Raw genomic sequence first — 57,341 nt, 5'->3', positions numbered from 1 at the left:
AGACGCTTGGTCAGGTCCTGCTCCAGGTAGTCAGCGCCCTGAGCGGGTGGCGCATCCGCCGCGTCGGCGGTCAGCGGGACCACGCCCCAGCGCACCGCCTGACGTTGCCCGGCCGGATTGACCAGGTAAAACGCATTGATGCCGTTGTAGGTTTCGGTGGCATAGCTGGCCGACGGCTTGGCAGTCTTGATCCACTGCAGGAACGGCACGGCTTCCGGGTGAGCGGCAAAGAACGCCGGCACTGCCGTCGGGTTCGGCTTCCCCGTGGCGGGATCCGGTGACTGGGCCTGTTGAAACTGATAGAACGCCTCAGGCGTGCCCACCGGGAACACCGGCATGCTGTTCATGCCGGTACGCCATTGCTGGCCGTTGGCCTGGGTGAAACGCAACGCCAGGCTGCGGATCGGTACACTGCCGTCCGGTGCATAAGGGTTGCCGCTGGGCAAGGCGAAACGTCCAACAACCGGCGTCCGGGCGTCCATGAACACCTGGGCGCTGGAATAGGCTCGCGCCTCGCCGCTGCTTTCGAAATAACCGGCGACACAGACACCCTTCGAGTGATTGCGCCGGAAGCCCGGATGAACCCCATTGTTCTTTTCCAGCACGTTGACCAGTGCCTTGGGTGTCAGGCGCTGTGGGTCAAGGGTGCCATTGACGTAGGCAAACACCCCGGCCAATGCGGCAACAATCACCGCAATGCCACCCAGGCGCAGGGTCAGGCTGGCGGCACTCAACGGCGGCCGATCCGATGCGGGGTCAGGTGAAGAGGAAGGATCAACCATGACGAAGCTCCAAGGCTCAAGGCCATTTGAGGAAAGGACCCGTCAGACGAAGGCTCGATGGTTTTATTCCCATACCGCGTATTTATTTTTCCTACGCTGGAATAATCTCGTTTGGGGATCGTCTTTCCAGTCTCACCCAGCGACGGCTCACCGGACGCCAAACGCCCATGAACGAAATCGATGACCAGTTGCGCATGCTCATCCCCCGACTACGGCGGTTTGCCGTGTCGCTGACGCGCAACCCCAGCAATGCCGACGACCTGGTGCAGACGTGCCTGGAGCGGGCTTTGTCAAAATGGAACGACAAGCGTCCAGACGGCGATCTGCGAGCCTGGCTGTTTTCCATCCTGTATCGGCAGTTTCTCGATGCCCACCGCCGTTCCCGACGCTACGCCCGCATGCTGGAGTTTTTCACCGGCCGCGACGATACGCATCCCTCGGCCGAGCGCAGCGTGATCGCCCAGTCGTCGCTCCAGGCCTTCGACCAACTCACCACCGAGCAGCGCGCGCTGTTGCTGTGGGTGTCGGTGGAAGGCTTGAGCTACCAGCAAGTCGCCGACATCCTCGGCGTGCCGACCGGCACCGTGATGTCGCGCCTGTCCCGCGCCCGCCAAGCCTTGCGCCAACTCAGCGAAGGCGAAATCACCCGCCCCACCCTGCGGATACTCAAATGATCAGCATGCCCCCCAGCGACAGCGACCTGCACGCCTACGTCGATCGCCAATTGAGCGAGGCCGACCAGCGCCTGATGGACACCTACCTCGGCAGCCACCCCGACGTCGCCGCTCGGGTCCGGGCCTGGCAACAGGACGCGCTACGCTTGCGCACTGCCTTGAGTGGAGCCTTGCAACAACCGGCCAATCCGGCCCTCGACCCGACGTCGATTCGCCAACGGCTCAGACATCGCTCACGCCGACACCTGGCCAGCGCCGCGATACTGTTGCTGGCCGTCAGCGTGGGTGGCTTCGGTGGCTGGCAGGCTCGTCAAATGACCCTACTCAGCGCCGCCCAACCCATGGCTGACGCCTTGCAGGCCTATCGGCTGTTTGCCCAGCAAGGCATCCTCCCGGCCGATTACCAGACCGGTGACGAAAGCAGCATGCAAGGCTGGCTCGACCGTTACTTCAGCGACGCCAATCGCCTGCCGGATCTTTCCGGCGCGGGCTTCAAGCCGGTCAGCGGCCGCTTGCTCAGCACCGAGCAAGGCGCGGCGGCGATGATCGTCTACCAGGACGAAAGCGGTCAGAAGATCAGCTTCTACGTGCGCCCACCAGGGCCGAGGAATTTCCTGCTGCCCCGTGGCAGCCGGCGCGACGGCGAGTTGCAGGCCGAATACTGGTCCGGGCCGGGGTACAACTATGCGGTGGTGATTCCCAGTGACACGCCGTCGGCCCAAAAACTCAAGCAGACCCTGGACTTCTGACCCCCGCCGCCATCCCCTGCGGGAGCGAGCCTGCTCGCGATGGCGGACTGACATCTGACATCAATGTTGACTGAGCCGTCGTCTTCGCGAGCAAGCCCGCTCCCACACTGGAGCTGCGGATGGCCGCAGCATCGGGGTCCGACGCCGTACCTGTGAGAGCCGGGCTTGCCCGCGATGGCGGCGACGCATTCAACAGGGGTGCAGACTGATCCACCGCTATCGCGAGCAGGCTCGCTCCCACACTGGAGCTGCGGATGGCCGCAGCATCAGGGTCCGACGCCGTACCTGTGGGAGCCGGGCTTGCCTGCGATGGCGGCGGCGCATTCAACAGGGGGGCAGACTGATCCACCGCTATCGCGAGCAGGCTCGCTCCCACACTGGAGCTGCAGATGGCCGCAGCATCAGGGTCCGACGCCGTACCTGTGGGAGCCGGGCTTGCCCGCGATGGCGGCGGCGCATTCAACAGGGGGGCAGACTGATCCACCGCTATCGCGAGCAGGCTCGCTCCCACAAAGGACTCCGGACTTCACCCTTGCCCAAACACCTGCGAAGGCCGGCGCAGCAGCGGGTCGAATGGGTTGATCCGAGGGCCGATCAACGCCGCCTCGCGCTTGAGCATTTCCACCACCGTCGGCAGACGATCCGGTCCCAGGCGGTCGCTGATGGTCGCCACACTTAAGGCCGCCACGGCACGGCCGCCGCGATCCAGGATCGGCACCGCCACCCCCGCCATCCCCTGCAACACGCCGGTGTTGCGTCCGGCGTAGCCCAGGCTGCGCACGCTCTCCACTTCCGAGCGCAGGAAGACTTCGTCGTACAGATGAAAGTCCTTGAGCCGCGGCAGGTTGTAGTGAATCACCGTGTCGCGCTCCTCCTCCGGCAGGAACGCCAGAATCGCCAGGCTGCCCTGGCCCACGCCCAACGCCACCCGACCGCCGATATCACCGGTAAAGGTGCGGATCGGGAATGGCCCTTCACTGCGGTCCAGACAGATCGCATCGAAACCGCTGCGCGCCAGCAGGAACAACGAATCCCCCAGGGACGCCGACAGCCGCAGCATGGCCGGTCGCGCCAGTTCACGCAGGTTGCCGGTGTTCCCGGCACGGGCGGCCAGGGCAAAAAAATCCAGGCTCAGGCGGTAGCGTTTGCTGCGCCCATCCTGCTCGACCATGCCCTCGTCCATCAGGCTGCGCAGCAGGCGATGAGTGGTCGGCTGGGACAGGCCGATGCGCTGGGCCAGTTGCGTTACCCGCTCCCCGCCTTCGGCGGTGTCACCCAGGCTGCGCAACACGGCGAACAACCTGGAGACGGCGCCAACCCCGACTTCGCTTTTTTCAATATTCCGATCAGTGGAATTATTCATTCATTTCTTTACTCATCAATTCACTGATCGAATGAAACTGAAAATAGTCATCGCCTCAGTGAAATAGGCCATTGAGCCCATCCTATTCTTCGTCCTACTCTGCGTCCATACAGGGGCGATTCGAACAACAACGGCAGCCGATCCAGGTCGAGCGCCAACGCACCGAGTGTCCTGCATCACCCCTTCGTATCTGCCCTTACAAAAAAGCACGCCTCACGGCGACGCATAACAATCTCAGGTGGAGCGCAGTCATGGCTTTCGTGCAACTTGAAAACTTGAGTAAACGCTACGGCGACATCGACGCCGTGGTTGCCACCGACCTCGCGGTAGAAAAAGGCGAATTCGTCTCGCTGCTCGGCCCTTCCGGTTGCGGCAAGACCACCACCTTGCAAATGATCGCCGGCTTCGTCGACGTCAGCGGCGGACGCATCCTGCTGGACGGCCGCGACATCACCCACGCCAAACCCGCCAGCCGGGGCCTGGGCGTTGTGTTTCAGAGTTATGCGCTGTTCCCCCACATGACCGTCCGGGACAACGTCGCCTTCGGCCTGCGCATGCGCAAGGTGCCGGGCAGCGAACTCCAACAACGGGTGGACCGGGTGCTGAAGCTGGTGCGCCTGGACCGGCATGCCGAGCGCTACCCCCGGGAACTCTCGGGCGGCCAGCGTCAGCGCGTGGCGCTGGCCCGGGCACTGGTGATCGAACCGCCAGTGCTGTTGCTCGACGAACCGCTGTCCAACCTCGACGCCAACCTGCGCGAAGAGATGCAATTCGAAATCCGCCGCATCCAGCGGGAAGTCGGCATCACCACATTGATGGTCACTCACGACCAGTCCGAAGCGCTGTCCATCAGTGACCGCGTCGTGGTGATGCAAGCCGGGCGCATCACCCAGATCGATACGCCCTACACCCTTTACGAACACCCGCGCACCACCTTCATCTCCGGCTTCGTTGGCAAGGCCAACCTGCTGCCCGGCGAACGTGATAGCGCTGGCGTCGTTCAAGCCTGTCAGCCAGGCCAGGGCGAACTGACCCTGAGCCTGCGCCCGGAAAAGATCGACCTGTGCGCCGCTGGCGCGGGCCGCCTGCAAGGCACGATCGCCAGCCGTTTCTTCCTCGGCAGCCAATGGTTGTATGGGGTCTCGACCAGCCTGGGTGAGCTTTGCGTGGTGCGCCGAAATGACGGCGCTGCGCCGATGAGCGAAGGCACGGCAGTGGGCCTGGACTGGGATCCGGCACTGCTGCGGGTGCTGAGTGACGATGAGGTGCCGGCATGAAGCTGCTGGACGCAATGCGCCGGGGCCGGCAAGGCTATCTGATGTCCGCACCGGCCCTGGCCCTGTACCTGGGGTTACTGGTGATTCCCCTGGGGCTGACGCTGGTGCTGTCGTTCAACGTTTTCGACTACGGGTCGGGCATCGACAGCCACGCGTACACCCTCGATCACTACATCAGCCTGCTGGGCGATTCGTACTTCTACGAGATCTTTTGGCGCACCTTCTGGATCAGTGCCCTGACCACGCTGTTGTGCGTGCTGATCGGCGTGCCCGAAGCGTATGTGCTCAGCCGCATGGGCGCGCCATGGCGCTCGATTTTCCTGATCCTGATCCTCACTCCGTTGCTGATCTCGGTGGTGGTCCGGGCCTTCGGCTGGAGCCTGCTGTTGGGCGCCGACGGGTTGGTCAACCAGACGTTGCAAGCGTTCGGTGGCGCGCCGATGAAGTTGCTCTATACGCCATTTGCCGTGGTCATTGCCCTGGTCCACGTGATGCTGCCGTTCATGATCATTCCGGTCTGGACCTCACTGCAGAAACTCGACCCGGCCGCAGAACAGGCTGCGTTGTCCCTGGGGGCCAGCCAATTCACGGTGATCCGCAAGGTGGTGCTGCCGCAGATCATGCCCGGCGTGCTGTCCGGCACCCTGATTGTGTTCGGCCTGGCCGCCAGCTCCTTCGCCATTCCCGGCCTGCTCGGCGGACGCCGCTTGAAGATGGTCGCCACGCTGATCTACGACCAGTACCTGTCGGAACTCAACTGGCCCATGGGCGCGGCCATCGCCGTTGCACTGTTGCTGCTCAACCTGCTGATCATGCTGTCGTGGAACCGCATGATCGAAGGCCGCTACAAGAAGTCATTGGGGTAACTCATCATGTCCAGGAACGGTCCTTTCGCCCTGTTGTTTCACGCCTTGGTCGTGGTGTTCATGCTGGCGCCGCTGGTGGTGGTCTGTCTCGTCGCCTTCACCCCGGAAAACACCCTGAGCCTGCCGACCACGGAATTCTCCCTGCGCTGGTTCCGCGCCGTGTTCGAGCGCGCGGATTTCGTCGATGCGTTCTACAACAGCCTGGCCCTGGCGTTCTGTGCGGCCTCGCTGGCGACGTTGATCGCGGTACCGGCAGCGCTGGCAATCACCCGCCTCGAATTTCCCGGCCGGGATTTTTTCAACGGCCTGTTCCTGTCGCCGATCATCATCCCGCACCTGGTGCTGGGTGTGGCGCTGCTGCGGTTGTTTGCCCTGATGGGGGTCAACGGCAATTTCACCTGGCTGATCTTCGCCCACGTGCTGGTCATCACGCCCTATGTATTGCGCCTGGTGCTGGCGTCGGCCATCGGCCTGGATCGCAGTGCCGAACAGGCCGCGCAATCCCTGGGTGCCGGGCGCTTCACGCTGTTCCGGCAGATCACCTTGCCGATGATCCTGCCGGGGGTGGCCGGGGGCTGGTTGCTGGCGTTCATCAACAGTTTCGATGAAGTCACGCTGTCGATCTTTGTCACGTCACCGGCGACGCAAACCCTGCCGGTGCGCATGTATGTGTACGCCACCGAATCCATCGACCCGATGATGGCGGCGGTGTCGGCACTGGTCATTGCGCTCACCGCACTGACCATGATTCTGCTCGACCGGGTCTATGGCCTGGATCGGGTTCTGGTGGGCAAACAATGAGGGCACCATGGCGCTGCTGAAACGACTGGCCGAAGGCGACCGCCCGGCCCTGGACTTTACCCTCGATGGCCAGCCGGCTACCGGTCTGTTGGGCGATACGCTGCTGACCGCCGTGCTGACCTGCGGCGAACACCTGCGCGGCAGCGATTTCAGCGCCGAACCCCGGGCGGGATTCTGCCTGATGGGCGCCTGCCAGGACTGCTGGGTCCGCCTCGGCGACGGCCGCCGCGTCCGCGCCTGCGCCACCCTGCTCGAAGCCGGCCAGCAAATCACCCGCGAACCGGGACGCCAGGTATGAACAGCTCATTTATTCCCTGTGGGAGCGGGCTTGCTCGCGAAAGCGATCCCCCTGCCACCATCGTTGCTGAGTGGACCACCGCTATCGCGAGCAGGCTCGCTCCCACAGGGGTTCTGCGACGGTCACAAAATCAGCGTTCCGCACCGCTCCACTGTGGGAGCGAGCCTGCTCGCGATAGCGCCTTCGACAGCGCCACATGTCCCCCGATCTTGTCGATGAGGCAATCATGAAAACAATCGCCATCATCGGCGCCGGCCCCGCCGGAATCCGTGCTGCCCAGACCCTGGTCGCCCACGGCGTGTACCCTGTCCTGCTGGATGAAGCCTTGCGCGGTGGCGGGCAGATCTATCGGCGGCAACCGGCCAATTTCAGGCGCTCGCCTGTCAAGCTGTATGGCTTCGAAGCGCACAAGGCCCGCTCGATCCACCAGACCATCGATGAGTTGCGCGACCAGCTCGACTATCGTCCCGACACCCTGGTGTGGAACGCCGAAGCCGGCCTGCTCGACACCCTGCACGAGGGGCGCGCCGCCCGGCTGGAATACTCGAAGCTGATCGTCGCCACCGGCGCCACCGACCGAATCCTGCCCGTACCGGGCTGGACGTTGCCGGGGGTGTACAGCCTCGGCGCCGCGCAGATCGCCCTGAAATTCCAGGGCTGCGCCATCGGTGAGCGCGTGGTGTTCGCCGGCAGCGGCCCGTTGCTTTATCTGGTGGCCTATCAATACGCCAAGGCCGGCGCCAATGTGGTCGCCGTGCTCGACAGCTCCCCCTTGGGCGCCCAGGCCCGCGCCCTGCCCGGCCTGCTGGCGCAACCGACCACGCTCGCCAAGGGCCTCTACTACCGGGGCTGGCTGACCGCCCATGGCATCGCCGTTCATCAAGGCGCGAGTCTGTCGCGCATTGACGGTGAACGCCGGGTTCAGTCGTTGAAATGGCACAACGCAAAAGACGAGCAAACCCTCGACTGCGACGCGGTGGCCTTCGCCCACGGCTTACGTAGCGAAACCCAACTGGCCGACCTGTTGGGCTGCGAATTCACCTGGAATGCCCTCAACCGCGCCTGGCTACCCCAGCGCGACAGCGCCGGCCGCAGCAGCGTGGCCGGTGTCTACCTCGCGGGGGACGGCGCGGGGATCATGGGCGCCGACGCCGCCGAAAAAGCCGGCGAACGCGCCGCCCTGGCCTTGCTCGAGGACAGCGGTTATCGAGTCGATCCGCAGCGTTGCACCCAGCTGGAAAAAGAACTCGAACGCATCGGCCATTTCCGCCAAGGCCTGGAACGTGCCTTTGCCTTCCCGCAAAGCTGGGCCGCCGACGCGGCTGACGAACTGATGATTTGCCGTTGCGAAGAAGTCAGCGCCGGCGACATCCGTCGGGTGATCGGCGAAGGCCATTGGGAAATCAACCGGGTCAAGGCCCATTGCCGCGTCGGCATGGGGCGTTGCCAGGGAAGAATGTGCGCCGTCGCGGCGGCGGAAATCATTGCCAGCGAAAGTGGACGGCCCATTTGCGGCATCGGTCGCTTGCGGGCCCAGGCGCCAGTCAAACCCGTACCGTTTGGCCTGGAGGTCGAGCCATGATCGAAGTCGACGTGGTGATTATCGGCGGTGGCATCGTCGGTTCGTCGGCCGCGCTGTTCCTGAGCAAGGCCGGGCGTCGGGTGGCTTTGCTGGAACGGGACTTCTGCGGCTCGCACTCAAGCGGAGTGAACTATGGCGGTGTACGACGCCAGGGGCGGCCCTTGTCTCAACTGCCCCTGTCGCAACGGGCCCACGAAATCTGGAGCCAGTTGCCCCAGTTGATCGGCATTGATGGTGAATACCAGCGCAGCGGCCACCTGAAACTGGCCCGCAGCGCCGAGGACATGCGTGCGTTGCAAGAATACGCCGCCAGCAGTCAGGGCTTTGGCCTCGATTTGCAGCTGCTGGATCGCCAGGCGCTGCACGCGCGCTTTCCCTGGGTGGGTGCGGTGGCTGTCGGCGCCTCGCTTTGCCCGGACGACGGTCACGCCAATCCACGACTGGTGTCCCCGGCCTTTGCCCAAGCCGCCCGCCGCCATGGCGCCCAGGTTCACGAACAGTGTCCAGTCAGCCTGGTGGAGCACGACGGCCAGCGCTTTACCGTGCGAACCGAAACCGGCCTGACGCTCCGCGCGCCCTGGCTGCTGAACTGCGCCGGCGCCTGGGCCAGCCATTTCGCCACACAGTTCGACGAAACCGTGCCCATGTATGCCGGACACCCGGCGATGCTGGTCACCGAGCCCTTGCCCTTGGTGATGGATGCCAGTACTGGCGTGGAAGGCGGCGGGATTTACGCGCGCCAGGTTGCGCGCGGCAACTGCGTACTGGGCGGCGGCCAGGGGTTTGCCCTGGACGACGCTCGCGCCCGGCCCGGCCAGAATGCCGTGATCGAGATCTTGCGCCAGGCGGTCGAGCTCTACCCGTTCCTTGAGGGCGCCCAGGCGATTCGCACCTGGAGTGGCACCGAAGGTTACCTGCCCGATCGCCAGCCGGTGATCGGGCACAGCAGCACCCAACCCGGCCTGTTGCATGCGTTCGGCTTTGCCGGAGCGGGCTTCCAGATCGGCCCGGCGGTGGGCCAGGCGCTCACCGAAATCATCTGTTGCGGCGAATCGAAAACGCCGCTGGATGCGTTTTCCATCACCCGGTTTCACTCCATCTCCGTTTCTTGATAGAGGAAGGTCGCGCCATGAATAACGTCAAACGCACTGCACTGCTGGGCTTTTCCTGCTTGAGCACACTGCTCGCCGTCGGCCAGGCACACGCCGAGCCAACGCTTTACCTGGGCATGAACGGCGGCACCATGGAGCGGCTCTATGCCGACAAGGTCTTGCCGGCCTTCGAGAAAGCCAACAACGTCAAAGTGGTGATCGTGCCCGGGACCTCGGCGGACATCCTGGCGAAAGTGCAGGCCAGCAAAGACAACCCACAGATGCACGTCATGTTCCTGGATGACGGCATCATGTATCGCGCCATTTCCATGGGGCTCTGCGACAAACTCGAAGACAGCCCGACCCTGGCGCAAATCCCCGCCAAGGGCCGTATCAAGGATCAAGCCGTGGCCGTCAGCCTGGGTGTGACAGGGCTCGCCTACAACACCCGCCTGTTCAAGGAAAAAGGTTGGAGCGCACCGACCTCCTGGATGGACATGGCCGACCCACGCTTCAAGGACAAACTGGTGTTCCAGTCCGTGGCCTCGTCCACCTTCGGCCTGCACGGTTTCCTGATGTTCAACCGGATCCAGGGTGGTAACGAGACCAACGTCGAACCGGGCTTCAAGGCCTGGCCGAACACCGTGGGACGCAACGTGCTGGAATACATTCCCAGCTCGGCGAAGATCTCCGAAATGCTGCAGACCGACGAAGCGGCGCTGTTCCCGCTGACGCCAACCCAAGTGACCGCGCTGAAACTCAAAGGCATGCCCGTGGAATACGCGCAGCCGAAGGAAGGCGCGGTGGTGCTCAACGTCGCCGAATGCGCCATCGCCCACAACACCCAACCCGAGCTGGCGCAAAAACTCGCCGCCTTCCTGCTCGCGCCCGAAGCCCAGGCCATTGCCCTGGAAGAAGGCGACCAGATCCCGTCCAACCCCAACACCCCCACCACCGACAAGACCCGCGGCCAGGTGGAAGCCATGAAGCAATACCTGGAAACAGCGATTGCAGTGGACTGGGACCAGGTCAATGAACAGCGTCCGGCGTGGAACGCGCGTTGGAGCCGCAGTATCGAGCGCTAGCCGAACTGGCTTTTGTGGCGAGGGGGATTTATCCCCTCGCCACAAGGGTTTTGTAACAAACTAGGTGGCATCGGACTTCTCTTGATCAATGGTGCCCCCTCCCATGACCACCCTCGCCCAACTCCGCGCCGGCCAACTGTCAGGCATTACCCGGTTGGACCTGGCCTGCGGCCTGACGCAGTTTCCCCGGGAAATCTTCGACCTGGCGGACTCCCTGGAGATCCTCAATCTCAGCGGCAACCAATTGGAGAGCCTGCCCGACGACTTGCATCGGCTGACCCGACTGCGGGTGCTGTTCTGCTCGGACAATCGCTTCACTGAGCTGCCCGAATGCCTGGGCCGTTGTGCTGCGTTGACCATGGTCGGTTTCAAGGCCAACCGCATCGAACGTGTACCCGCCGCGGCCCTCCCGCCGCTGCTGCGCTGGCTGATCCTGACGGACAATCGCATCAGCCAATTGCCGGATGAACTGGGACAGCGCCCACACCTGCAAAAACTGATGCTGGCCGGCAACCGTTTGCAGCAATTGCCCGCCAGCCTGGCCCAGTGTCACCGACTTGAGCTGCTGCGTATCGCCGCCAATCAATTGGTCGATCTGCCGCAATGGTTATTGGGACTGCCCCGCCTCAGTTGGCTCGCCTACGCCGGTAACCCACTGGAAACCCAAGCCGACGACGCCGCGCTGCACAGCACGACACCCATCGACTGGACGCAACTGAGCCTGCAACAACAGTTGGGCGAAGGCGCCTCGGGGGTGATCCATCAGGCGCTATGGCAACCGGCCGGCCAACCGGCGCGAAACGTCGCGGTGAAGATGTACAAGGGCGAGATGACCAGCGACGGCTCTCCCCTGCATGAGATGCATGCCTGCATCACCGCGGGCCGGCACCCTAACCTGATTGAAGTGTTGGGCCAGGTCGCCGGACATCCCGAAGAACAGGCCGGGCTGGTCATGACGCTGATCGAGCCCAGCTATCGAAACCTGGCCGGGCTGCCGAGCCTGGCCTCCTGCACCCGCGATGTGTATACCGACACGTTGCGCTTGAGCGCCACCGCAGCCTTGCGTATCGCCCGGGGCATCGCCTCGGTGGCGGCACACCTGCACTGCCAGGGCATCACCCACGGGGATTTGTACGGGCACAACATCCTTTACAACGACCAGGGCGAATGCCTGCTGGGGGATTTTGGCGCGGCGTCTTTCCACGCCACCGCAGACACCCCGCAAACCCGCGCACTGCAGCGCATCGAAGTGCGGGCCTTCGGGATTCTGCTCGGTGAATTGCTGGCGCGGATCGAGCCGGGGAGCGATGACGTGCAGCTTGCAACGCTACAGGCGTTGAAGGCACATTGCTGCCAGCCAGACGTGCTGGCGCGGCCGGGGTTCGAGGAGATCGAGCGGGTATTGGCCGGCTGCTTGACCACCGGCTGATCGAACGCAGCTTGTCTTTGTGGCAAGGGGATTTATCCCCTCGCCACAAAGACATTCGCTCTTCAGGGAATCCCTTTAACCCGCCAACCCGACAAACATATCCTGCACGTCATCGTGGTTGTCGAGTCCTTCAAGGAACGCTTCGACCTCGGCCATCTGCTCGTCGGTCAGGCCGCTGACCGGGTTCTTCGGCTGGTAGCCCAGCTTGGCGGACAACACCGTAAAGCCCTGGGCCGGCAGCGCTTTCTGCACGGCATCGAGGTCGGCGGCATCGGTGATGAACAGCGTGGCACCCTCTTCGCCCGGTTCGAAATCCTGGGCACCGGCCTCGATGGCGGCCATTTCCGGATCGGCGTCAGGGCTGTCCGGGGCGGCCTCGATCATGCCGACATGGTTGAAGTCCCAGGCCACCGAACCCGAAGCGCCCAGCTGGCCCTTGCGGAACGCGACGCGGATTTCAGCCACGGTACGATTGATGTTGTCGGTCACGCATTCCACGATCAGCGGCACCTGGTGTGGCGCAAACCCTTCGTAGGTCACACGGTGGTACTGCACCGTTTCGCCGAGTTGGCCCGAGCCTTTCTTGATCGCACGCTCCAGGGTCTCGCGGGGCATCGAGGCCTTCTTCGCCTGCTCGACCACCAGCCGCAGGTGTGCATTGGTCGCCACATCGGCACCGTTGCGCGCGGCAATGGTGATTTCCTTCACCAGCTTGCCGAAGATCTTGCCCTTGGCGTTGGCAGCCGCCTCTTTGTGTTTAACCTTCCACTGTGCGCCCATCACTCACTCTCTTGTCTGACGCGCCAAGACATCTGCCGGCCGGCGCTGTGGCGCAAGTTTATACGGCCTAAACCGGCTGATCGACCAAAAAATGCGCCCCGACGAATCGACATTTTCACAACGTGCTGTAGGCCGTTTCCGAAATAGCGATTCGGGAGCACCCTTTCGCCCCGCGGTTTCGTACCCTCGCGGCTTCTTCTCTTCAAGTAAGCACCGCGATGCGCAACGACACGGAAAGCCCCTTCAGCCTGACACTCACGCAAAGCGACTTGCGCCTGCAAGTGCTGCGGTTCAGCGGTAGGGAGGCCCTCAACCAGCCGTACCGCTTCGACCTCGAACTGATCGGCCTCGCGCCGCCCATCAATCCCGACACGCTGCTGGGGCAACCGGCGTTCCTGCGCCTGGACGGCGAATCCGGTGTACATGGCATCGTCCACAGCGTCAGCCTGAGCGCCCATGCACCGCACCGTATCGGCTATCGCCTGACGCTGGTTCCCCATCTCCAGCGCCTGGAACATGGCCCGAGGCGACGGGTTTTCCATCAGCTCAGCGTCGTACAAGTACTGCAACGGCTGCTGGACGACAACGCGCTGCCCGCTCACAGCTACCGTTTCGAACTGCCCCACGGCCAGTACCCATCCCGTCCGTTCTGTATCCAGTACGAGGAAAGCGACCTGGAGCTGCTGCAACGGCTATGTGAGCAAGAAGGCATTCACTACCACTTCGAACACTCCCCATCCGGCCATGTCCTGGTGTTTGCCGAAGATCCCAAGAGCTTCCCGACACCGGCGGTCGAGCTGACACTGCGTACGCAAGCCGATGAACAACCGGCACTCGAGCGGCTGTATCAGCGTCACCACCCGACGACGCCTGCCCTGCCCGCCCGCTTCGCCGAGCGGGCAATGACACCCGCCGAAACCAGCGCAGCGAATCATGGGTTAAACGGCACCGATCACGAGGCGATGCGGAGCAACCCCGCGTTGGCTCATGCTTATCAGATCGGGCGCCGGAACCTGGAGCGCCTGCGCTGCCGGCAACGGGAAATCCACGGCCACAGCACTCAACCGGCCCTGCGCAGCGGCCATATCGTGCAGATCGGCGAGCACCCGGTATCGACGTTCAACGATCAATGGCTGGTCATCGAGGTCCAGCATCGCGGGCGCCAGTTTTCGATCCTGGAAGCAAGTCAGCCGTCCGTGTCGTCGGCCAGGGACTATCGCAACAAATTCTCGGCCATCCCCTGGTCCACCGTGTTCAGGCCCGCCCTCAAGCACCCCAGGCCGAGCATTCCCGGCTACCACGTGGCGCACGTGCTCGGCCCCGCCGGGCAGCCGGCGGTAGCCGATGAGCGCGGTCAGGTCCGTGTCAGCTTGTGGAGCCCGGATGACGAAGGCATTCCCTTGCCCATGTCGCGGTTGAGCCGCCATGACAGCCCGCGCCTGATGGCCGGCAGTGAAGTGCTGGTCAGTTTTCTCGACGGCGACCCCGACCGGCCGGTGCTGTGCCCGGGCGGTATCGATAGCGGTGGCGGGCGCGTCATGGCGCCGTCAAAACCGGCGCCGGGCAATACCGACGTCAGGCTGCTGTTCGACTGGCTTCTGAACCCTCCCGACACAACGCCCTGACGTCGCACCGAATACCGTGATGGGCGGCCCGGCGGCCGGAAACCGGGGCCGTACGGACAAAACCTGATCTGACTCATGCAAACCCAGCGAAACGGGCTTAAAGTAACACCACAACGCCGCTCGAGACGGCGCTTTACCCTGATGTCTGGAGAGACCCCGCATGCCCTGGAAGAATTCCGAAAACCGCTACAGTACCGTCACGGTGACCTTGCACTGGTTGATGCTGGTGCTGCTGGCTGTGGTTTATGCCTGCATTGAGTTTCGCGGGATCTTCCCCAAGGGCAGCGGCGGTCGAACCTTGATCAAGGAAGCGCATTTCATGCTCGGCCTGACGGTGTTCCTGCTGGTCTGGCTGCGCCTGTTCGCCCGCAGCGTGGGCAAGGCACCGGCCATCTTTCCGGCTTCACCTGTCTGGCAGACCGTCCTTGCACGCCTGATGCACTGGGCGCTGTACCTGTTCATGATTGCCATGCCGCTGCTGGGCTGGCTGATCACCAGCGCTGAAGGGCATCAAGTGATGTTCTACGGTTTCGATCTGCCGCTGTTGATCGATCAGGACAAGGACTTCGCCAAACGGCTGGAAGGCTGGCACGTACTGGGCGGCACCATCGGCTACTGGTTGATCGGCCTGCACGCCCTGGCGGGGCTCTATCACCACTACATCGTGCGCGACAACACGCTGCTGCGAATGATGCCAAAGCGCGGCTGACAGCGCTCACTCCCACCCCCGGCGGCCTTGCAAGCCGCCGGTGTGAACGAAGATCAAGCGCGTGCCTTGGGCAAACCGGCCTGCTTCTACTTGCGACTTGAGCATCATCAGCGCCTTGCCGGTATAGAGCGGCTCCAGTTCGATTGCGCCAGTGGCATCGATGAAGGCGCTCAGTGATGCATCGACCCGGGCGAAGCCGCCACGGCTGCCGTCGAGCAGCTCATAACGTGGATCGACAATGCCCGCCTCGCGCACAATGCCTTCGACCTGCTGCGCCACGCCGTGGTCCTCAGGCACCGCGAGCACACCATGGACCGGGTGCGCACCCGCTTCGGCCAACACCAGCCCCGCCAGCGATGTGCCGGTGCCGCACGCCAGCCACCAGCCGTGATAACCCGTCCACCCCAATGCCGCCAGTTGTTCACGGGCACTGCTCACCCAGGCCTTGCAGCCCTGCGCGCCCGGCCAGCCTGAACCGCCCTCGGGCACCGGGTGCAGATGGGGGTAGCGCGCCTGCCAAGGCTCCCAGAAATCCGCGGCATGCCGTTCCCGATAGCCGCCGTACCCCAACCAGTGCAGATCCATGCCGAATGCTTGCAGATCGAGCACCGTCGGCGTTTCCCGGGGCTGACCACGCAGCAGGCCGACCGTTGGAAAACCAAAGCGTTTGCCAGCGGCAGCCAGCGCGTGCAGGTGGTTGGAATAGGCACCGCCCAGGCTCATGATCCCCTCGGCGCCGGCCTCGTGTGCGGCGCGCACATGGTGAACCAGCTTGAACCACTTGTTGCCGCTGATCAGGGGATCGATCCGGTCCAGGCGCAACGCCGCCACTTCGACACCGGCGCGGGTGAGCCAATCCAGATGCAGGAGTTCGAGTTTAGGGTTGGGGTGCCAATCAAGGGCAGGAAGAAGCATTGCGAGCAGGCCCGACGCGAAGAGGCCCGCATTCTAACAGGCGGTCACGGATGGCCGCAGATTCAGCCTCACCACATCCCCCTGTGGGAGCGAGCCTGCTCGCGATAGCGGTGGTCCAGTCGACAGAAATGTCGGATGTGCCGCCGTCATCGCGAGCAGGCTCGCTCCCACAGGGGATCTGCGCCCCCTTACAACTGCGCCGCCAACCGCGAACCCTGGTTGATGGCCCGCTTGGCGTCCAGCTCCGCCGCTACGTCGGCTCCGCCGATGAGGTGGACGCTCTGCCCTGCCGCTTCCAGACCTTCCTGCAGTTCACGCAGCGGATCCTGGCCGGCGCAGATCACGACGTTGTCCACGGCCAGCACCTGCGGCTCGCCGCTGTCGCCGATACGGATGTGCAGACCTTCGTCGTCGATCTTCAGGTACTCGACACCGTTGAGCATCTGCACCTGCTTGTTCTTCAGCCCGGTGCGGTGAATCCAGCCGGTGGTCTTGCCCAGGCCGTCACCGACCTTGGAGGTCTTGCGCTGCAACAGGAACACCTGCCGCGCCGGCGCATGGGGCTCGGCCTTGATCCCGGCCACACCGCCGCGTGCCTGGAGCCGGGTGTCGATTCCCCATTCCTTCCAGAACGCCTCGCGGTCCTGGCTGGTGGCGACGCCCTGGTGCACCAGGAACTCCGACACATCAAAACCGATTCCCCCGGCCCCGACCACCGCCACACTGCGGCCCACCGGTTTGCGCTGCAGCAGCACGTCCAGGTAGCTGAGCACCTTGGCATGTTCCACACCGGGAATTGCCGGCAGCCGCGGCGCGATCCCCGTGGCAAGGATGATCTCGTCGTAACCGCCCGCCACCAATTGTTCCACATCCACGCGGGTGTTCAGGCACAGCTCGACATGGGTGGTCTGCAGTTTGCGATTGAAGTAACGCAGGGTCTCGAAGAACTCTTCCTTGCCCGGCACGCGCTTGGCGACGTTGAACTGCCCGCCGATCTCGCTGGCCGAATCGAACAGCGTCACCTGATGACCGCGCTCGGCCGCCACCGTGGCCGCGGACAAACCCGCCGGCCCGGCACCGACTACGGCAATTTTCTTCACCTGGGTGACCGGCAGATAGTTGAGCTCGGTTTCATGGCAGGCCCGCGGGTTCACCAGGCAACTGGTGAGTTTGCCGCCGAAGGTGTGGTCGAGGCACGCCTGGTTGCAGCCGATGCAGGTATTGATTTCATCCGCCCGGCCAGCGGCAGCCTTGTTGACGAAATCCGGATCCGCCAGGAACGGCCGTGCCATGGAGACCATGTCGGCATCACCTTCAGCGAGGATCTGCTCGGCCACTTCCGGCGTATTGATGCGGTTGGTGGTGATCAGCGGAATACTCACCGAACCGCGCAGCTTGGCCGTGACCTTGCTGAATGCCGCCCGGGGAACCTTGGTGGCGATGGTGGGAATGCGTGCCTCATGCCAGCCGATACCGGTGTTGATAATCGTCGCGCCAACCTGTTCGACGGCCTTGGCCAACTGGACGATTTCCTCCCAGGTGCTGCCGCCTTCCACCAGGTCGAGCATCGACAGGCGAAAAATGATGATGAAGTTCGGCCCTACCGCCTCGCGTACCCGACGTACGATTTCCACCGGCAGGCGCATGCGGTTTTCGTAGCTGCCGCCCCAGCGGTCGGTCCGGTGGTTGGTGTGGGCCGCCAGGAACTGGTTAATGAAATAACCTTCCGAGCCCATGATCTCCACGCCATCGTATTCAGCCTGTTGGGCCAGCATCGAGCAGGTGACGAAGTCGCTGATCTGTTTCTCGATCCCTTCCTCGTCCAGTTCCTTGGGCTTGAACGGATTGATCGGCGCCTGGATCGCGCTCGGCGCCACTTGCTTCGGGCTGTAGGCGTAGCGTCCGGCGTGGAGAATCTGCATGCAGATCTTGCCACCGGCCTCGTGAACGGCCTGGGTGACGATCCGGTGCTTGAGCGCTTCTTCCTCGGTGGTCAGCTTGGCGGCGCCGGAGTACACGCCGCCCTCGTCGTTCGGCGCGATCCCGCCGGTCACCATCAGGCCCACGCCACCACGGGCACGTTCGGCAAAATACGCCGCCATGCGCTCGAAACCACCGGGTTTTTCCTCAAGACCCGTGTGCATCGACCCCATCAGGGCACGGTTGCGCAACGTGGTAAAACCCAGGTCCAACGGGGCCAGCAGATGCGGGTAATGAAGGGCGGTCATTGGGTAACTCCACAACGGGCGATCACGGAAAATGCGGAAGCTCTGCGGCCTCCCTCAGTCATGCCCCACAGCCTAAAAGCCGGGACCACCGCGCTCAATGACCGAAACTGACAACTTATTGATCTAAATGTGCAGCGATCCAGTACCAATGGAGGAGCAAACCCTGGTGACTCCCGGTGGGATGGGCCAGTCCTATGCTCAGTGGCCCACGCGGCTGAACAGAAAAACAATTCAAACCACACAGGCCGCTAGCATGCATCCCCAGCGAAAGATCCTGCACAACGAACTGCACGCTCGTCCGTCGCTGTACTTCGACGAACCGGCCCATGTCTTCCATCTGGCGTTCCTGGGCGATAACGCCCAATGCACGGCCCTGCTCGAGCGGCTATGTCCCGACAGCATGGTGGATCAAGCCGCCCAGGGCATCACTCGGATCGACGGCCACCCGCTCAAGTGGGAACGTCATGCCGAGTTCTTCACCCTGACCCTGGTGGTGCCCGCCGCCAGTCACGAATTGCAGTGGACCACGCTGCCAGAATGCCTGGCGCAAGGTATCGAAGGTCACGCTCCACAGATCATCAATTCGGTCCAGGTGGTGGTGCGTTCGGAAGACGGCCTCGACCTGTCAGGCTACGGTTTCAAGGATCCCTGCGGCTCGAGCGTGGGGGGTGGCGACGCCGTGGTCTGGAGCGATTTTCGCCTCACCGAGGACGGCACCAACCGCTTCCTGTTTATCAATCGGCGACTCAACGCCTATCGACAGGGACGCATGATCCGGCGCCTGCTCGAAATCGAAACCTATCGCATGATGGCTTCCTTGTCCCTCAGCATCGCCAAGACGCTGGACCCGCAGTTGAACGAGTTCGACCGCAGCCTGGTGACACTCTCCGAACGCAACGCCAACGCCAGCGGCGTGCATGCCAAAGCCTTGCTGGAGGACATCGCGCAACTGTCTCGCCAGATCGTCGGCAGTTCGGTGAAAAATCGCCACCGTTTCAGCGCGACCCGGGCCTACGCCCAACTGGTGTTCGAGCGCCTGGGTGAGTTGCGTGAAAGCCATCTGGGCGACTGCCAGAGACTGGGCGTGTTTATCGAGCGACGTTTCAAGCCGACGGTGCGCTACTGCGCGGCGACCGAGCAACGCCTGGAACAACTGGCCATGAGCGTTGCCAACCTGGGTGACCTGCTCCAGGCTCGGGTACAAGTGGAAATGGAAGACCAGAACGCGGAGATTCTGCGCAGCCTCAATGCACGGGCCGATGCACAGGTGAAGATCCAGCGTGCGGTGGAAGGGTTGTCGATCATTGCCATCACCTACTACCTGATCAACCTGTTCAAACTGGTCTATAGCGGGTTGCATACGCTGGGTGCGGATCTGTCGGCGCGCGAAGCATTGCTCGGCATGGCACCACCGGTGCTGTTGATCATGTTGGTGATCATGCTGCGGATCAGAAAGGCCAAGAATCACTGAATGTGAAAGCCTGACCATTGCCCAATGTGGGAGCGAGCCTGCTCGCGATAGCGCCGGACCAGCGAGCTCAATGCAGGCTGACACACCGCCATCGCGAGCAGGCTCGCTCCCACACAGGGACTTCTCTTTTGCTAATTTCAGGTTTTACCGTACCCTGCCCCGTAAGAACTGCACACGGCCGCTGACTGCTCTCCATGCGTAAACTTCTGTACCTGCTGTTTTCACTGGCCCTGATTGCCGCCCTGATGAGCTATGCACTGTGGACGGCGGATCGCCCGACAGGGCACTACCTCTCGGACCTGCGCATCGACCTGGCGGTCGACCAGGGTGTTCCCGCCGATCGAGGCAACTTGCTGGGCATCCAGCCCGAGCTGTTCCCCACCGACTACCAGAACCCCGGGCATTTGCGCCGCAAACTGGCGGCCTACCTGCAAACCGCTCGCGACCTGGGGTTGCTCAGCGACAAAACCGTCGTGGTCCTGCCCGAACACATCGGCACCTGGTTGATGATCAGCGGAGAAAAAGACGAGCTGTATCAGGCTGGCACCTTGAAGGAAGCCATGAACTGGCTGGCAATCAGCAACCCGCTGGCGTTCATCCGGGGATTGTTCGGTGCCCAAGGCGACAACCGCCTGGACGATGCGTACCTGCGGATGAAAGCCGACACCATGGCCCGCGACTACCAGGCCATGTTTGGCGGGCTGGCCCGGGAGTTCGGCGTAACCCTGGTGGCCGGCTCCATCGTATTGCCCGACCCCAGCGTCAGCGAAGGTGAACTGAAGATCGGCCGCGGCGCGCTGTACAACAGCAGCCTGGTGTTTGGCAGCGACGGTCGACCGCTCGGGCAGCCCCAGCGTCAACAGCATCCGGTGTTCGAACAACGGGATGTGCTGGAGGCCGACCGCCAGGACGCCCTCCGCGTCGTCGATACCCCCGCCGGGCGCCTGGGCGTGCTGATCGGCAGCGACAGTTGGTATCCGCGTTACTACCGACAGCTCAACGATCAGGGCGCACAACTGATCGCGGTCCCCGCCTTCATCAGCGGGCGCGACACCTGGAACAAACCCTGGAACGGCTATAAAGGTCTGTCCACACCGAGCGAGGTGAGCCTCAAGCCCGGTGAAATGAGCGAAGGCCAGGCCTGGCACCGCCTGACGCTGACCAGTCAACTGCCCATCAGCCAGGCCAAGGGCGGTGTCAGCGTGTTTCTACGCGGCCAGTTCTGGGACAACGGCAGCGCCGGCCAGAGTTTCATCAGCCACAACGGCCAGCATTTCCCCGACGGCGAAGCCCGTGGCGCCCGCCTGCTGAACCTGTGGTTGTGAGCATGAAGCCGATGCGCCTGGGCGACTTGTCCGTGGGCTTCGTCCATAGCCTGGCCGATGCGGTAGCCAGCCATGGCCAGGATCCCCAGCCCCTGCTCGAACAGTACGGTCTCGACACCGCACGCCTGGCCGAGCCCGGGGCCCGATTATCGATTCCACGCTATATGCGCCTCGGTTACGCTGCGATCCAGCTGACCCAGGATGCTGCCTTGGGCCTGCGCATGGGTCAGCTCAGCCGCTTGAGCCAGGCCGGCCTCGCTGGCGTCACCGCGGCCCAGGCTCCGACGGTACGCGAAGCGGCACGTTGCTTGATCCGCTTCGAGCCGTTGTATGGCTCCAACTATCGTGGCCAATCGAGTTTTCACGAGGACGCCCGGGGCGCCTGGCTGCGGTTCTATTCCATCAGCCCCTATAACGCCTATAACCGTTTCGTCGTGGATTCGATCGTTGCTGGCTGGCTCCAGCAGTTGTCCAGCGTAGGCGGCACCCCGTTACGGGCCGAGCGCATCGAGATCGAATTCGAGGCACCGGCTTACCTGGAAGCCTACCGTACGCTCGGCGATTGCCCGATCCTGTTCGGTGCCGACCAGAACCAGCTGCGCCTGGGCCTGGATGACCTTGCCCGACGCAACCCGCAGCATTGCCCGAGCACTTGGCGGCACTTGGTTCAACTGTGTGAACGGGAACTGGAACAACTCACCCGCACCCGCAGCCTGCGCGAACGCATCACTCAACTGCTTGGGCCGTTGCTCAACGGTGGCCGGGAACCCGATCTGGAAGAAGTGGCGGCGCGCCTGAAGCTGCCGACCTGGACACTGCGCCGGAAACTGGCAGAGGAAGGCACGCAATTTCGCGCGATCCTCAATGATACGCGCCGCGACCTGGCCATGACCTATATTCGAGACACCGAACTGGCGTTCGGAGAAATCGCCTACTTGCTGGGCTTCGCTTCAGCCGAGGCATTCCAGCGCGCTTTCAAACGCTGGAATGGCCAGACACCGGGAGAGTTTCGTCGCAGCCAAAAGGCCAATAGAGCTTAAAGGGCTCGGCTTAACGCTATAAACTGCAGGGGGTGTTACAACTCCGTCGCATCCTCGGCGGGCTCCAACGGATCCAGCTCGTAGGCCTGATATTCCAGCAGCTCTTCCTGATAATCATCCATTTTGAATCCTTCCCATATCGTTGAACCGACGCCTGATGGCCTTGGTGTCAGAATAAAGCTGCTTTATGAACAAAACATGAAGCAAAGGCTTCATGTTTTAAACGTAGCACAACGATGGGAAATCAACCTATGGAGGTGTGACAAGGCATGACATCCTTGCCACGGATTCTCAGGATGAAGGCAGCGGCTGGATTGCCTCGGTCGGCGGGGGCAAATCACTGGGCGGCGGTGGCTTGATCTCTTCCAGCGTCGATTCCGGGCCTACGTATGGCGCGGGCTCGCTGGGTGCAATCGGCGCAGGCTCCGCGGGCGGTACGACGGGCTCCGATGCTGCCGGCGCCGCTTCGGCGGGGGCTGGGGCAGCTACCGGCGCAGCTGGCGTCGGAGTGGGTGTCAAGGCAGCCGGTTCGGCCTTGGGTTCCGGAACGCCCAGCTCAGTGTTGGGCTTCTCGGCAGCCGGTGCGCCCTTCTTCGCTTCCGCAGGCAGGAACATCTCCACCAGGGTAAAGAAACGCTCGTAGAACTTGGTCGCCGATACGGTTTCGCTGGCCACCTTGACCATCGAATCATCCGACGAGCCGATCGGCATCGACACCGAACCCAACACACCCACGCCTAAGCTGGCGGAGTTGTTGACTTTCTTCAGCGCATACTGGTCCTGCAACGCGTTGGCAAACATGGTCGCACGATGTCCGGCACCACCGTCTTCGGCACAGACCAGGTTGAAGCTGATCTCCATGTGGGTATCGCCGGTCTGCTGGAAACTCTTGTGACCGCTGACCAGTTTCGGGTCGCTGCTGGTAATGATGTAGCCCTGGCTGAGCAAGGCCCGGCGCCCGGCTTCGCAGGTCACCGTGTCGCTCACCGGATAAGTGCGGGAGAACGTACCGGAATCATCGAAGTTTTCATGCTCATAAATAGCGGCTTTCTTCGACGAGCAACCGGCTGCGGCGACCAGCATCAGTGCCAGTCCGACGGTGCGCATGTGAAATGATCTGAACATTGAACATCCTGAGGAAAACGGTCCGGGGGCGTATTGTGCAACAGAACGCCCACCGGCAGCGTGGGTATTCGTGTCTCAAAGGGGTTACAAGTCTACTGGGGGTTGTTTGCGGGAAAAAGACGTAATTCCAGTGGGCCGATGAACATCCTGTCATTTAGCAATAAGCAGACACAAAAAGACCCCGGTTTTTCGGCCGGGGTCTTTTTTTTGGCAAGCCATCAGGACATCAGAAACGCTTGATGTCCGCCTCGCTTTCCAGCTGCTTGCGATAAGCCGCAAAGTCCTGCTGGCCAACACGGGACGCGAGATAGCGGCGATATTCGGCCTTCTCCGCGTCGGTCGGTGCCGCGGCTTCATTCACGCCACGCAGTTGCACCAGCATCAGGTTGCCGTCGGGCAAGGTCACGCTGGTAAACGTCGGCTTGTCCTTGGACTCGGGTTTTGGCATGCGGAACAATGCCTGCAGCACCGTAGGCTCGATACCTTCCTGGTTGCGAGTCGCCGCCTCGACGACCTTCCAGCTTTGACCGTCGACAGCCTTGGCCAGCGGCGTCTTACCTTCGCGCAGGCTGGCGATCAGCTCGTCGGCCCGGGTCTTGGCGGCCTCGATGGCGTGCTCCTTGGCCAACTGGGTACGGATGGCCGCAGCCACGCTTTCCAGCGGCAGTTGCTCGGGCTTGCGATGTTCCTTGGCACGCAGCACCACCACGGTTTCCGGATCCAGCTCGATGGCGGTGCTGTTGGCACCTTCATCCAGCACTTCCGGGCTGAACGCGGCCGCAACGACAGCGCGATTCGCCGCGATCCCATCCCCACCTTCACGACCGAACGGCGCCGACGTGTGAACGGTGAGTTTCAGGTCCTGGGCCGGCTGCGCCAGATCGGAAGCTTCGAACGAAGCATCCTCCAGCTGCTTGGTCGCTTCGACGAAACGCTGCTCCACCTGCTGGGCTTTCAGCTCGCGGGTCAACTTGTCCTTGAGGCTGGCGAAGGTTGGCACTTCAGGTGCTTCGACACCCAGCAGCTTGATCAGGTGCAAACCGAAATCGGTGCGCACCGGTGCCGAAACCTGATCCTTGCTCAACGCATACAGCGCCTTTTCGAACGCCGGATCGTAGACACCTGGACCGGCATAGCCAAGGTCACCGCCATTGTTGGCCGAACCCGGATCCTGGGAGAACTCCTTCGCCAGGGCTTCAAACGATTCGCCCTTGGCCAGGCGAGCCTGGATTTCCTCGATCTTCGCCTTGGCCTGGGCTTCGGTGACCTTGTCGTTCACTTCGATCAGGATGTGGGCGGCCCGACGCTGTTCGGACAGGTTGGCGATTTCTTTCTGATACGCCGCTTGCAGGTCTTCATCCTTGACGCTGACCTGATCGAAGAAAGCGGCTTTCTTCAGCTCCAGGTAATCGATCACCACCTGATCGGGGGTCATGAATTCCTTGGCGTGCTTGTCGTAATAGGCCTTGACCTCGTCATCGGTCAGCTTCACTGCCGAAGGATCAGCCTTGAGGGTCAGGGTGGCGAAATCGCGGGTCTGTTTTTCCAGACGGGCAAACGCCAACACCTGGGCATCGGTCACGAAACCGCTTCCGGCCAAGCCGGCGCGCAGTTGGCCGATCAGCATTTCCTGGGCCAGCATCTGGCGGAATTGCAGGCGGCTGTAACCCAGCTGGCGAATCACCTGGTCGAAACGTTCCGGGCTGAACTTGCCCTCCACCTGGAACTCAGGCGTCTGCAGGATCACCTGGTCCAGCGCGGCTTCGGAAAAAGCGAACTTCGCATCGTGGGCGCCTTGCAGCAGCAACTTGCGATCGATCAGGCCCTTGAGCGCTGAATCGCGAAGCATCTTTTCATCCAACAGGGAGGCGTCGAAGTCCTTGCCCAACTGTTGCATGAGCTGGCGACGTTGCATGTCGACCGCCTGACTCAGCTCGTTCTGGCTGATGTTCTCGCCGTTGACCTTGGCCGCGTCATTGCTGTGGGTGGTGGCTTTGAAAATGGCATCGAAACCGGTCAACGCCATCAATGCGACGATGACCCCGATGATGGTCTTGGCAATCCAGCCTTGTGAATTGTCCCTGATATTCTGCAGCATGCGTCCCCCAGAAACGGTTGAACTTCAAATTAGGCAACCGTGGAGCGTGGGTAGAATCCGGATAGAAGAAAGGCGCATCCGAGGATGCGCCTTCTCGTAACTGGCGGAGCGGACCGGGCTCGAACCCGCGAGCCCTGGTACGACAGATCGGTTGAAACCGATCCCACTACCGCTCCGCTGCCAAGCCAGGCATGACCCCGACCCGGATAAACTCAATGAAACTTAGTTAACGGCGTCTTTCAGTGCTTTACCGGCCTTGAAGCCAGGCTTCTTGGCAGCAGCGATCTGCAGTGCTTGACCGGTCTGTGGGTTGCGACCGGTACGAGCTGGACGATCGGTAACGGCGAAGGTACCGAAACCAACCAGAACAACGGAGTCGCCAGCCTTGAGAGCACCAGTGATGGATTCGATTACAGCGTCCAGCGCGCGGCCAGCAGCAGCTTTCGGGATATCAGCGGATGCAGCGACAGCATCAATCAGTTCCGACTTGTTCACTCTAAGTCCCCTTATATCTATTTGAGATGATTCTAAGTTTTTTTGGTGAAAGCAAAAACGAGTGCTGAATGGCCTACAGACACTTAAGAGCCGCTTTATAACAAGGGCTCTAAAAAACTGTCAAGGAAGCCCCCCAGGCAAATGCGTATTAATGCGTGCTAATTCTTTCCTTAGAGTCAGACTCTCGCTTCTCATCTTTCGCGACAATCTCCGGAGCCACATCCGGCAAGGGCTCCGGCGCGTATTGCAGCGCAATTTGCAGGACTTCGTCAATCCATTTAACCGGTTTGATCTGAAGATCCTGCTTGATATTGTCAGGAATTTCTTTCAGATCGCGCACATTCTCCTCTGGAATGATCACGATCTTGATTCCGCCACGGTGTGCCGCCAGCAGTTTTTCCTTCAACCCGCCAATCGCCAGTACCTGCCCACGCAGGGTGATTTCACCGGTCATGGCAACGTCGGCGCGGACCGGAATGCCGGTCAATGCCGACACCAGGGCCGTGCACATGCCTACGCCGGCGCTAGGACCGTCTTTAGGCGTCGCCCCCTCAGGCATGTGGATATGCGTGTCGCGCTTCTCATGGAAGTCCAGGGGAATGCCCAGGCTCCGGGCACGGCTGCGAACGACCGTCTGCGCCGCAGTGATCGACTCGACCATCACATCGCCCAGGGAACCGGTCTTGATCAGTTGCCCTTTGCCCGGTACCACGGCGGCTTCGATGGTCAACAACTCGCCGCCCACCTGAGTCCACGCCAGGCCGGTCACCTGACCGATCTGATCCTGCTGCTCGGCCAGGCCGTAGCGGAATTTGCGTACGCCCAGGAAGTGCTCCAGCAGGTCGGAAGTGACCTTGACCGCAAAGCGTTTTTCCAGCGCATGTTCCTTGACCGCCTTGCGGCAGACCTTGGCAATCTGACGCTCCAGGCCCCGCACACCAGCTTCGCGGGTGTAGTAACGGATGATGTCGCGAATCGCTTCCTCATCGAATTCCAGTTCGCCTTTTTTCAGACCATTGGCCTGGATCTGCTTCGGCGAAAGGTATTTGACGGCGATGTTGATCTTCTCGTCCTCGGTGTAGCCCGGCAGACGAATCACCTCCATACGGTCCAGCAACGCTGGCGGGATGTTCATGGAGTTGGAGGTACACAGGAACATCACATCCGACAAGTCGTAGTCGACTTCCAGATAATGGTCGTTGAAGTTGTGGTTCTGCTCCGGATCGAGCACTTCGAGCAATGCGGAAGCAGGATCGCCACGCATATCGCTGCCCATCTTGTCGATTTCGTCCAGAAGGAACAGCGGATTGCGCACGCCGACCTTTGTCATCTTTTGAATCAATCTTCCTGGCATCGAACCGATGTAGGTGCGGCGATGACCACGGATTTCCGCTTCGTCGCGCACGCCGCCAAGGGCCATTCGCACGAACTTGCGATTGGTCGCATGGGCAATCGACTCCGCCAGGGAGGTTTTACCGACCCCGGGAGGACCAACCAGGCACAGCACAGGACCACGAATTTTCTTCACGCGCTTTTGTACGGCGAGGTATTCGAGGATGCGCTCCTTGACCTCCTCCAGGCCGTAATGGTCGGCGTCGAGGATGTCTTCGGCACGGGCCAGGTCCAGACGCACCTTGCTCTGGGCTTTCCACGGCACCTGTACCAGCCAGTCGATGTAGGAGCGCACCACGGTGGCTTCAGCGGACATCGGCGACATCTGCTTGAGCTTGTTCAGCTCGGCCTGGGCCTTGGCGAGAGCATCCTTGGGCAAACCAGCGGCATCGATGCGTTTTTTAAGCTCTTCGATTTCATTATGGCCTTCGTCGCCATCGCCCAGCTCTTTCTGAATGGCCTTCATCTGCTCATTCAGGTAGTACTCGCGCTGGCTACGCTCCATTTGTTTCTTGACGCGACCACGAATGCGCTTTTCAACCTGCAGCAGATCGATCTCGCCATCGAGCAATGCCAGCACGTGTTCGACACGGGCGGACAGATCGATGATCTCGAGGATTTCCTGTTTCTGCTCGATCTTGAGCGCCATGTGAGCAGCCATCGTATCGACCAGCCGGCCGGGCTCATCGATGCTGTTCAGCGACGACAGCACCTCAGCGGGCACTTTCTTGCCCAACTGCACGTATTGTTCGAACTGGGACAACAGGCTGCGGACGAACACCTCCGACTCACGCTCGGGTACGTCGGCTTCGTCGATCAATGACACTTCGGCGCGGCAATGGCCGTTCACTTCGCTGAAACGCTCGACCGCCCCGCGCTGCTCGCCTTCGACCAGAACCTTGACGGTGCCGTCGGGCAGCTTGAGCAATTGCAGAACCGTTGCAATGGTACCTACGCGATAAAGCGCGTCTTCACCAGGGTCATCGTCAGCAGGATTTCTCTGAGCCACCAGCAGAATCTGCTTGTCACCCGTCATCGCGGCCTCGAGGGCTTCGATGGACTTCTCGCGCCCCACGAACAGCGGGATAACCATGTGCGGATATACCACGACATCGCGCAATGGCAAGAGAGGCAATTCGATGGTTGTCTTCATGATTTCGCCTCAACGGCGGCCACAAGGCCGGAAACAGATGGAAGTAAGCTTGAAACCAAGATGGGGGCAGCCTTGAAAAAAAACAAGCGCTAAGGCAAATGCCAGACGGTTAAAAGAAATAAAAGTTATACACAACGCTATGTGGCGAGGGGATAAATCCCCTCGCCACATAAAAGCAAAGGGGCCCGAAGGCCCCTCCTTTGTTCCAGCAGCAGGACGCTTAAGCGTCCGGTGCGGCCTTGGCAGCCGGCTCACTGTTTTCGTAGATATACAGTGGCTTGGACTTGCCTTCTATGACACTTTCGTCGATCACGACTTTACTCACCTCGGACTGCGAGGGGATTTCGTACATCGTGTCGAGCAATACGCCTTCGAGAATCGAGCGCAACCCACGGGCACCGGTCTTACGCTCCAGGGCACGCTTGGCCACCGACTTCAGCGCGTCGGAACGGAACTCCAGGTCTACACCTTCCATTTCGAACAGCTTGGCATACTGCTTGGTCAGAGCATTCTTCGGCTCGGTCAGGATCTGCATCAACGCAGCCTCATCCAGCTCGTCAAGCGTCGCCAGAACCGGCAGACGACCGACGAATTCCGGGATCAGACCAAACTTGACCAGATCGTCAGGCTCGACTTCACGCAGGGATTCACCGACCTTCTTACCTTCCTCCTTGCTGCGCACTTCGGCATTGAAACCGATGCCGCCACGAGTGGAACGGTTCTGAATGACCTTTTCCAGGCCGGAAAACGCACCACCGCAGATGAACAGGATGTTACGGGTGTCGACCTGCAGGAACTCCTGCTGCGGATGCTTGCGACCACCCTGGGGCGGAACGGAAGCGACCGTACCTTCGATCAACTTGAGCAAGGCCTGCTGCACGCCCTCACCGGATACGTCCCGGGTGATGGACGGGTTGTCGGACTTGCGGGAAATCTTGTCGATTTCATCGATGTAGACAATGCCCATCTGGGCCTTTTCGACATCGTAGTCGCACTTCTGCAACAACTTCTGAATAATGTTCTCGACATCCTCCCCCACGTAACCCGCCTCGGTAAGGGTGGTTGCGTCGGCGATGGTGAACGGAACGTTCAGCAAACGGGCCAGGGTTTCGGCAAGCAGGGTCTTACCCGAGCCTGTCGGGCCGATCAGCAGGATGTTGCTCTTGCCGAGTTCGACCTCGTCATTCTTTTTGTCACGCTGGTTGAGGCGCTTGTAGTGGTTGTAAACCGCTACGGCCAATACCTTTTTCGCACGCTCCTGACCAATTACATATTGGTCAAGGATGCCGCTGATTTCTTTAGGCGAAGGCAACTTATGCGCGCTGCTTTCGGCCTGGGCTTCCTGCACCTCCTCGCGGATGATGTCATTGCACAGGTCGACGCACTCGTCGCAAATGAAGACCGAGGGGCCGGCAATCAATTTGCGTACTTCATGTTGGCTTTTGCCACAGAAAGAGCAATAAAGCAGTTTGCCGTTGTCCTCGCCGTTGCGGGTGTCAGTCATTCGATCGATCCAAATCCGATAGGCTTGCAACACAAGATGAAGGCAATTGCGGGCTTTTTCAAGCCCGCAGGCGGCCGGTCATCCCAACCACCTGCATTTTGAGTGGCTCAGGCAGGCATTTGACGCTTGTTGATCACGGAGTCGATCAGGCCATATTCGGCTGCACGCTCGGCGCTCATGAAGTTGTCACGCTCGGTGTCTCGCTCAATGGTTTCGAGGCTTTGACCGGTGTGATGAGCCAACAGCGAGTTCAAACGCGAACGAATGTGGAGGATTTCCTTGGCATGGATGTCGATGTCCGACGCCTGGCCCTGGAAACCGCCCAATGGCTGGTGAATCATCATGCGCGAGTTAGGCAGGCAATGACGCTTGCCCGCAGCGCCGCCGGCGAGCAGGAAAGCGCCCATGCTGCAGGCCTGGCCGATGCAGATGGTGGAAACGTCTGGCTTGATGAATTGCATGGTGTCGTAGATCGACATGCCTGCAGTCACCGAACCGCCGGGTGAGTTGATATAAAGATGGATATCCTTGTCCGGGTTTTCCGCTTCAAGGAACAGCAGTTGCGCCGCAACCAGGTTGGCCATGTAGTCTTCAACGGGCCCGATCAGGAAGATGACGCGTTCCTTGAGCAAGCGCGAGTAGATGTCATAGGCACGTTCGCCGCGGGCGGACTGCTCGATAACCATCGGGACCAGGCCGCCTGCGGCCTGGATGTCAGAGCTCTGCTGATAAAAAGAATTGCGGGACATGTCTCGCAGTCACTCCCAAATAGTTATGTCTTGAATACGCATAAGCCAGCGCGAAGGCTGGCTTATGGTGTGTATTTCTTACCGCAGAACAATCAATCGGCTTGTGGAGCTTCCACCGGCTTGACCGCTTCTTCGTAAGAGACCGCTTTATCGGTCACGCTAGCTTTCTGCAGAACAGTATCCACAACTTGTTCTTCGAGCACAACCGAACGGACTTCGTTCAGTTGCTGGTCATTCTTGTAGTACCAGGACACGACTTGCTCAGGCTCCTGATAAGCCGAAGCCATTTCCTGGATCAGCTCGCGAACGCGGGCTTCGTCAGGCTTGAGTTCGTATTGCTTGACCACTTCAGCAACGATCAGGCCCAGTACGACACGACGCTTGGCTTGCTCTTCGAACAGCTCGGCCGGCAGTTGATCAGGCTTGATGTTGCCGCCGAACTGCTGAACAGCCTGCACGCGCAGACGGTTCACTTCGTTGTCCAGCAGCGCCTTCGGCACTTCGATCGGGTTGGAAGCCAGCAGACCGTCCATGACCTGGTTCTTGACCTTGGACTTGATGGCCTGACGCAGCTCACGCTCCATGTTCTTGCGAACTTCGGCGCGGAAACCTTCCAGACCGGTTTCCTTGATACCGAACTGGGCGAAGAACTCTTCGTTCAGCTCAGGCAGCTTCGGCTCGGAAACACTGTTTACGGTCACGGTGAACTCGGCGGCTTTGCCAGCCAGGTCCAGGTTCTGGTAGTCCTCTGGGAAGGTCACGTTCAGAACGCGCTCTTCACCGGCTTTCGCGCCGACCAGGCCATCTTCGAAGCCTGGGATCATGCGACCGGAGCCCAGCACCAGCTGGGTGGCCTTGGCGGAACCGCCAGCGAACACTTCACCGTCAACCTTGCCGACGAAGTCGATGTTCAGTTGATCTTCGTTCTGGGCAGCGCGATCGGTCACTTCGAAACGGGTGTTCTGCTTGCGCAGGATGTCCAGCATCTTGTCCAGATCGGCATCCGACACGTCAGCGCTCAGGCGCTCGACGGCAATGGACTCGAAACCGGCAACGGTGAACTCGGGGAACACTTCGAAAGTGGCGACGAATTCCAGGTCCTTGCCTTTTTCCAGCACTTTAGGCTCGACGGATGGCGCGCCGGCCGGGTTCAGCTTCTGCTCGACCACGGCTTCGTAGAACGAAGACTGGATCACGTCGCCCACGGCTTCCTGGCGCGCATCAGCTTCGTAACGCTGACGGATCACGCTCATTGGCACCTTGCCTGGACGGAAACCTGGGATTTTGGCCTTTTGGGCAGTCTGCTGCAGACGCTTGTTGACCTGAGTCTCGATGCGCTCAGCCGGCACGGTGATGCTCATGCGGCGCTCAAGAGCAGTAGTATTTTCAACAGAAACTTGCATGGATATTCCTCGTTGCACAGACGTTGGCCGGGCGTTTTCCGACCCCAGAATCAAGGGCATGCATTCTAGTAGGTCAAACTCAAGAAGTCACCCTACTGAAAACGGCGGAAAAACAGGCGCCGGCATTAGGAGCGAGGCAAACGGTCATGCCTCGCCCGGATTGCAAATACAACCGACCATTGCGGGGGCTCTGCGCCGACGCTTCTATATATAGAGGCGTGACCTGCACCTCCCCGGCACTCGATCTTCACCAGGAGACCGACGGGCATACCGCGCATCATCGCGAAACACAATCGCAACAACCCATCGCCAAACCTGCCCCAAAACAAGACAGGCAACAAATCATCTGAATGCCGAAAACAAAAACGGCGCAGCCCTCTTCAGGTACTGCGCCGTTCTCTGCTATTCAAATAGCGACTTGTATGGTGCGGACGGAGAGACTCGAACTCTCACACCTTGCGGCGCTGGAACCTAAATCCAGTGTGTCTACCAATTCCACCACATCCGCGTATCAAGCTTTTAAAGCAAAGGCGCCAGATTGTTAGATCTGGCGCCTTTCTAGAATATGGGGTGGACGATGGGGATCGAACCCACGACAACGGGAGTCACAATCCCGTGCTCTACCAACTGAGCTACGCCCACCATATTGCCTTGTTGCGTTACTTGTGCCAAAGCTGCCTAATGGCGCACCCGGCAGGACTCGAACCTGCGACCATCCGCTTAGAAGGCGGATGCTCTATCCAGCTGAGCTACGGGCGCCTTTTTAATCTGTATTCTTTGACGATTACAAACTAAGTGCTTTCAGTTTTGCCGAGTTTAAACATCCAACTCTGCTCCACCTTCTTAACCAGTGCTAGGCTGTGCCCGACAAGTGCGACGAATGTTATAGACGGCCTGATAGGTCGTCAACTCTTTTTTAAAAAAAATTCATTTAATTAAAGGGGTTAGGGGAATTTGCAGACCAAGCGCCTTTGCCCTCACGCCTCGGCATGCGAGAATGCGCTCTCTTTTTTTCCCCTCTCGATGGTTAACCACGCGCAATGACTGCACAACTTATCGACGGCAAATCGATCGCCGCCAGCCTGCGCCAGCAGATCGCCCAACGCGTCACCGAGCGTCGCCAGCAAGGCCTGCGCACGCCCGGTCTTGCGGTGATCCTGGTCGGCAGCGATCCCGCCTCTCAGGTTTATGTCTCGCACAAGCGTAAAGACTGTGAAGAGGTCGGCTTCCTTTCCCAGGCCTACGACCTGCCTTCCGAAACCACCCAGCAAGCGCTGGCCGATCTGATCGATCGCCTGAACGATGACCCTAACATTGACGGCGTTCTGCTCCAGCTGCCCCTGCCTGAACACCTGGACGCCTCCAGATTGTTGGAGCGCATCCGTCCGGACAAAGACGTCGACGGCTTCCACCCTTATAACGTCGGTCGCCTGGCACAGCGCATCCCGTTGCTGCGCCCCTGCACCCCCAAAGGCATCATGACGCTGCTGGAAAGCACTGGCGTGGACCTTTACGGCCTCGATGCCGTCGTCGTGGGTGCATCCAACATCGTTGGCCGGCCGATGGCCATGGAACTGCTGCTGGCCGGCTGCACCGTGACCGTGACCCACCGCTTCACCAAGGACCTGGCCGGCCATGTCGGACGTGCCGACCTGGTGGTCGTGGCCGCCGGCAAACCGGGCCTGGTCAAGGGCGAGTGGATCAAGGAAGGCGCCATCGTCATCGACGTCGGCATCAATCGCCAGGAAGACGGCAAGCTGGTGGGTGACGTGGTCTACGAGACCGCCCTGCCCCGCGCCAGCTGGATCACACCGGTACCTGGCGGCGTGGGCCCGATGACCCGAGCCTGCCTGCTGGAAAACACGCTGTACGCGGCCGAGACGCTGCATAGCTGAGTTTCCCCGGCCAAAGCAAAACCCTGTGGGAGCGAGCCTGCTCGCGAAAGCGGTGTGTCAGTCAGCCATGAAATCGCTGATACGCCGCCTTCGCGAGCAGGCTCGCTCCCACATTGGTTTGCCCCCCTTCATTAAACTTTATTTATTCTCGAGGCCCAGCGGTACAGGCATGTAGCGCCGTTGTCGCCCATACTCATAAAATGCAGCGCTTTTTTCAAAAGCCGTTGCTGAACGGCCTCTTCAACTCTATCGAGTCTATTCGCGTGAAAATCCGTCTTTCGATCCTCAGCCTGTTCATCGCTTTCTCAGGCGCGCTTATCACGCAGAACATCAACGCGCAGGAAACCATCGCAGCCCCTCGAGACACGTCAAAACTGCAAGTCGCTTCGGGCAGCGCGATGTTGCTGGATCTGCAGTCGGATAAAGTCGTGTACTCCAGCAATCCGGATGTGGTGGTCCCCATCGCGTCGGTGACCAAATTGATGACCGGGCTGATCGTGCTGGATGCCAAGCAGGACCTGAACGAATACATCTCCATCACCATTACCAACACCCCGGAAATGAAAGGGGTGTTTTCCCGGGTCAAGCTCAACAGCGAACTGTCGCGCCGCGATGTATTGCTGATTGCCCTGATGTCCTCGGAAAACCGCGCCGCCGCCAGTCTCGCGCATCATTACCCAGGCGGTTACGCAGCATTCATCGCCGCCATGAACGCCAAGGCGAAGGCACTGGGTATGACCAGCACCCATTATGTCGAGCCGACAGGCCTGTCGATCCATAACGTATCCACCGCCAGGGACCTGACCAAGCTGCTGATCGCTGCTCGCAAATACCCCCTGCTGAGCGAATTGAGCACTACCAAGGAAAAGACCGTCACCTTCCGCAAGCCGGTCTACAGCCTGGGCTTCCGCAATACCGATCACCTGATCCACAAGGACAACTGGGATATCCAATTGACCAAGACCGGCTTCACCAACCAGGCCGGTCACTGTCTGGTACTGGTGACGAAAATGGGCAATCGCCCGATGGCGCTGGTTATTCTCGATGCCTTTGGCAAATACACCCATTTCGCCGACGCCAGCCGGATTCGCAGCTGGGTGGAAACGGGCAAGAGCACCAACGTTCCGGCGGTGGCCATGCAGTACAAGGCGGCGAAGAACCTCAAGAGTCGCCAGAGCGGCGTGGTGGAAGCCTCCAAGTAATAACGAATGCGGCGTCATCTGTGGCAAGGGGATTTATCCCCCTCGCCACAGGCTCATAAACCCTGGAGAGCAACACTGCCCGACTCGTCGGGCTTTTTTTCGCTCAATGCTTCAGATCACCAAGCGGATCATAGGTCTTGTCCCGAGGTTCGCCGTGCTTGTCTTGCTCATCACGTGGGGCCTTGGCCGGCCCGATGGGATCGACTTGCGGATCATCGAGATCCGGAGAATCCGGATCGAATCCCAGCTCATCATCCGCGGATGAATGCTCGGAAGAATGGGGCCCCGTGGGCGTTTTCGACTGTGCCATACCTGCCTCCTTGAATCATGGCCCGGACAGTCCGGACCCTGACGATAAGAGTTTCAGGCGTGCCGGGTCGTGCCCGGCAGGTGACGAACGGGGCAAGCCATCAATGCGCTGTACCCAGGGCCCTGGTGGCGCGCGCCGCGGCCTGCTCCTGCCCTGCTCCGGCCAGCTCGTCCGCCGCTTTCAACCAGCGCTGCGGGTTGACGTTGGCCGGAAGCTGCGTGGGTCGCTGGAGCAGTACTGCCCAGCCGCCGGCGTCCTTGAAGGCCGATTCGAACCCACTGAAGCTCATCAACAGCCTCCGGTTCATGCCCGAACGCAGCAAGACCGTGCGCTTCTGCCGGTTATAGCCGGCGAGAATCCCGTATCGAGGCCCGGACCAGAATGCCGTGCCCTCGGTGTAGCGCAGCAACACCGGGTTGCCTGCTGCGACCTGCTCCAACAATGCGGACAATTCATTGTCGAGGGGATACACCACCAACCCATACTCGCGCGCCAGGGTTTGCATATTCTGCTGCAAGCCCGCTTCGCCACCTGGCAGGTGCAATGGCTTCTCCAGCAACCCCGGGGTAATCACCGTACCCTGCGAGGTCAACACGGCGGCCAGGGATTGTGGCGCCCCCTGGTACATATCGCCGCGATAGAACGGCACGCTGTTGAGCTCCACCCGTTCGGGCAGGCGCTGGATTTGAGGCGACACGCTGCCCGCGCAACCCGCCAGGGCCGCAAGGCAGGCCGTCGCGAATACCAGTGATCGAAAAGAGGGAATGACCGGCAACATGATGAGTCTCTAGTTCAGGTACCCGATGAACGGGTCAGGCTTGGGCCGTCGATCATAAAGCGCCCACTGGCTCGGGTATAGCCTTAAACAGCAGTCTCGCCGCCGCGATAGAACGAACCTGTCCGTCGCCTACGACTGCGAACGACTGCCTGCAACACTTGAACGACTAGACTGTCCATTGAACCAAGTGCGTTGCCCTGGACCGGGGCTGAGGGAGGCCGCATGAGCCTGACAACGATAATTCTGATGCTGGTATTCGGCTGGTTGAGCGTAGCGGCGGCCATGCTGTGGGGCGTGCTGCGGATCACCCGTCGCCATCATCCGTCTTCATCGAAAACGGAAAAACCCACGGAACCCACTCGACGCCACGCCGCCGCGCACTGAACGCCTACTTTCATAAAGCCAAAAAAAACCGCCCGGGTCGGACCCGGGCGGCTTCTGCATGCCTGCAATCAGGCTTCGTTGCCCAATGCCTTTTGACGGGCGCGACGGGCCATCATGTTCAACACCTCAATCGCAGCCGAGAACGCCATGGCAGCGTAGATGTAGCCCTTGGGCACATGGGCGCCGAAGCCTTCGGCGATCAGCGTCATGCCGATCATGATCAGGAAGCCCAGCGCCAGCATGACCACCGTCGGGTTGTTATTGATGAATCGGGCCAGGGGCTCGGCCGCCAGCAACATCACCAGTACCGACACCACCACCGCGATGATCATGATCGGCAAGTGTTCGGTCATGCCCACGGCCGTGATGATGCTGTCGATGGAAAACACCAGGTCTAGCATCAGGATCTGACCGATTGCGGCGGCAAACCCGAGGGTCACGCCAGACGTGGCCGACTTCGGATCGTTTGGCGCGGGGTCCATGCTGTGGTGGATCTCGGTCGTGGCCTTCCACAGCAGGAACAGACCGCCGGCGATCAGGATCATGTCCTTCCAGGAGAACGCCTGGCCGATGATTTCGATGACCGGCTCCGTCAACTGCACAATGAACGCGATGGTGCTCAACAAGCCCAGGCGCAGGATCAGCGCCATGCCGATACCAATTCGCCGCGCCTTGACGCGATGCTGTTCGGGCAGCTTGTTGGTCAGGATCGAAATGAAGATCAGGTTATCGATGCCCAGCACGATTTCCATGACGACCAGGGTCGCCAGGGCGATCCAGGCAGTGGGGCTGGCAGCGAGTTGTAAAAGATAGTCCATGGGTCAGTCCTGGCTCGATGTGACGGGGTTAAATGGCTTGGGTAGAAGATTCGGCTTTGTCAGCGTCCTGCGCCGGTTCCTTCTTGGGGCTGATCAACCCGCCGGTGGCGTCGTTCAGCGCCTGCTCGGCTGCCTTGTGGGTATCGTCGATGGCTTTCTTGGCCGCATCGACCGCTTGTTCCTTCAACTGCTGGGCCAATTGTTCGGCACTTTTTTCAGCCTGTTCGCAGCCCACGAGCGCCATTGAAGACATCGCTAGCATGGCTGCAAGACCCAGGGATTTGTATGTCATGGTTAGAAGCCTCTGAGGAAACATGGAGCCCGAAGATGGCTCACCAATGGCCAGGCATTCTAGAGACGTCGATACTTCAGGAAAATTCGTATTTTCAGCGGTTATACTTCGGCTTTTACGAAACCAAGTGAACCCATGCTCAACTATCGACAACTGCATTACTTCTGGGTGGTGGCCAAGACGGGCAGCATCGTGCGGGCGTGCGAGCAACTGAACCTGACGCCACAAACCATCAGCGGACAGATCTCCCTGTTCGAGCAGACGTATAACATCAAGTTGTTTCGCCGCGTCGGACGGCAGTTGGAATTGACGGAAGCCGGGCGCCAGACGCTGCCCTACGCCGAGCACATGTTCCAATTGGGAGGCGAACTGGAGCTGATGCTCCGGGCCCAGCCCAACGAACAACAGACGCTGTTCCGGGTCGGGGTGGCGGACGTGGTGCCCAAGTCCATCGTCTATCGATTGCTGGCGCCGACCATGGAGCTGAGCGAACCGCTGCGCATCACCTGCCGCGAGGACAAACTCGAACGGCTGCTGGCGGACCTGGCGATCCAGCGCCTGGACCTGGTGATTTCCGACAGTCCGATGCCCAGTCACCTGGACATCAAGGGCTACAGCCAGAAACTGGGGGAATGCGGCATCAGCTTCTTCGCCACCGCCGCACTGGCCGAGCGCTACGGGCAGGATTTTCCTCGAGGCCTGCAGGACGCCCCCCTGCTGATTCCCGGCCCGGAAACCGTGGTCCGCAGCCGCCTGCAACGCTGGTTCGCCGAGCAGCAGATCCAGCCGCGCATCGTCGGCGAGTTCGACGACAGCGCGTTGATGCAGGCCTTCGGTCAGTCAGGCAGCGGCATTTTCATCGGCCCGAGCGTGATCGCCGAAGAAGTGAAGCGCCAGTACGGCGTGCAGGAGATCGGCCAGACCGACGCGGTGAGCGAGTCGTTCTATGCCATCTCCGTGGAACGCAAGGTCAGCCACCCGGGCATCGTCGCGATTGCCGAAGGCGCACGTCGCGAGTTGTTCCACTAAGCGTGGACGGGTCGGGGCTTGAAAGTCATCAGCAGCAACGCCAGCAGGATCGATACCAGGATGAAACCGGCCGCCGCAAAACCGACGCTGCCCAGGCCCAGCGTATCGATGACACGCCCCCAGACCAATGCCCAGATTGGCGCCAGCGATGTTCAGCGACGCGGCAAAGGCTGGCGCCTCCGGGGCGGCCTTCATCAGTCGCACGTGACTGACGAGGAACAGAGCGGCCTGGGTCACGCCCCAGATTGCCATCGCCGCGGCCAGCCACAGGGTCGAGTGAATGCTCGGCACCAACGCCACCATGCCGCCGATCATGAACAGGCAGAACACCATCGACGCAATCAGCGGATGCCGGTCCACCGCTCGACCACCCAGGGAATTGCCCACCAGCCCCACGGCGCCGAACCCCATCAGGCACCAGCCCACCAGCGTGCCATCGAACCCGGCGAGACGTTCGAGGATGTCGGCCAGGTAGGTGTAGGCGGTGAACATGCCGCTGAACACCAGGATCGACAACAGCACATGGCCTTGCATCAGCGGGCTGCGCAGGATCTTGAACTGCGAGCGGAAGCTGACCTGATGCAAGTGCAGGTTGGTTTTCGGCAGGTAGATGAACAGCAATAACGCCTTGGCGAAAGCGATGACGGCCAGGATTGCGAACGCACTGCGCCAGCCGAACGCATCGGATATCAGCGTTCCCACCGGGATCCCGAATACCGTGGCGCAGACGATGCCGAAGCCGATCCGGGCAATGGCCCGCCCGGCGTACTGCGGCCCGACGATGTCCACCGCCGTTTCGCTGGCCAGCGCCCAGAACACCGGCAGGCCGAGGGCCGGGATCAACCGGGCAATGGCCATGACCCAGATATCGGGGGCAACGGCCGCCAATGTGTTGGCCAGGCCGAACATCAGCAGTACGCTGATAAACAGCCTGCGCCGCTCGAAACGGGCAAACCAGGCTGTCAGGAATGGACCGAACGCCGCCACCGTAAACGCGAACAGTGTCACCAGCAATCCGGCCTGGGGAATGCTGACGTGCAGGTCGCGAGCGATGGATGGCAGCAGGCCGACAATGATGAATTCCGTGGTCAGCACGGTGAAGCCGGCGGCCGACAACAGGAAAATGGGTAACAACATGCAGAACTCCGGCAAAACGACAACACCAGCGTTGGCTTGAGGCCCGCTGGAAGAAGAGAGAGGTGAGAGGACCAAAGCCTAACAGAATGTGGGCGACAGACAAATGTGCTTAAACACCTGAGTGACGGATCGTCACAGGTCCGTCAGATTCTTTACCGGGCTGTGCTAAAGTCCGCGCCCCGCAAACGTTGAACATTTTTTCCGGTCCCGCTCACGTGGTCTGCCCGCTTGTTGCCCTGAACGCCGACCGTCGCCCACAACAAAAAACACATGGATAGCCGTTATGACTGCTTTATCCCCTTCTCTTTTGCAACGCTTCAAACGCACCGGCCTGGTGACGCAAATCGTCATTGGTCTGATCATTGGTATCGCCCTGGCCTGGCTGGCGCCGGACGTGGCGAAATCCACCGCATTCATCGGCAAGGTCTTCGTGTCCGCCCTCAAGGCCGTGGCTCCTATTCTGGTGTTCGTGCTGGTCATGGCTTCGATCGCCAACCATAAGCAGGGCCAGGAAACCCATATCCGGCCAATCCTGTTCCTATACCTGCTGGGCACCTTCGCTGCGGCGGTGGTTGCGGTCGTTGCCAGTACCCTGTTTCCCTCCAGCCTGGTGCTGTCCGCCCAGGACGTCGCCGTCACCGCTCCCGGTGGCATTGGCGAAGTGCTGCAGAGCCTGCTGCTCAGCGTGGTGGACAACCCGGTCCGCGCACTGACCAGCGGTAATTTCATCGGCATCCTGGCCTGGGCCATCGGCCTGGGTATTGCACTGCGTCATGCTGGCGAAACCACTCGCACCGTGCTCGATGACCTGTCCAACGGCGTGACCGTGATCGTGCGCCTGGTGATCAGCTTCGCCCCGCTGGGGATTTTCGGGCTGGTCGCCTCGACCCTGGCTACCTCCGGTTTCGGCGCCCTGCTCGGTTACCTGCACCTGTTGACCGTGCTGATCGGCTGCATGCTGTTCGTCGCACTGGTGGTCAACCCGCTCATCGTGTTCTGGAAACTGCGGCGCAACCCCTACCCGCTGGTGTTCACCTGCCTGCGCGAAAGCGGCATCACCGCGTTCTTCACCCGCAGCTCGGCGGCCAACATTCCGGTTAACCTGGAGCTGAGCAACCGCCTGGGCCTGCATGAGGACACTTACTCGGTATCGATCCCGCTGGGTGCGACCATCAACATGGCCGGTGCCGCTATCACCATCACCGTACTGACCCTGGCCGCGGTGCATACCCTGGGGATCGCGGTGGACATTCCGACAGCGGTGCTGTTGAGCGTCGTCGCAGCCATTTGCGCCTGCGGCGCGTCCGGCGTGGCTGGCGGCTCGCTGCTGCTGATCCCTCTGGCGTGCAGCCTGTTCGGTATCCCGAGCGAAATCGCCATGCAGGTGGTGGCCGTTGGGTTCATTATCGGCGTCCTGCAGGACTCGGCGGAGACAGCGCTGAACTCTTCCACCGATGTGCTGTTCACTGCGGCGGCATGCCTGGGTGAGGAAGAGAAACTGGCTCGCACGGCATAACCGTTGCGGTGGATGCATCACCGTCATCGCGAGCAGGCTCGCTCCCACAGGGGCCAGCGGCAACCGCAATGTGGGAGCGAGCCTGCTCGCGATAGCGGAAGTATCTACGCCGAGGACATGACAGACAGCCACAAAAAAGCCCGGAACGGCTCACACCGTCCCGGGCTTTTTCATGCCGGCAGGCTTAGAACGCGCCCATGTAGTCGCGCTTGCCCACTTCTACACCGTTGTGACGCAGCAGCGCATAGGTGGTGGTGACGTGGAAGAAGAACTGCGGCAGGCCGTAGGTCAGCAGGTAGTTCTGACCGGTGAAGCGTTTTTCCTTCGGCGTGCCTGGGCGGGTGATGATCTCGATGCTTTCCTTGCCATCGATCTGCGCGGGGCTGATGCCGTCGATGAAGGCCAATACCTTGGCGATCAGGGCTTGCAGCTCGGCGAAGGTGGTTTCGCTGTCGTCATACTTTGGCACTTCAATCTCGGCCAGGCGAGCGGACACACCCTTGGCGAAATCCACGGCAATCTGCACCTGACGTACCAGCGGGAACATGTCCGGGTACAGGCGGGCTTGCAGGAAAGCGTTCGGCTCGATGTTTTTTGCAGTCGCGTGGGCTTCGGCCTTGTTCAGGACGTCACTCATGGCGTTGAGCATCTGCTTGAAAACCGGGATGGAAGCGGCGTACAGAGAAATAGTCATGGCGATCTCATGCAGGTGAAAGGAAGGAGCACATCAAACGGATGCGATTATAGCCACGGCTTGTTGCACACCTTGTCTTTTATTGCGCAAGGATTAGGCTAGGCGGCTTCACAGCATAGGGGACGCGCGATGAGCATCGAAGAACAAGGCCAGGCCGAAGAACCACGGCTCAACAGCACGGAAATCCGCATCCTCGGTGCACTGGTCGAAAAACAGGCCACCAACCCGGAAACCTACCCATTGACCCTCAACGCCCTGGTACTGGCCTGCAACCAGAAAACCAGCCGTGAACCGGTGATGAACCTCACCCCGGGCCAGGTCGGCCAGAGCCTGCGGGCGCTGGAGGGCCGCGGCTTTACCAAATTGGTCATGGGCAGCCGCGCCGACCGCTGGGAGCATCGGGTCGACAAGGCCCTGGAGCTGGTACCGGCCCAAGTCATCCTGATGGGCCTGCTGTTCCTGCGCGGCCCACAAACGGTCAACGAACTGTTGACCCGCAGTGGCCGCATGCACGATTTCGAAGACACCGACCAGGTGCTGCATCAACTTGAACGCCTGATTGCCCGTGGGCTGGCGCTGCTGGTGCCACGCCAGGCCGGGCAGCGAGAGGATCGCTACGTCCATGCCATGGGCGACCCGGCGGACATCGAAGCGATCCTTACCGCCCGCCAGCACCCGGTGGAACGCGGCGCCGGCAGCGGTGTGTCGCTGGAACGCATCGAAGAACTCGAAGCGCGAATCGCGGCTCTGGAAGAACGGCTCGCACGGCTGGAATAGGTCCTATGCGGACCGGGCAAACGCCACGGCTTTCTCGAACTGGTCCAGGCTGGGCCGCACGCCGGTATACAGCACGAACTGCTCCAGGGCCTGGATCGCAACCACCTCCAACCCGGTGATGACCCGCTTGCCCTCGGCCCTGGCGCGCACGATCAGCGGCGTTTCCGATGGAATCGCCACCACGTCGAACACGGTCTCTGCCGCCGCGATGGCGTCGGGCTCGAACGCCAGTTGATCGGCTTCCGGTCCCCCGGTCATGCCGATCGGCGTGACATTGATCAGCATCCGAGGCCGCCGCTCACCCAGTTCGGCTTGCCATTCATACCCCAGGGACTCGGCCAGGGCCCGCCCGGCGGTTTCGTTGCGGGCGACGATCAGCCCTTGCTGGTAGCCGCCATCACGCAGGGCGCTGGCCACGGCCTTGGCCATCCCACCACTGCCGCGCAGGGCAAAGGACGAGTCCTTGGGCACGGCATGGGTTTGCAGCAACTGGGCGACGGCGATGTAGTCGGTGTTGTAAGCCTTCAGATGACCATCGGTGTTGACGATGGTGTTGATGGACTGGATCGCGGCGGCGGAGGCGTCCAGTTCATCGACCAAGGCAATGCATGCCTCCTTGAACGGCATCGACACGCCGCACCCGCGAATGCCCAAGGCGCGGATACCACCGATCGCACCAGGCAAATCCCGGCTGCTGAAAGCCTTGTAATAGAAGTTCAGGCCCAACTGCTCATACAGGTGATTATGAAACCGCAGACCGAAATTTCCGGGCCGCCCCGACAGCGACATGCACAATTGGGTGTCTTTGTTGGGATTGATTTGCATGTTTGTTCCTTGCATTCACTTTCTGACAAGCGGGGTCACCGCCGGACCGACCTTACACAATATTTACCCAACGGCGCTGAAAATCCTGAGAAAATCGTTGTCAGAGCAAGTATCCCCGTGACCTTTTTATCGGTCTGTTACAAACGGGGCCAAACGAGGAACCACCATGAATCGTAAACTCCCTGTCATCGCCCTGCTCGTGGGGGCACTCGCGGTCACCGGCCAGGCATCCGCCCATGGTCGCGGTGGTTGGGAGGGCCCCGCAGTGTTTGGTGCAATCGTCGGCTCGGCTATTGTCGGTTCGGCGCTCATCAACCGTGACCGGCCGGTGTACGTGCAACAACCGGTCTACGTCCAGCCGCAACCGGTTTATGTACAACAACCCCCACCGGTCTATTACGAGCCACAGCCGGTGTACATCGAGCGGCCTGTCTACTATCGCCCGGCACCGGTGTATTACGGGCCACCACGGGGCTACTACTACGGCCCGCCCCATGGCCATTACGGTCGCTGGTAACCGAACCAAAAACAGCCTGTGATCCTCGATCACAGGCTGTTTTTTATAGGTCGGCAGCACAGCTCAACATTGAGGTGAACTGATCCACGGCTATCGCGAGCAGGCTCGCTCCCACAGGGGTAGCGGTCAGAATCTGGTACTGGATTCACCCGATCAACTGTGGGAGCGAGCCTGCTCGCGATTGGGCATGTCAGTCGACAACGTTGTCGCTGATCCACCGCTATCGCGAGCAAGCCCGCTCCCACAGGGGATTTGCCGCTGATGCTCAGTTGGCAAAGTCAGACATGCTCACCGCTTTTCAGCCGTACCGACACATGCTCCGCCGTGGAGTGGGAAGGCTCTGCCACCACCGGAATCTCGTTGCCATCGCAGTCATGCAGCTTGCCGTCGCTGAAGTAATCGCCTTCACGCAGCGCCGCCAGGTCCTGGTAACGCAACACCCGCTCGGTGCCGGCGGCGAAGACTGACTGCTGGTCGGAGTTGCCTGCAGTGAAGTGGTTGAACGCCAGGTTCAGAACTATCGCCATGATCGCCGACGAACTGATACCCGAATGGAAGATCGTCGCGAACCAGCTCGGGAAATGGTCGTAGAAGTTGGGCGCAGCGATGGGGATCATGCCGAAACCGATGGAGGTGGCGACGATGATCAGGTTGACGTTGTTGCGGTAATCCACTTTCGACAGGGTGCGAATGCCGCTGGCGGCCACGGTACCGAACAGCACGATGCCTGCGCCACCCAGCACCGAGGTAGGCACTGCAGCGATCACCCGGCCCATGAACGGCAACAGCCCGAGCACCACCAGGAACACCCCACCGGTGGCCACCACGAAACGGCTCTTGATCCCGGTCACCGCCACCAGGCCGACGTTCTGGGCAAAGGCACTCTGGGTGAAGGAACCGAAGATCGGCGCGATCATGCTCGACAGCATGTCAGCCCGCAGACCGTTACCCAGGCGCCTTGAGTCGACCTTGGTGTCGATGATCTCGCCTACTGCCAGGATGTCGGCCGAGGTTTCCACCAGTGTCACCATGATCACGATGCACATCGACAGGATCGCAGCGATGTGGAACGTCGGCATGCCGAAGTGGAACGGCGTAGGAAAGCCGAACATCGGGCCTTCACTGACGGATGAGAAATCCGCCATGCCGAGAAACACGGCGATCACCGTACCAACCACCATCGCCAGCAGAATCGACAACCGGGAAATCGTCGCGCTGCCCATCTTGCTAAGCAGCAGCACCAGCACCAACGTGACGGCGGCCAGGCCGATGTTGGCCATGCTGCCGAAATCAGCGGCGTGACTGTTGCCCCCCATGGCCCAACGCGCCGCCACCGGCATCAAGGTCAGGCCAATAGTCGTGATGACGATGCCGGTGACCAGCGGCGGAAAGAAACGGGTGATTCGCGAAAACACCGGGGTGATCAGCAAACCGATCAGAGACGCGGCGACCACGGCCCCCAGGATGGCCTGGAAGCCGCCCTCCCCGCCGGTCCCGACAATCGCCACCATGGTCGCGACGCCGGAAAACGATACGCCTTGCACCAAGGGCAATTGGCAACCGAAGAACGGCAGGCCGAGGGTTTGCAACAAGGTTGCCAGCCCACCCGCAAACAATGACGCCGCAATCAACAGGCCGATGTCCGCCGAAGACAGCCCGGCCGCCTGGCCGATGATCAAGGGTACGGCGACGATGCCGCCGTACATGGTCAACACATGCTGCAGGCCGTAGGCCATATTCGCGCCGACACCGAGGTTTTCGTCCTCGGGTCGAGGGAGTGAAACATGGGGCGTTTTCATGGTTCGGGGGTTCCCTGGTTTTTGTTATGGGCACACTGTATTCAAAACTCAGGACAAATGTCCATAGAGTTGTATACACTTTTCCCATCAGCTAATCGGCGTGATCCATGAGCTTGCACTGCCTGCGCCCTCAAAAACGGAGAGCGCCACCTATCCCTCGAGAAGCTCAGCCACCGCAGGCCGCAGCAATTCCCGTGGTGGCACCCGCAGGCCGAATTCGTTTTCCAACAGATCGATCAGTTCATCGGCATCGGTGATCACCCGTCGCTCGCTCTCCTGCCCCATCCGGTGCACGGCATAACTGTTGCCGTTGAGGGTCTTGCGCAAACCGTCACCGGTGCGGGCCACCATCAACCGGCCCATGAAGGGCGAGTCGGGATGGTTGCAGACGTACCAGTTGCCCAGTGTGTAGTCGATGTCTTCCTGGCGTTGCAGGTCGAACAGGTACATCGGCCGCCATTCACCCGCGACGTTGGCCCGCAGCAGGTAGCCGTCCGTCTGGTCCTCGATGCGATACGGCTCATGTGGGGTGGCCTGGATGTCGCGACTGTCCAGCAGCAGCGGCCCGGTGGGCACCATGCCGCCGAAGCCGACATCGGTGATGTAGCGCACGCCGTCTATTGTCACCAAGCTGAGGCGATGGGTCCGGGCGGTCCAGGCACCTTCGGGCGCGTTCATCACCACCCGGCCAGTGATACCGCGGGCGTCGAAACCCAATGCCTGCAACAGCACCAGGAACAACTGGTTGAGTTCGTAGCAGTAGCCACCACGCCCCTGCTCGAAAATTTTCCGCTCCACCGATTCCAAATCGATAGGCACCGCCTGGTGCAACAGCGTGGAGAGGGTTTCAAAGGGGAATTCGGCCGTGTGGCGGTTTTGCAGCTGACGCAACGTATCGAGCGTCGGGGCTGGCGGGGTGTCGAAGCCCAAGCGTTGCAGATAGCGACGCGAATCGCTCAGTCGGGGCTGGTTCATTTTAGGGTGTCCTTCTCCTGGTCCGGTGCAGGGCTGACAGGCAGCACGCTGCGGTTGGCGCCAGATATAAGGCATTCCCGTTACATAGACAACAACCGACCGAGACGCGTCGGGCGCTCAGCGCCGCTTGCGTGAAGCCAGCCGGATCCAGGTAGGGGCATGATCGCTGGGGTGCGGCTGGTTCCTGACCCAGGCGTCCACGCCCGCCTCGCTCAGATAGGGGCTTGCCGCAGGATTGAGCAACAGGTGATCAATGCGCAGCCCGGAGTTCTTCTGCCAGTGCTGACGGAAATAATCCCAGAAGGTGTAGATCCGCTCGTCCGGGTACAAATGGCGCAGCGAATCCGTCCAGCCCTGGTCCAGCAACCGTTGATAGCACTCGCGGCTTTCGGGTTGCAACAAGGCATCCTTGAGCCAGGAACGCGGGTTGTAGATATCCATGTCAGTGGGCACCACGTTGTAATCGCCAGCCAGCACCACAGGGTGATCACTGGCCTGCAAGGCCTGGGCGTAATCGATCAGCCGTTCGAACCACGCCAGTTTGTAATCGAACTTGGGCCCTGGCTGCGGGTTGCCGTTGGGCAGGTAAAGGCAGCCGACCAGTACGCCATGCACCGCCGCCTCCAGATAGCGACTGTGGCTGTCGTCCTCATTGCCGGGCAAGCCGCGCCGACTCTCCAGCGGTTGCGCGTCTCGGGCCAGTATCGCGACGCCGTTCCAGGATGCCTGGCCGTGCCAGATCGATCCATACCCCACCGACTCCAGCTCGGCCGCCGGGAAATCCTTGTCGAGCGCCTTGAGTTCCTGAAGACAAACGATGTCGGGTTTCTCCCGCTCCAGCCATTCCAGCAGGTTGGGCAGCCGGGCGCGAATGCCATTGATATTGAAAGTCGCGATCCGCAGTTTTTTCATGGGCCAGGACCTCGAAGTGCCAAGATGCCAGGGTATCAGGAGCCGGTTTTCGTCAGCGGCCGGGGGTTTTCCAGCAAGTTCGAAAAGGCCTGTTTATCGATCGGACGACTGAGGAAATAGCCCTGTACCTCGTGGCACTGGTCCGAGCCCAGCGAGCCGAGCTGAGCCAGGGTTTCCACCCCCTCGGCCGTGACGGTCAGGCCCATCGCCTTGCCCAGGTTGATAATCGCCTGGACGACCGCGCGGTCGTTGCTGCTGTTGCTCATGGAAGCGATGAAGCGCTTGTCGATCTTGATGCCGTCGAAAGGATAGGTGCGCAAGTACCCCAGTGAGGAGTAGCCGGTCCCGAAATCATCCATGTTCAGACGCACGCCCAATTCTTTCAGGGCATTCATGACCTGAAGGGCGCCGTCCACATCGTTGAGCATCACATTCTCGGTGATTTCGAGTTCCAGGCGACTCGCGGGGAAACGGGTTTCGATCAACACCTGGCGTACGTCCTCCACTACATCGCTGCGCTCGAACTGCGCCGGCGACAGATTGACCGAAACCATCAGGCTCCCCGGCCACGTCAGCGCGGTTTCGCAGGCCTCGCGCAGCACCCAGCGCGAAAGCGGAACGATGAGATCGGTCTGCTCGGCCAGCGGAATAAAAGCATCGGGACCGAGCAGGCCCTGGGTGGGATGCTGCCAACGCACCAAAGCCTCGACGGCCACGATCTCCCGGCCGTCGACTTTGTAGCGTGGCTGGAAGTGCAAGATGAATTCGTTGTTCTTCAGCGCCTGTCGCAGATCGCTTTCCAGCTGGCGTCGATGCTGGATCTGGTCGTTCATCTGCGAGGCGAAATAACACCAGGTCTTCTTGCCCTCGGACTTGGCCTGGTACATGGCAATGTCGGCACAGCGAATCAACTCGCCGGGCACATACCCCTGGCGACGACTCACGGCAATACCGATGCTGGCGCCGATGTGCAGGGCATGGGTTTCGTAATGGATCGGTTGCTGCAGGCTATCGATCAGCCGTGCGCAGAATCGGTCGATCTCAGTAGTGTTCTCCATCCCGCTGAGCACCACGACGAACTCGTCGCCGCCCAGCCGCGCCACCAGATCCTGCTCACGGGTACTGTCGCGCAAGCGCTGGGCGACTTCCAGCAGTACCGCATCGCCGGCCGGGTGGCCCAGGGAATCGTTGATCGGCTTGAAGTTGTCCAAGTCCACCATCAGCAAGGTCAACGGGGCGGAATGCTCTTTGGCGGCCAGCGCCTCTTCCAGGTGCCGCGCCAGCTTGTTGCGGTTCGGCAGGCCGGTCAGCGCATCGTGCATCGACAGATGCTGGACCTGGGCGTGGGCCGCCACCTCGTCGGTGATATCGCTGGCGGTGCCACGGTAACCCACCACGTCGGACTTGTCGTATATAGGCCGCGCCGAAACTCGGCAGAAGCGCAGTTGCCCAGAATGATCGCGGTAGGAACAGCGCAGGTTGCTCGCACCCTGCTCTTCCGTCAGGTCGCCCAGCCACAGGCCAATCGGGATGGTGTCGCAATACAGCAGTTGCTCGATGTCCTGACCCAACCATTGCTGGGCAGAAAATCCGGTGACTGTATTGAAGCGTCCCGACAAGTAGGTGAGGTGCCGTTGGGCGTCGATTTCCCAGATCCAGTCGGAGGCAGCCTCGGCCACGGCGCGGAAGCGTTCTTCGCTGGCCTCCAGGGCCTGGGTCGAGCGCTCCAGGCTGTCGTAGCTGGCATCCACCTGCCGTGCCGTACGCAGCGCATAGCGGAAAAAATAGGCCGTGAGCAGCGCCAGGATCAACAGCGCCCCACCCAATGGCGGCATCAGTGACCAGAGCAATTGCAGCCCCGGCTGTTCGAGGTGTGACACCAGGCTGTAGCCGGTGCTGTCCAGCGGCACCGCCGGCTGCCCGGACGTAAGTTCGTCGTCCTTCTTGAGGTTCAGGTTGGTGAGGCCATAACGTTTGCCCAGCGCGCGCAGCTTGACGGGAGTCAACTGGTCGACAAACAACAGGACCGATGTACCCTTGGCATCGACCCGGGGACGCTCGTCATTGGGCAGGATCACCGAAGCGGTGACGATGGCCGGCCAGCCTTCGAACAAGGTGTAGCGGATCGCAGGAACGGTCAGGTCGGATTGCCCCTGGAGCTGATCCACCAGCTCCTTCAAGGGCACATCGATGTACGCTGCCGCCTCCGCCTGGACATTCTGCCCCCGCACCACCGCATATTTAGTGCGCTCACGGTCGACGACGAACACCCCCTCGTATCCGTCGTTGGTGAACAGGGTCTTGCCCATGTTCTGTTCCGCATAGGCCCAGTGCACATCCACCTCACCGTTGAGGTGCTCATAGGCAGTGGTCCAGTAGGTGTAGCTGGTGATGTAGTTCTTCGAGGCGATAATGCGGTTTTCCACGGCACGCTCGATGTAGAAGTGTGTCTTGCGCACGTCTTCTGCATCCAGTTCCCGGGCTATGTTGAACAATGCCGCAACGGCCACCAGGACGCCCAGGACAAACAACCCGGCGACCGCGACCACCAGGCGTCGGGTAATCGGCGTGTGGCGCGTGACGTTGGAAGGAATATCGGCAGCGGTCTCCATTTACCAGCTCCTGTCCGATCGGCTAACAGCGAGATCCTGAGCAATGGACCCTCGTCAACCACCGATGATTCCAACGGATCTCAACGGTCCGAACGCTCCAGCCTATCGAGGCCACTTTCGTTAGACCACGCCGCCACCCGATTGCGGCCGCTGTGCTTGGCCTGGTAAAGCGCCGCATCGGCCCTCTGGATAAAGACCTCGATGCTGTCCAGGCTGCTGGGCACGAAGGCGTGACACCCCAGGCTCACCGTCAGGTAGCCGGTGGGAGAACCGGAATGGGTGATGTGCTTGTCGACAAGGCTCTGGCGGATCTGCTCAGCCAACGTCATGGCGCCCTGCAGGTCGGTATCGGGCAGCAGCACAGCAAACTCTTCACCCCCATAACGCACTGCCAGGTCGGCCTTGCGATGGCAGCAGCCCTTGAGCACTTTCGCCACTTCTGCCAGGCAATGGTCCCCGGCCACATGCCCGTAGGTATCGTTGTAGCGCTTGAAGTAGTCGATATCGAGCAGGATCAGGCTCAAGGGACTGCGCTGGCGGGCGCCACGGCCAAATTCGATGTCCAGGGCCCGCCCGAACAGCCGACGATTCGCCAGCCCGGTCAGGCTGTCATGGGTGGCAATCAGCCTCAGTGCTTCCTGGGCCTTGCGCAGGTCGGCCTCGATCCGTTCGCTGTTACGCACCTGGCGCACAAACACCCAACCGAACAGACAGATGCCCGTGACCACCAGGGCCACGATGAGGCTGGACTGAAAGGCTTTGCCATACCAGCCGGCGAGGATCGCCTGCTTGGACATCGCAACGGTGACGATCAGGGGATAGGCCTGCAAATGCTGGTGATCATAAAGCCTGACCACACCGTCGACGGAGCGGATCATCGCGGTATCAGGCTCCTTGGTCTGCAGGTCATGCCGGAAGAGACTCTCCTGGGACATGGCCCGGCCGATCTGCGCCTCGTCAAAGGGTCGGCGGGCCAGCAATGTGCCGTCGGACAAGGCCAGGGCCATCTCGTCTTTGTCGTCAAGGCTGAAGCTTTTGAAGAACTTATCGAAGTACGACATCTTGATACCGGCCAGCAGCACGCCCTGGAAATTGCCGTCCTGATCATTCACGCGCCGGGAAATGGGAATGATCCAATCGCCATTTTGCCGACTGCGGATGGCCGGCCCGATATGGGCGATCAACGAGGCATTCTGCTGATGGAAAACGAAATAGTCCCGATCCGCCACCCCATCGCCTTTTTTCAAGTCATCAAAGGAGGTGACGATCCAATGGCCGCTCTTGTCGAACAGAAACAGGCCATGCAATTGCTCCAGTGACTGCACGCGCCGGGCAAAGGTCTTGTGCAGGCGTGGCTGCAGCGCCGGACCGAAACCATCGTTCTGAATCCAATCGGTCAGGCTGGCCAGCACCAGGTCAGCTTGCAGGAACGTATCCTGGGCCTGCTGGGCCATGGCCCGGGTAAGGTTGGCCGAAGCTACACTCGCTGCCTCGAGGTCGTGGCGCCGGGACTGTTCCAGTTGCAGGTAGAGCAAGCCGCACAGGCACAGGCACACCGCCGCGATAAACGCTACCGCTGCCTTGAGCAACGGCAGGCGCTTGAGAGCACCGCCGGGGGGATTGAGCGGATCATGGATGAGGATAGGCAAACGAATTCCCGGGAGGGCAAAACATGAGCGAATCGCTCAAAGCCCCCAATAGGCAGAGCTTAGCCTACCGCTTGTAGGGCGGCAATTTGCCGGTGCAAGGCAGCTGATGGACGGGAAGATGGATCCAAAAATCTAATGCCAGCCAGCACAGCGCTGAACGGTGGCGAGGGATTTATCCCCTCGCCACAAGACCTTCACCATGGGGCACAGAGACTGCCTCACCGCACCGGCGGTACCCGGACATCCCCGTCTCGGCACTGAGTCTTGACACCCCTGCCGCAACTGGCGAACGTCAGGTCCTTGTCCATGCACACCCGGACTTCCGACAATTGCGGCCCGCTGCAGATGACTGCAATACCATCAGCCGGAATGCCAGGATTGCTTTGTCGGAACAGCCGGGCAATTTCCTTGGCTTCAAAATAGTAAGACGAACTGGGAGGTTGCAACTGCGACGGCACCTTCACCTCCGCCAACGCCTTGTCGGACGCCTCCAGGAAACCCATGGCACCAAGACCGGTGCACGTGCCGTGCTTGGACCACTCGTGCTCCAGCAATTTGCGCGTCGGAAACAGCGTCAGGCCCTTTTCCCGCTCGGCCACCGTCAGCGGCACCCTCGGCTCACAGGACTGCGGCCAGCCGCCCTTGACGTATTGCGGCCAGAGACCGTGCAGGACAAAACCGTAGCCCTTGCCGGAGCATTGAGCGTCGTTCGAGTGCGTCAGGCAGAACGTCGGAGACCAGGACAGCGACAGCACGTAGTAATCGAACACTCCCGCGACGGACTCCGCCCGGGCACTGCGTGATTCACGGGCATCGCCCATCCCCATGAAGCCCACTGTGAGCGCGAGCAGCATGACTATCGCAAAACGTTGTTTCATTGACCCGCTCCTTGGGCAGTCCTGTAAACGGTGAGGTCGACTCGGTCGGTGATTGTTCAAGGGTTATGTTTCAAGGCGGTGAAAGGAGGTGTTTTTTACAGGGAAACCCTGGCGGGGGCTATCCAAATTGCGTGACGCCCCCTAACGTAGTTCGCCTTCCACCGCCAAGTATGCCGCCGACCATGGACAATCCCTCCCGAACCCTCGAAGCCCCCTCGGCGGTCAGCCTGCGCGAAGCTTTCTGGTTCTGGCTCAAATTGGGTTTCATCAGTTTTGGCGGGCCGGCAGGACAGATCGCGATCATGCATCAGGAGCTGGTGGAGCGTCGGCGCTGGATTTCCGAACGGCGTTTCCTGCACGCCCTCAACTACTGCATGTTGCTGCCTGGACCCGAGGCCCAGCAGTTGGCGACCTATCTGGGCTGGCTGATGCATCGGGGCCGGGGCGGAGTCATCGCCGGCGCGCTGTTCGTATTACCTTCGTTGTTTATCCTCATCGCCTTGTCCTGGCTGTACGTCGCCTTCGGTGAAGTGCCGGTGGTGGCGGGGATTTTCTATGGCATCAAGCCCGCCGTGACAGCAATCGTCGTCCATGCCGCTCACCGCATAGGCTCTCGTGCACTGCGCAACAGTGGGTTGTGGGCGATAGCCGTCGCATCGTTCGCTGCAATATTCGCCTTCAACGTCCCCTTCCCGCTGATCGTGCTCGGGGCCGCCGTCATCGGCTATTTCGGTGGGCGCTGGGCGCCGGAAAAATTCAACCTTGGCGGCCAGGCGCCCGGGCATCGGTCCTTCGGGCCAGCCTTGATCGACGACGACACCCCGCCCCCGGAACATGCCCGGTTCAGCACTTTCAGGCTCCTCCGGCTGGCGATCATCGGTGCCTTGCTTTGGGTCTTGCCAATGGGCCTGTTGACTCTGACATTCGGCTGGGAAAGCACCTTCACGCAGATGGCCTGGTTTTTCACCAAAGCCGCGCTGCTGACTTTCGGGGGCGCCTACGCAGTGTTGCCTTACGTGTATCAGGGAGCTGTCGCACACTTTGGCTGGCTGACTCCGACACAGATGATCGACGGCCTGGCCCTGGGCGAAACCACCCCAGGCCCCTTGATCATGGTGGTGGCCTTCGTCGGTTTCGTCGGCGGCTATGTGATGCAGGTGTTCGGCCCCGAACAGGCCTTTCTCGCCGGTGCCGTTGCGGCCACGCTGGTGACCTGGTTCACCTTCCTGCCCTCGTTCCTGTTCATCCTCGCCGGTGGCCCGTTGGTCGAGTCGACCCACAACGCGTTGAAGTTCACCGCACCGCTGACGGCGATTACTGCCGCGGTGGTCGGCGTGATCCTCAACCTGGCCTGCTTCTTCGGCTACCACGTGCTCTGGCCCAACGGCTTTGCCGGTGCGCTGGACTGGCCATCGGCAATCATTGCCCTATTGGCGGCCATTGCATTGTTTCGCTACAAGCGTGGCGTGATCCAGGTCCTGGTGGCGTGCGGGCTGGCCGGGCTGGCGGTGCACCTGCTGCGTTAAGTGAGTCGCTTGCTCAGGTAAGTCGCCGAAGCCGGGCATAAACTCTTGAACTGGACCGTCGAGCTGATTGCCGCAGGCGCCAGCGAACGTTCCTGCACCTGATAACCATGGGCAGCAAAAAAATCGGTGGCACTTTCAGTCAGCAAGTGAACCCGCTCTACCCCTTCGTTTTTTGCAAAGGCTTCAAGGGCGGCCAGCACCGCCGCGCCAGTGCCCTGCCCTCGTCGGCCCTCGAGGACGACCAACGAACGCAACAAGCGGTCGCCTCCCGTTCCCTCGATCCCGCCAAACGCCACATCACTGTCTTGCTGCCTGAACCTGAAAAACCGCCGGCCGGGCAGGCTGAGGTCATCCGCAGGCAAACCGGCCAGGAGGAGCGCTTCGCGCAGGGGTTCCAGGTCGCCGCTACTCAGTGCTGTCATGCGCATGGCTGTCACTCTTTCATCGGTCTCGCACAGGACACTACGCCGCGCCCACTGACGCTCGCAACAACAGGCAGTTAATAAAATTGAACGGCTTGTACCTCACATCACCTAACGAAGTTCGTGGTCCTGTCCAGACTCCCACGCTAGATAGGGCCTGAACCCGAAAAGCAACGGCGCAGGTGACCGATCCATGGACTCAAGCTCCCTTGAAATCTTTACCGATACGCAGTTGCTGGGCATCTCCATCGCCAACTGGCTGCTTGCTCTCGGCGTGATGACGGTGAGCTTCATCGTCGCCAGGGCGAGCATCGGCTTCCTCCTGAAGAACGTGCGGGCCCGGGCGCAAAAACCCAACGCCTACCTCAGCCACATCGCCGTCGAAGTGCTCTCCAGCACCAGTAATACCCTGTTGTTGCTGGCTTCGATCCTGATCGGCATTGGCGTACTGGACTTGCCGGAGCGTTGGCTCAGCCGAGTCAGCAGTCTCTGGTTCGTGGTGGCCGCCCTGCAGATGGGGCTCTGGGCCAACCGAGCCATCGCCCTCGTACTGCTGCACTATTTCGCCCGTCACAACCACACCGAAATCCACCAGAAAAGTGCCCTGGCGACCCTGAGCCTGTGGGGCGCGAAGGTATTTCTCTGGGCCATGGTGCTGCTGGCGATGCTCTCCAACCTCGGCGTGAACATCACCGCGTTTATCGCCAGCCTCGGCGTCGGCGGCATCGCCGTGGCGCTGGCGGTGCAGAACATCCTTGGCGACCTGTTTGCGTCGCTGTCCATTGCCGTGGATAAACCCTTCGAGGTCGGCGACTTCATCGTCGTCGGTTCCCTGGCCGGGACCGTCGAACACGTCGGCCTGAAGACCACGCGGATCCGCAGCCTGGGTGGCGAACAGATCGTGATGGCCAACGCGGAGATGATCAGCACCACCATCCAGAACTACAAACGGCTCCAGGAGCGGCGCATCGTTTTCGAATTCGCCCTGCCGCTCGACTGCTCCACGGAACAGCTCAAGCAGGTACCAGTCATTGTCGAACGCATCATCAAGGCACAGGAAAAGACCCGCTTCGACCGCTCGCACTTTCGCGGCATCGGCCAGAGCGCTCTGGAATTCGAAACGGTGTATATCGTGCTGGACCCCAGCTACAACATCTACATGGACATCCAGCAGGCGATCAACCTGGGCATGATGGAAGAATTCGCGAAAATCGGCGTGCGCTTCGCGATTCCTGCGCGAACCGTCCACGTCGCTTCGCTGCCGCACATGCCTGCGCAGCCTACCAGGGAAAGCGACCATGAAATCCCGGCGCGGGCGACGCCGAAATATCAGGTACGGCGCTAATACCAAGCTGAGATCAGGTTCAACCGGAACCCCGTGGGAGCGAGCTTGCTCGCGAAAGCAGTGCATCAGCTAGCCCAGGATTGACTGACCCGGCGCCTTCGCGAGCAGGCTCGCTCCCACAGGGGAGTCGTGTTGAACCGAGATATTGTGCTCGTCGCTAAACAACTGTGGGAGCGAGCCTGAACTGGTCAAGTAATTCTGGACACCAGTTAAGGTTTCACGCCGCCAGTTTCTCCATAGCTACCGGCGACCGATAGTCGTTGTAGCTATGGAGCCTGACGTTGTTGTAACGCATCACATAACGCTGCACATCCACGCGGGCGTCATGCTCCGAGCTGTAGCCCTCTTCTGGCACCCACTCTGATTTCAGGCTCCCAAAGAAACGCTCCATCGGGGCGTTGTCCCAGCACTCACCTTTGCGACTCATGCTTTGCAGGAGTCCATGCTTGCGCATCTCATTCCTGAATTTGTGGCTGGTGTATTGGCAACCTTGATCAGAATGAAACAGCACCTCTTTTGGACGGCCTCGCAATTGCACCGCCATCCGCAACGCTTCGCAGGTCAGAGTGGCATCGGAAATCATTGAAAACGACCACCCCACGATCCTGCGAGCAAACAAATCCAGTACTGCCGCGAAGTACATCCAGCGCTTACCCACCTTGATGTACGTCACATCACCACACCACACCTGATTGATCGCCGTGACATCAAACTTGCGCTTGAGCACGTGCGGCGCCACCAGGGCTTCCACGCCGGAAGATTTGTACTTGTGCCGCCGCCGCTGATGACTGGCAACACCGGCTTCGCGCATCAAGCTGCGAGCCATATGTCGCCCGACGCGGTGCCCCTTTGCTTGCAACTCCTTAGAAAGGGTGCGAGACCCTGCGGACGCTCTGGATTCCTTGTGATGTTCGACCAGCACGGCTTTAAGTTTCTCCCGCTCAGGCTTCACCTTGCCTTGGCGCTGACGCCAGGCGTAAAAGCTGCTGCGGTTGACTCCAAACGCCCGACAGCAATTGTTAACGCCGTACTGCTCGTCC

Annotated in this window: 50 protein-coding genes, 3 tRNA genes and 1 pseudogene (1 of these 54 running past the window's edge); 24 read left to right on the top strand and 30 right to left on the bottom strand. The window is 61.0% G+C overall.

All coding sequences use genetic code 11. The features are described from left to right. Window positions 1-782, bottom strand: partial view of a catalase family peroxidase gene (locus FGE05_RS04005; RefSeq protein ID WP_139641745.1) — the 5' portion only. The gene continues 313 nt to the left of window position 1, outside the view; 782 of the gene's 1,095 nt are visible here — the first part of the coding sequence; it begins with the start codon at window positions 780-782; the stop codon falls past the left edge of the window. Between the two features lie 167 nt (window positions 783-949). Between FGE05_RS04005 and FGE05_RS04000 the strand changes: the two genes are divergently transcribed. Then, entirely contained in the window at window positions 950-1,456 is a 507-nt protein-coding gene (locus FGE05_RS04000; RefSeq protein ID WP_139641743.1) for a sigma-70 family RNA polymerase sigma factor, read from the top strand. Then, complete coding sequence (locus tag FGE05_RS03995; protein ID WP_139641741.1) at window positions 1,453-2,205, top strand: anti-sigma factor; 753 nt, start codon at window positions 1,453-1,455, stop codon at window positions 2,203-2,205. The genes FGE05_RS04000 and FGE05_RS03995 overlap by 4 nt, the downstream gene beginning before the upstream one ends. 526 nt (window positions 2,206-2,731) lie before the next feature. On the opposite strand, the gene FGE05_RS03990 is transcribed toward FGE05_RS03995, so the two are convergent. Continuing rightward, complete coding sequence (locus FGE05_RS03990; protein ID WP_139641739.1) at window positions 2,732-3,568, bottom strand: IclR family transcriptional regulator; 837 nt, start codon at window positions 3,566-3,568, stop codon at window positions 2,732-2,734. Window positions 3,569-3,819: 251 nt separating this feature from the next. On the opposite strand from FGE05_RS03990, the gene FGE05_RS03985 reads away from it, so the two are divergent. From FGE05_RS03985 to FGE05_RS03945, 8 genes are all read left to right on the top strand, one after another. Next, a complete protein-coding gene (locus FGE05_RS03985) occupies window positions 3,820-4,845 on the top strand; it encodes an ABC transporter ATP-binding protein (RefSeq protein WP_139641737.1) in 1,026 nt (341 codons plus the stop codon). Continuing rightward, window positions 4,842-5,711: an ABC transporter permease gene (locus FGE05_RS03980; RefSeq protein ID WP_139641735.1), complete on the top strand. Its 870-nt coding sequence runs from the start codon at window positions 4,842-4,844 to the stop codon at window positions 5,709-5,711. Before FGE05_RS03985 ends, FGE05_RS03980 begins: the two co-directional genes overlap by 4 nt. A gap of 6 nt (window positions 5,712-5,717) precedes the next feature. After that, window positions 5,718-6,512 carry an ABC transporter permease gene (locus FGE05_RS03975; protein WP_024778323.1) on the top strand — a complete coding sequence of 265 codons (795 nt, stop codon included), beginning with the start codon at window positions 5,718-5,720 and terminating at the stop codon, window positions 6,510-6,512. A 7-nt stretch (window positions 6,513-6,519) separates the two neighbouring features. Next, complete coding sequence (locus FGE05_RS03970; RefSeq protein ID WP_024778322.1) at window positions 6,520-6,810, top strand: (2Fe-2S)-binding protein; 291 nt, start codon at window positions 6,520-6,522, stop codon at window positions 6,808-6,810. Between the two features lie 226 nt (window positions 6,811-7,036). Next, window positions 7,037-8,392, top strand: coding sequence for an NAD(P)/FAD-dependent oxidoreductase (locus FGE05_RS03960; RefSeq protein ID WP_139641731.1), 1,356 nt, complete (start codon window positions 7,037-7,039; stop codon window positions 8,390-8,392). Further along, entirely contained in the window at window positions 8,389-9,504 is a 1,116-nt protein-coding gene (locus tag FGE05_RS03955) for an FAD-binding oxidoreductase (RefSeq protein WP_139641729.1), read from the top strand. The genes FGE05_RS03960 and FGE05_RS03955 overlap by 4 nt, the downstream gene beginning before the upstream one ends. Window positions 9,505-9,521: 17 nt before the next feature. Then, window positions 9,522-10,568 (top strand): ABC transporter substrate-binding protein, encoded by a 1,047-nt coding sequence (locus tag FGE05_RS03950; RefSeq protein ID WP_139641727.1) that lies wholly within the window; start codon window positions 9,522-9,524, stop codon window positions 10,566-10,568. Between the two features lie 103 nt (window positions 10,569-10,671). Then, on the top strand, window positions 10,672-11,997 hold the full coding sequence (locus FGE05_RS03945) for a leucine-rich repeat-containing protein kinase family protein (protein WP_139641725.1): 1,326 nt from the start codon (window positions 10,672-10,674) through the stop codon (window positions 11,995-11,997). Window positions 11,998-12,072: 75 nt separating this feature from the next. Here FGE05_RS03945 and FGE05_RS03940 read toward each other — a convergent pair whose 3' ends face one another. Next, window positions 12,073-12,777 carry a YebC/PmpR family DNA-binding transcriptional regulator gene (locus tag FGE05_RS03940; protein WP_047703746.1) on the bottom strand — a complete coding sequence of 235 codons (705 nt, stop codon included), beginning with the start codon at window positions 12,775-12,777 and terminating at the stop codon, window positions 12,073-12,075. A 218-nt stretch (window positions 12,778-12,995) separates the two neighbouring features. On the opposite strand from FGE05_RS03940, the gene FGE05_RS03935 reads away from it, so the two are divergent. Continuing rightward, window positions 12,996-14,402: a type VI secretion system Vgr family protein gene (locus FGE05_RS03935; RefSeq protein WP_139641723.1), complete on the top strand. Its 1,407-nt coding sequence runs from the start codon at window positions 12,996-12,998 to the stop codon at window positions 14,400-14,402. A 160-nt stretch (window positions 14,403-14,562) separates the two neighbouring features. Further along, window positions 14,563-15,111, top strand: a complete 549-nt coding sequence (locus tag FGE05_RS03930; RefSeq protein ID WP_139641721.1) for a cytochrome b — start codon at window positions 14,563-14,565, stop codon at window positions 15,109-15,111. 6 nt (window positions 15,112-15,117) lie between these two features. Here the strand turns inward: FGE05_RS03930 and FGE05_RS03925 are convergent, their stop codons facing one another. Both FGE05_RS03925 and FGE05_RS03920 read right to left on the bottom strand, forming a co-directional pair. After that, window positions 15,118-16,026 (bottom strand): 1-aminocyclopropane-1-carboxylate deaminase/D-cysteine desulfhydrase, encoded by a 909-nt coding sequence (locus tag FGE05_RS03925; protein ID WP_139641718.1) that lies wholly within the window; start codon window positions 16,024-16,026, stop codon window positions 15,118-15,120. Window positions 16,027-16,214: 188 nt separating this feature from the next. Further along, complete coding sequence (locus FGE05_RS03920; protein ID WP_139641717.1) at window positions 16,215-18,254, bottom strand: FAD-dependent oxidoreductase; 2,040 nt, start codon at window positions 18,252-18,254, stop codon at window positions 16,215-16,217. Window positions 18,255-18,507: 253 nt separating this feature from the next. Between FGE05_RS03920 and FGE05_RS03915 the strand changes: the two genes are divergently transcribed. The 3 genes from FGE05_RS03915 (at window position 18,508) to FGE05_RS03905 (ending at window position 22,090) form a co-directional block, all read left to right on the top strand. Continuing rightward, the gene (locus FGE05_RS03915) at window positions 18,508-19,725 is read left to right on the top strand and encodes a DUF3422 domain-containing protein (RefSeq protein WP_139641715.1); all 1,218 of its coding nucleotides are present in this window, start codon (window positions 18,508-18,510) and stop codon (window positions 19,723-19,725) included. 194 nt (window positions 19,726-19,919) lie between these two features. Further along, window positions 19,920-21,050 carry a carbon-nitrogen hydrolase family protein gene (locus tag FGE05_RS03910; protein ID WP_139641713.1) on the top strand — a complete coding sequence of 377 codons (1,131 nt, stop codon included), beginning with the start codon at window positions 19,920-19,922 and terminating at the stop codon, window positions 21,048-21,050. Between the two features lie 11 nt (window positions 21,051-21,061). Then, on the top strand, window positions 21,062-22,090 hold the full coding sequence (locus FGE05_RS03905; RefSeq protein WP_217505288.1) for an AraC family transcriptional regulator: 1,029 nt from the start codon (window positions 21,062-21,064) through the stop codon (window positions 22,088-22,090). Window positions 22,091-22,381: 291 nt separating this feature from the next. Here FGE05_RS03905 and FGE05_RS03900 read toward each other — a convergent pair whose 3' ends face one another. The 10 genes from FGE05_RS03900 to FGE05_RS03850 all read right to left on the bottom strand — a co-directional run bounded on the left by FGE05_RS03900 (window position 22,382) and on the right by FGE05_RS03850 (window position 32,768). Beyond that, the gene (locus tag FGE05_RS03900) at window positions 22,382-23,215 is read right to left on the bottom strand and encodes a DUF2242 domain-containing protein (RefSeq protein WP_139641709.1); all 834 of its coding nucleotides are present in this window, start codon (window positions 23,213-23,215) and stop codon (window positions 22,382-22,384) included. 226 nt (window positions 23,216-23,441) lie between these two features. After that, window positions 23,442-25,313, bottom strand: coding sequence for a SurA N-terminal domain-containing protein (locus tag FGE05_RS03895; protein ID WP_139641707.1), 1,872 nt, complete (start codon window positions 25,311-25,313; stop codon window positions 23,442-23,444). A gap of 222 nt (window positions 25,314-25,535) precedes the next feature. Continuing rightward, window positions 25,536-25,808 (bottom strand): HU family DNA-binding protein, encoded by a 273-nt coding sequence (locus FGE05_RS03885; RefSeq protein ID WP_047703756.1) that lies wholly within the window; start codon window positions 25,806-25,808, stop codon window positions 25,536-25,538. Between the two features lie 148 nt (window positions 25,809-25,956). Continuing rightward, window positions 25,957-28,353 (bottom strand): endopeptidase La, encoded by a 2,397-nt coding sequence (gene lon, locus FGE05_RS03880; protein ID WP_139641705.1) that lies wholly within the window; start codon window positions 28,351-28,353, stop codon window positions 25,957-25,959. 220 nt (window positions 28,354-28,573) lie between these two features. Further along, complete coding sequence (clpX, locus tag FGE05_RS03875) at window positions 28,574-29,857, bottom strand: ATP-dependent Clp protease ATP-binding subunit ClpX (RefSeq protein WP_024778305.1); 1,284 nt, start codon at window positions 29,855-29,857, stop codon at window positions 28,574-28,576. 107 nt (window positions 29,858-29,964) lie between these two features. After that, the gene (gene clpP, locus FGE05_RS03870; protein WP_003183177.1) at window positions 29,965-30,606 is read right to left on the bottom strand and encodes an ATP-dependent Clp endopeptidase proteolytic subunit ClpP; all 642 of its coding nucleotides are present in this window, start codon (window positions 30,604-30,606) and stop codon (window positions 29,965-29,967) included. Window positions 30,607-30,698: 92 nt separating this feature from the next. Continuing rightward, window positions 30,699-32,009 carry a trigger factor gene (gene tig, locus FGE05_RS03865; protein ID WP_024778304.1) on the bottom strand — a complete coding sequence of 437 codons (1,311 nt, stop codon included), beginning with the start codon at window positions 32,007-32,009 and terminating at the stop codon, window positions 30,699-30,701. Between the two features lie 423 nt (window positions 32,010-32,432). Continuing rightward, window positions 32,433-32,517: transfer RNA gene (locus FGE05_RS03860), tRNA-Leu, on the bottom strand. A 58-nt stretch (window positions 32,518-32,575) separates the two neighbouring features. Beyond that, window positions 32,576-32,651, bottom strand: a tRNA-His gene (locus tag FGE05_RS03855). A 40-nt stretch (window positions 32,652-32,691) separates the two neighbouring features. Then, window positions 32,692-32,768 (bottom strand) — tRNA-Arg (locus tag FGE05_RS03850). Between the two features lie 281 nt (window positions 32,769-33,049). On the opposite strand from FGE05_RS03850, the gene folD reads away from it, so the two are divergent. Further along, a complete protein-coding gene (gene folD / locus FGE05_RS03845; RefSeq protein ID WP_139641702.1) occupies window positions 33,050-33,904 on the top strand; it encodes a bifunctional methylenetetrahydrofolate dehydrogenase/methenyltetrahydrofolate cyclohydrolase FolD in 855 nt (284 codons plus the stop codon). A 263-nt stretch (window positions 33,905-34,167) separates the two neighbouring features. Beyond that, entirely contained in the window at window positions 34,168-35,106 is a 939-nt protein-coding gene (gene pbpG, locus FGE05_RS03840) for a D-alanyl-D-alanine endopeptidase (protein WP_139641700.1), read from the top strand. A 103-nt stretch (window positions 35,107-35,209) separates the two neighbouring features. Here the strand turns inward: pbpG and FGE05_RS03835 are convergent, their stop codons facing one another. Further along, a complete protein-coding gene (locus FGE05_RS03835; RefSeq protein ID WP_139641699.1) occupies window positions 35,210-35,416 on the bottom strand; it encodes a DUF6021 family protein in 207 nt (68 codons plus the stop codon). A 100-nt stretch (window positions 35,417-35,516) separates the two neighbouring features. Then, window positions 35,517-36,194, bottom strand: coding sequence for a peptidase C39 family protein (locus FGE05_RS03830; RefSeq protein ID WP_139641697.1), 678 nt, complete (start codon window positions 36,192-36,194; stop codon window positions 35,517-35,519). A 222-nt stretch (window positions 36,195-36,416) separates the two neighbouring features. Here FGE05_RS03830 and FGE05_RS29765 point away from each other — a divergent pair, with 222 nt between their 5' ends. Continuing rightward, window positions 36,417-36,578, top strand: a complete 162-nt coding sequence (locus tag FGE05_RS29765; RefSeq protein ID WP_175361247.1) for a hypothetical protein — start codon at window positions 36,417-36,419, stop codon at window positions 36,576-36,578. A gap of 68 nt (window positions 36,579-36,646) precedes the next feature. Here the strand turns inward: FGE05_RS29765 and FGE05_RS03825 are convergent, their stop codons facing one another. Beyond that, entirely contained in the window at window positions 36,647-37,396 is a 750-nt protein-coding gene (locus tag FGE05_RS03825) for a TerC family protein (RefSeq protein WP_139641695.1), read from the bottom strand. A 28-nt stretch (window positions 37,397-37,424) separates the two neighbouring features. Beyond that, window positions 37,425-37,688, bottom strand: coding sequence for a hypothetical protein (locus FGE05_RS03820; RefSeq protein ID WP_139641694.1), 264 nt, complete (start codon window positions 37,686-37,688; stop codon window positions 37,425-37,427). A 135-nt stretch (window positions 37,689-37,823) separates the two neighbouring features. On the opposite strand from FGE05_RS03820, the gene nhaR reads away from it, so the two are divergent. After that, window positions 37,824-38,717 carry a transcriptional activator NhaR gene (gene nhaR, locus FGE05_RS03815; protein WP_041021197.1) on the top strand — a complete coding sequence of 298 codons (894 nt, stop codon included), beginning with the start codon at window positions 37,824-37,826 and terminating at the stop codon, window positions 38,715-38,717. Here nhaR and FGE05_RS03810 read toward each other — a convergent pair. Beyond that, window positions 38,714-39,854 (bottom strand): annotated as a pseudogene (locus tag FGE05_RS03810) (MFS transporter). The gene nhaR and the pseudogene FGE05_RS03810 sit on opposite strands and share 4 nt — an antisense overlap. Before the next feature lie 283 nt (window positions 39,855-40,137). On the opposite strand from FGE05_RS03810, the gene sstT reads away from it, so the two are divergent. Next, window positions 40,138-41,370, top strand: coding sequence for a serine/threonine transporter SstT (gene sstT / locus FGE05_RS03805; RefSeq protein ID WP_139641692.1), 1,233 nt, complete (start codon window positions 40,138-40,140; stop codon window positions 41,368-41,370). A gap of 184 nt (window positions 41,371-41,554) precedes the next feature. On the opposite strand, the gene FGE05_RS03800 is transcribed toward sstT, so the two are convergent. Further along, on the bottom strand, window positions 41,555-42,064 hold the full coding sequence (locus FGE05_RS03800) for a DUF1993 family protein (protein ID WP_139641690.1): 510 nt from the start codon (window positions 42,062-42,064) through the stop codon (window positions 41,555-41,557). A gap of 129 nt (window positions 42,065-42,193) precedes the next feature. Here FGE05_RS03800 and FGE05_RS03795 point away from each other — a divergent pair, with 129 nt between their 5' ends. Beyond that, window positions 42,194-42,841, top strand: coding sequence for a YceH family protein (locus FGE05_RS03795; protein ID WP_139641688.1), 648 nt, complete (start codon window positions 42,194-42,196; stop codon window positions 42,839-42,841). A gap of 3 nt (window positions 42,842-42,844) precedes the next feature. On the opposite strand, the gene FGE05_RS03790 is transcribed toward FGE05_RS03795, so the two are convergent. Continuing rightward, window positions 42,845-43,666 carry a shikimate 5-dehydrogenase gene (locus FGE05_RS03790; protein WP_139641686.1) on the bottom strand — a complete coding sequence of 274 codons (822 nt, stop codon included), beginning with the start codon at window positions 43,664-43,666 and terminating at the stop codon, window positions 42,845-42,847. Between the two features lie 166 nt (window positions 43,667-43,832). Between FGE05_RS03790 and FGE05_RS03785 the strand changes: the two genes are divergently transcribed. Next, window positions 43,833-44,183 carry a hypothetical protein gene (locus tag FGE05_RS03785; RefSeq protein WP_041021191.1) on the top strand — a complete coding sequence of 117 codons (351 nt, stop codon included), beginning with the start codon at window positions 43,833-43,835 and terminating at the stop codon, window positions 44,181-44,183. 278 nt (window positions 44,184-44,461) lie between these two features. On the opposite strand, the gene FGE05_RS03780 is transcribed toward FGE05_RS03785, so the two are convergent. From FGE05_RS03780 to FGE05_RS03755, 6 genes are all read right to left on the bottom strand, one after another. Beyond that, complete coding sequence (locus FGE05_RS03780; RefSeq protein ID WP_139641684.1) at window positions 44,462-45,982, bottom strand: nucleobase:cation symporter-2 family protein; 1,521 nt, start codon at window positions 45,980-45,982, stop codon at window positions 44,462-44,464. 150 nt (window positions 45,983-46,132) lie between these two features. Further along, entirely contained in the window at window positions 46,133-46,957 is an 825-nt protein-coding gene (locus FGE05_RS03775; RefSeq protein ID WP_139641682.1) for an arylamine N-acetyltransferase, read from the bottom strand. 117 nt (window positions 46,958-47,074) lie between these two features. Beyond that, window positions 47,075-47,869, bottom strand: a complete 795-nt coding sequence (gene xth, locus FGE05_RS03770; protein WP_139641680.1) for an exodeoxyribonuclease III — start codon at window positions 47,867-47,869, stop codon at window positions 47,075-47,077. A gap of 35 nt (window positions 47,870-47,904) precedes the next feature. Continuing rightward, window positions 47,905-50,481 carry an EAL domain-containing protein gene (locus tag FGE05_RS03765; RefSeq protein WP_139641678.1) on the bottom strand — a complete coding sequence of 859 codons (2,577 nt, stop codon included), beginning with the start codon at window positions 50,479-50,481 and terminating at the stop codon, window positions 47,905-47,907. 80 nt (window positions 50,482-50,561) lie between these two features. After that, window positions 50,562-52,130, bottom strand: coding sequence for a GGDEF domain-containing protein (locus FGE05_RS03760; protein ID WP_139641676.1), 1,569 nt, complete (start codon window positions 52,128-52,130; stop codon window positions 50,562-50,564). A 218-nt stretch (window positions 52,131-52,348) separates the two neighbouring features. After that, complete coding sequence (locus FGE05_RS03755) at window positions 52,349-53,008, bottom strand: ribonuclease T2 (RefSeq protein ID WP_139641674.1); 660 nt, start codon at window positions 53,006-53,008, stop codon at window positions 52,349-52,351. Window positions 53,009-53,190: 182 nt separating this feature from the next. Here FGE05_RS03755 and chrA point away from each other — a divergent pair, with 182 nt between their 5' ends. Then, window positions 53,191-54,534, top strand: coding sequence for a chromate efflux transporter (gene chrA, locus FGE05_RS03750; protein ID WP_176562973.1), 1,344 nt, complete (start codon window positions 53,191-53,193; stop codon window positions 54,532-54,534). Here chrA and arsN2 read toward each other — a convergent pair. Further along, window positions 54,531-54,962, bottom strand: coding sequence for an arsenic resistance N-acetyltransferase ArsN2 (gene arsN2, locus FGE05_RS03745; RefSeq protein ID WP_139641671.1), 432 nt, complete (start codon window positions 54,960-54,962; stop codon window positions 54,531-54,533). The two genes, chrA and arsN2, sit on opposite strands and share 4 nt — an antisense overlap. 187 nt (window positions 54,963-55,149) lie before the next feature. Here arsN2 and FGE05_RS03740 point away from each other — a divergent pair, with 187 nt between their 5' ends. Further along, on the top strand, window positions 55,150-56,301 hold the full coding sequence (locus FGE05_RS03740; RefSeq protein ID WP_139641670.1) for a mechanosensitive ion channel family protein: 1,152 nt from the start codon (window positions 55,150-55,152) through the stop codon (window positions 56,299-56,301). Window positions 56,302-56,518: 217 nt separating this feature from the next. Here the strand turns inward: FGE05_RS03740 and FGE05_RS03735 are convergent. Next, the coding region (locus FGE05_RS03735) for an IS3 family transposase (protein WP_139641667.1) at window positions 56,519-57,341 on the bottom strand (823 nt) is incomplete at its 5' end.

The organism is Pseudomonas sp. ICMP22404, from assembly GCF_006227205.1.
Lineage (GTDB): Bacteria > Pseudomonadota > Gammaproteobacteria > Pseudomonadales > Pseudomonadaceae > Aquipseudomonas.
Note: the sequence above shows the minus strand (reverse complement) of the source record. Positions and strands in the feature narration are given on the sequence as shown.

Coding starts and splice junctions, on each gene's coding strand:
- FGE05_RS04000 (WP_139641743.1), top strand. CDS start 950: ATGAACGAAATCGATGACCAGTTGCGCATGCTCATCCCCCGACTACGG.
- FGE05_RS03995 (WP_139641741.1), top strand. CDS start 1,453: ATGATCAGCATGCCCCCCAGCGACAGCGACCTGCACGCCTACGTCGAT.
- FGE05_RS03990 (WP_139641739.1), bottom strand. CDS start 3,568: ATGAATAATTCCACTGATCGGAATATTGAAAAAAGCGAAGTCGGGGTT.
- FGE05_RS03985 (WP_139641737.1), top strand. CDS start 3,820: ATGGCTTTCGTGCAACTTGAAAACTTGAGTAAACGCTACGGCGACATC.
- FGE05_RS03980 (WP_139641735.1), top strand. CDS start 4,842: ATGAAGCTGCTGGACGCAATGCGCCGGGGCCGGCAAGGCTATCTGATG.
- FGE05_RS03975 (WP_024778323.1), top strand. CDS start 5,718: ATGTCCAGGAACGGTCCTTTCGCCCTGTTGTTTCACGCCTTGGTCGTG.
- FGE05_RS03970 (WP_024778322.1), top strand. CDS start 6,520: ATGGCGCTGCTGAAACGACTGGCCGAAGGCGACCGCCCGGCCCTGGAC.
- FGE05_RS03960 (WP_139641731.1), top strand. CDS start 7,037: ATGAAAACAATCGCCATCATCGGCGCCGGCCCCGCCGGAATCCGTGCT.
- FGE05_RS03955 (WP_139641729.1), top strand. CDS start 8,389: ATGATCGAAGTCGACGTGGTGATTATCGGCGGTGGCATCGTCGGTTCG.
- FGE05_RS03950 (WP_139641727.1), top strand. CDS start 9,522: ATGAATAACGTCAAACGCACTGCACTGCTGGGCTTTTCCTGCTTGAGC.
- FGE05_RS03945 (WP_139641725.1), top strand. CDS start 10,672: ATGACCACCCTCGCCCAACTCCGCGCCGGCCAACTGTCAGGCATTACC.
- FGE05_RS03940 (WP_047703746.1), bottom strand. CDS start 12,777: ATGGGCGCACAGTGGAAGGTTAAACACAAAGAGGCGGCTGCCAACGCC.
- FGE05_RS03935 (WP_139641723.1), top strand. CDS start 12,996: ATGCGCAACGACACGGAAAGCCCCTTCAGCCTGACACTCACGCAAAGC.
- FGE05_RS03930 (WP_139641721.1), top strand. CDS start 14,563: ATGCCCTGGAAGAATTCCGAAAACCGCTACAGTACCGTCACGGTGACC.
- FGE05_RS03925 (WP_139641718.1), bottom strand. CDS start 16,026: ATGCTTCTTCCTGCCCTTGATTGGCACCCCAACCCTAAACTCGAACTC.
- FGE05_RS03920 (WP_139641717.1), bottom strand. CDS start 18,254: ATGACCGCCCTTCATTACCCGCATCTGCTGGCCCCGTTGGACCTGGGT.
- FGE05_RS03915 (WP_139641715.1), top strand. CDS start 18,508: ATGCATCCCCAGCGAAAGATCCTGCACAACGAACTGCACGCTCGTCCG.
- FGE05_RS03910 (WP_139641713.1), top strand. CDS start 19,920: ATGCGTAAACTTCTGTACCTGCTGTTTTCACTGGCCCTGATTGCCGCC.
- FGE05_RS03905 (WP_217505288.1), top strand. CDS start 21,062: ATGCGCCTGGGCGACTTGTCCGTGGGCTTCGTCCATAGCCTGGCCGAT.
- FGE05_RS03900 (WP_139641709.1), bottom strand. CDS start 23,215: ATGTTCAGATCATTTCACATGCGCACCGTCGGACTGGCACTGATGCTG.
- FGE05_RS03895 (WP_139641707.1), bottom strand. CDS start 25,313: ATGCTGCAGAATATCAGGGACAATTCACAAGGCTGGATTGCCAAGACC.
- lon (WP_139641705.1), bottom strand. CDS start 28,353: ATGAAGACAACCATCGAATTGCCTCTCTTGCCATTGCGCGATGTCGTG.
- clpX (WP_024778305.1), bottom strand. CDS start 29,857: ATGACTGACACCCGCAACGGCGAGGACAACGGCAAACTGCTTTATTGC.
- clpP (WP_003183177.1), bottom strand. CDS start 30,606: ATGTCCCGCAATTCTTTTTATCAGCAGAGCTCTGACATCCAGGCCGCA.
- tig (WP_024778304.1), bottom strand. CDS start 32,009: ATGCAAGTTTCTGTTGAAAATACTACTGCTCTTGAGCGCCGCATGAGC.
- folD (WP_139641702.1), top strand. CDS start 33,050: ATGACTGCACAACTTATCGACGGCAAATCGATCGCCGCCAGCCTGCGC.
- FGE05_RS03835 (WP_139641699.1), bottom strand. CDS start 35,416: ATGGCACAGTCGAAAACGCCCACGGGGCCCCATTCTTCCGAGCATTCA.
- FGE05_RS03830 (WP_139641697.1), bottom strand. CDS start 36,194: ATGTTGCCGGTCATTCCCTCTTTTCGATCACTGGTATTCGCGACGGCC.
- FGE05_RS29765 (WP_175361247.1), top strand. CDS start 36,417: ATGAGCCTGACAACGATAATTCTGATGCTGGTATTCGGCTGGTTGAGC.
- FGE05_RS03825 (WP_139641695.1), bottom strand. CDS start 37,396: ATGGACTATCTTTTACAACTCGCTGCCAGCCCCACTGCCTGGATCGCC.
- FGE05_RS03820 (WP_139641694.1), bottom strand. CDS start 37,688: ATGACATACAAATCCCTGGGTCTTGCAGCCATGCTAGCGATGTCTTCA.
- nhaR (WP_041021197.1), top strand. CDS start 37,824: ATGCTCAACTATCGACAACTGCATTACTTCTGGGTGGTGGCCAAGACG.
- sstT (WP_139641692.1), top strand. CDS start 40,138: ATGACTGCTTTATCCCCTTCTCTTTTGCAACGCTTCAAACGCACCGGC.
- FGE05_RS03800 (WP_139641690.1), bottom strand. CDS start 42,064: ATGACTATTTCTCTGTACGCCGCTTCCATCCCGGTTTTCAAGCAGATG.
- FGE05_RS03795 (WP_139641688.1), top strand. CDS start 42,194: ATGAGCATCGAAGAACAAGGCCAGGCCGAAGAACCACGGCTCAACAGC.
- FGE05_RS03790 (WP_139641686.1), bottom strand. CDS start 43,666: ATGCAAATCAATCCCAACAAAGACACCCAATTGTGCATGTCGCTGTCG.
- FGE05_RS03785 (WP_041021191.1), top strand. CDS start 43,833: ATGAATCGTAAACTCCCTGTCATCGCCCTGCTCGTGGGGGCACTCGCG.
- FGE05_RS03780 (WP_139641684.1), bottom strand. CDS start 45,982: ATGAAAACGCCCCATGTTTCACTCCCTCGACCCGAGGACGAAAACCTC.
- FGE05_RS03775 (WP_139641682.1), bottom strand. CDS start 46,957: ATGAACCAGCCCCGACTGAGCGATTCGCGTCGCTATCTGCAACGCTTG.
- xth (WP_139641680.1), bottom strand. CDS start 47,869: ATGAAAAAACTGCGGATCGCGACTTTCAATATCAATGGCATTCGCGCC.
- FGE05_RS03765 (WP_139641678.1), bottom strand. CDS start 50,481: ATGGAGACCGCTGCCGATATTCCTTCCAACGTCACGCGCCACACGCCG.
- FGE05_RS03755 (WP_139641674.1), bottom strand. CDS start 53,008: ATGAAACAACGTTTTGCGATAGTCATGCTGCTCGCGCTCACAGTGGGC.
- chrA (WP_176562973.1), top strand. CDS start 53,191: ATGGACAATCCCTCCCGAACCCTCGAAGCCCCCTCGGCGGTCAGCCTG.
- arsN2 (WP_139641671.1), bottom strand. CDS start 54,962: ATGCGCATGACAGCACTGAGTAGCGGCGACCTGGAACCCCTGCGCGAA.
- FGE05_RS03740 (WP_139641670.1), top strand. CDS start 55,150: ATGGACTCAAGCTCCCTTGAAATCTTTACCGATACGCAGTTGCTGGGC.